Origin of the sequence: Haloplanus rubicundus (assembly GCF_003342675.1) — an archaeon.
Lineage (GTDB): Archaea > Halobacteriota > Halobacteria > Halobacteriales > Haloferacaceae > Haloplanus > Haloplanus rubicundus.
In genome coordinates this window covers 2,874,702-2,928,822 of record NZ_CP031148.1, presented here as the reverse complement: position 1 = coordinate 2,928,822, position 54,121 = coordinate 2,874,702, and the positions used below count along the sequence as shown (strand labels likewise).

Sequence of the window (54,121 nt, the reverse complement as noted above, 5' to 3'; positions counted from 1 at the left end):
GACGTGACCGAGGTGACGGCGGCACTGGAGGCGGAGTCGGCGTCGGCGACGCTCCGGGCGTTCGACCGCCTCGAAGCCGCGTGGGGTGGGGGGACTCGCATCGGCCACGCGCTGACGACGGTCCGTGACACCGCCCCGACCGCCGCCGACCGGGACACGGTCGTCCTGATCGTCAGCGACGGGCTGGAGACGGGCGACGTCTCGGAACTCGCCGACGGACTGGCGTGGCTCGACCGCCGGACGCGGCTGGTGTTCTGGCTCAACCCGCTCGCGGCGTCGACGGCGTACGAGCCGGCCTGTCGGGGGATGGTGATCGCCCGCCCCCACCTCGACGGGCTCTTCGCCTTCGCCGATCCCGCCGACCTGTTCGATATCGCACGACAACTACGACGCCGACGGCACCCCGTCGGCTACGAGTACGACTGGCGACGTGACGACCGATGCTAGCAAGACATCCCACAGCGACGACCGTACCGACCCGTCGACCGACGACCGCTCGCGGAGGGCCGCGATGATCCCCGACGAGGAGTGGAGCGCGCCCGAGGCGACGGTGATGGCGTCGATCCGTGACGCCCTCGACGCCGACGAGCCGACGGTACTGGCGACCGTCGTCGGCGTCGAGGGGAGCGCGTACCGCGGCCCGGGTGCGAAGATGCTCGTCGCCGGGGACGCCGGCGTGGGCAGCATCACCGCCGGCTGTCTGGAGGACGTGCTGATCGACCTGGCGGGCGAGGTCCGTGCGGACGGCACCCCCCGCGTCGAGCGGTTCGACCTGACGGGCGACGACGACGTGTGGGGCCTCGGCGTCGGCTGTAACGGCGTCGTCGACGTCCTGCTCGAACCCCTCGACTCGGGCTATCGCCCCGTCGTCGACGCGTACGACGGGGGCGAGGCCGCCCTCGTCTACACCGTGGTCGACGCGGACTACTCGGCGGCCCCCGTCGGCGACCGGGCGGTCGCAGTCGGCGACGATCCGATCCCGGACGAGCCACCCGCGTGGTTCGGCGACGACCTGGCCGACGCCGCCCGCGAGTTCCGCCGGCAGGGGGTGTCGGACACCGTCGAACTCCCCCGTCCAGCCGGGCGGATCGAGGTGTTCGTCGACGGCGTGACCCCACCCGCGGACCTCGTCGTCTTCGGCACCGGTCACGACATCTCCCCGGTCGTCGAACTCGCCCGCCGTGTCGATTTTCGGGTCACCGTCGCCGGGTTCCGCGGCGCCGACGCGACGAGCGAGCGGTTCCCGGCGGCCGACGAGGTTCGGTCGCTCTCCCCCGCCCGGGTCCGGGACGAACTCGACCTCGATGCCGACACCTACGCCGTGGTGATGACACACAACTTCGTCGACGACGCCATCGCGGTCGACGAACTCCTCGCGTCCGACGTCCCGTACGTGGGGTTGATGGGACCGCCCGAACGATTCGAGGAGATTGCCGACCAGTGGCACGAGGAGGGCCGCGAGGTGTCGCCGTCGGAGCTCGACCGGCTCTACACGCCCGTCGGCCTCGACCTGGGCGGCGGGACGCCGTATCAGATCGCCTACAGCATCGTCGCGGAACTGCTCGCGATCCGGTACGGGCGCGCCCCCGATCACCTCCGCGAAGCGGAGATGCTCGACCGACGCCTCCAGCCATGAGCGACGGGTCGAGCATGCGCGCCCGGGAGTGGGTGCTCGCCGCTCGGTTCCACGAGCCGGCGGACTACGGCGTCCCCGAAGCGCCCGTCTTCCCCGCCGTCGAGTGCGCGTCGGGCGCGCTCATGCTCAAAGATCCGGAGACCGATGCCGTCGCGATGGTGGCCGGCGGGCCGATGCCGGTCCGTCGGTGAGCGGCCGGTGGGGGATCACTCGTCGACGAACACCTTCACCTCGCCCTCGCGGGTCAACCCGATTTCGACCTCGGTGTCGAGGCGGTTCCGCGACGTGTGGGGTTCGAGCCGGCCGAACAGGTGGGCGTACAGCTCCGGGCGGCAGTAGTCGATCTTCACACCGTCCTCGTCGCCCCGTTCGTACACGGTGTCGATCAGGTCGTCGAAGGTGGTCCCCGCCTCGACGGTCAGGCGGACGGGGGACCTGATCGTTCGAATCAACCCCAGCGTCCGGCGGGCCTGCTCGACGTTTCGCTCCGCCGCCCGCTCGATTGCGCTCACGTTCGAACCAGTCGTCCCGAGGCGCTCGGCGACTTCCCGCTGTGTGAGCCCCCGCTCCCGGAGTTCGAGCACCTCCACCTGTCGTTCGGTCAGGGTCGTCGACTCGGCCGCAACCATACGACTAAAACGAAACCGTTTGAGATAACCTTTTGGCTCAACTGTCTGTACTCCAGGCCATGCACGAGACAGCCGGGGTCCCCCGCCGTGCGTTCCTGTCCGCTGTCGGCGCGGCCGGCGCCGCCGGGCTGGCTGGCTGTGTCGGCGGCCGAGCGGGTGCGAGGGGTGCCGACGACGACTCGGTCGCGATTCTCGCGGCCGGGAGCTTCCAGCACGCACTGGAGACGGGGTTGAAACCCGCCGTCGACGTGCCCATCCGGGTCGAAGCCCACGGATCGGCGACCGTCGCGCGCATGGTCGCCGAGGGACAGCGCGACCCCGACATCGTCACCGTCGCCGACACCGCGCTCTTCGAGGATCCCCTCTCGCCGCCGTGGTACGCGACGTTTACGAGCAACGCGGTCGTCCTCGCGTACAACCCCGAGACGGCGGGAGGGCGACGCGTCGCCGAGGCGGCGCGGTGGTACGACCCGCTGGTCGCGGGCGACGTGCGCCTCGGGCGCACCGACCCGGATCGGGACCCGCTGGGGTATCGCACCCTCTTTACCCTCGAACTCGCCGGCCGCCACTACGACGACGCGCCGGCGCTCCGCGAGGTGGTGCCCGACCGCCGACAGATCTACCCGGAGACGGCGCTGCTCGGCGAGTTCGAGACCGGATCGATCGACGCCGCCTTCGCCTACCGAAACATGGCCGTCGAGCGCGGCTACGACTACGTTTCCCTCCCCGACCGGATCGACCTCAGCGACCCGGCCCACGCCGACCGGTACGCGACCGTCTCCTATACGCTCCCGAGCGGACGGGAGATTCGGGGTAGCCTCATCGCCTACGGCTCGACGATCCGGCGACCGAGCGAGGCCGCGCGGTCGGTCTTCGCCGCGCACACGACCGGGACCTACCTCGACGAGTCCGGCTTCCTGCGCCGCGACGCGTTCCCGCGGTACGAGGGCGACGTGCCCGCCGCGGTCAGGGCGGCGACGAACGGCGACCGCCGCGAACCGACGGCTGCCGACCGAACGAGTCCCCGATGACGACGACACGCTCGATGCGTCGACGCCTGCCCCGCTCCGACTGGCTCACCGTCGCGCTCGCCCTCGGGGGACTGCTCCTCCTCTACTACCTCGCACCCCTCGTCTCGCTGTTTCTCTCGGCGCCGCCGGGTGCGGTCGCCGCCAGCCTGACCGAGGCGACGGTGGTGAACGCGGCGACGACGTCGATCGTCGCCGCGACGCTCAGCACTCTCCTCGGCACCGCCTTCGGCCTGCCGCTTGCGTACTGGCTGGCCCGCGCCGACACGCGGTGGACGGACGCCGTCCTCGCGGCCGTGGTGCTTCCACTCGTCCTCCCGCCGACGGTGGGTGGGGTCGTCCTCCTCACGGTGGTCGGTCCGAACACGCTCCTCGGCGACGTGGCCGCCGCGGCGGGCCTCCCGCTCACCCGGTCGCTCGCGGGCGTCGTCCTCGCCCAGACGTTCGTCGCGTCCCCGTTCGTCGTCGTCACGGCGAAGGCGGCCTTCGAGGGCGTCGACCGGGCGCTCGAACACGCCTCTCGCTCGCTCGGGAAGGGACGCTTGACGACCGCCCGGCGTATCACCCTGCCGCTCGCGGCGCCGGGCGTTCTCGCCGGCGTGACGCTCGCGTTCGCCCGCGCGATGGGCGAGTTCGGCGCGACCATGATGCTGGCGTACTACCCGCGGACGATGCCCGTCCAGATCTGGGTGTCCTTTGTCTCGCTCGGCCTCGACGCCGCCTATCCGGTCGCCATCGTCCTCGTCGTCGTCTCCGCGCTCGCACTGCTCGTTCTGGACACCGTCGCCTCGAACCCGTGGCGATGACTGGCGGCCTCCGCCTCGACGGGGTGACGAAGCGGTACGGACGCTTCGAACTCGGGCCGGTCGACCTCGCCGTCGACGACGAAGTGGTGACCGTCCTCGGACCGTCGGGCTGTGGCAAGACGACGCTCCTCTCGCTGATCGCGGGTACCGTCTCCGCCGACGACGGGAGCCTGACGCTCGACGGCCGATCACTGGACGGCCGGCCACCGGAGGAGCGCGGCGTCGGTCTCGTCTTTCAGGACGGCGCGCTCTTTCCCCACCTGACTGCCCGAGAGAACGTCGCGTACGCGGCGACGGCGGAGGCGCGCGTCGACGACCTGGCCGCGACTCTGGAGATTCGGGACCTCCTCGACAGGCGGCCGGCCGCCCTCTCCGGCGGCGAGGCCCAGCGGGTCGCGCTCGCTCGGACGCTCGCCGCCGACCCCGACGCCCTGTTACTCGACGAACCGCTGTCGAGCCTCGACGCGCCGATCCGTCGGCGCCTCCGCGACGAACTCCACGACCTGTTCGGCGCGCTCGACGTGCCGGTGCTGTACGTCACGCACGACCAGCGGTCGGCGACGGTGCTCGGAGATCGGATCGCGGTGCTCCGGGACGGCGCCGTCGAACAGGTCGGCACCCCGGACGCCGTCCTCGACCGCCCCGAGAGCGAGTTCGTCGCGCGCTTCACCGGCTGTGAGAACGTCTTCGAGGGGACGGTCGTCGAGGACGGCGTCCGCGTCGGCGGCGTCACCCTGCCGGTTGCGACGGATCGAGCGGTCGGCACGGCCGTCACGGCGTGTCTTCGCCCGTCCCGCGTCCGCCTCGATCCGGCGGACGACGACGCCGGCCTCGTCGGCGCGGTCCGTCGCCGTCTCAACGAGGGGGACGGCTGGCGGGTGATCGTCGACCTCGGCGGCGTGGATCTGGTCGCCACCGTGCCGCCGGCGGCCGGGCGACCGCTCGACCCCGGCGACCCCGTTCGGGCGTCGGTCGACGACGTGCACCTGTTGTGATCCCGTCGTCCCCGCCGCTCGACGCCCAAACATACAGGACCGTCGCCACGGACGTACGGGGTATGGGTGACGAGGACATCGACGACGTAGACGGAGCGATTCTGTACGCGCTACAGGAAGACGCCCGAAACACGTCGTCCGGGGATATCGCGGAGCGTACCGGCACCTCCGACAGCACCGTCCGGAAGCGAATCAGGCGCCTCGAATCCGACGGCGTGATCAAAGGGTACAGCGCCGATGTGGACTACGGTCAGTCGGGCTACCCGCTCCGCATGTTGCTCTACTGTACCGCGTCGATCCCGGAACGGGGCGACCTCGTCGCCGACATTCTGGAGATAGACGGCGTCGTTTCGGTTCAGGAACTGGTCACCGGGGAACAGAACCTCCTCGTGACGGCCGTCGGCGAGTCCGACGGCGACATCACGCCCGTCGCACAGGAACTGCTCGACATGGGTCTCACCGTCGCCGACGAAGTGCTCGTCCGGAGCCACGAGACGACGCCGTTCGGGAAGTTCGACCCCGCGCGACGCGGTGAGGACGACGAGTAGCTCCGCGTTCGCCTCCGGATCGGTCCCGCCCACTGCCACTCCCCCGTCAGTGAAACCTCTCCTCCGACGACTGTCTCTCTGAAAACCATAACGTTCTATAATATACAATATTCGAACGATCTGGTAAAATAGACAGATTTAATGCCTATTCTGTTCGTGAAAGTGATGTAGGCGACCGAAACTAGTCTCACGGGGCTGGCGACGCCCCGTCGTGGTCGGTCGTCGACGGAGCAACCGATGCACGAGGAAGAACGGACACCGACCGTGGGATCGCTGCCGACGCCGACGAGTGACGAATCACGCGTTCCGGGGGCGCTGACGCGACTCGTGTGGTTCCTCTGGGTCGCGAGCGTCGCCGTCCTCGCCCTCCGACTGCGGAGCGCCGATCCCTGGACGGTCGGCCCCCTCGCCGTCGACGGACTGACCGCCGTGATGTGGGTCACCGTCACGTTCCTCAGCGGGGTCGTCCACAGCTACTCGCGGCGCTACATGGCCGGGGACCACCACGTGGACCGGTTCTTCGGCCGCCTGTTCGCGTTCACGCTGGTCGCGACGGTACTCGTCGCGGCCGACCACGTCGCCCTGTTCTGGGCCGCGTGGCTCGCGATGGGACTCCTCATGGCCGACCTGATCGGGCACGTCGAGGGCTGGAAACAGGCGAAGGCGGCCGCCTCGCTCGCGCGCCGGTACTTCCTCGCGAGCAGCGCGTTACTCGCTGTCGGTCTCGTGACGCTGTGGTGGGCCACCGGGTCGACGACGGTCTCGGGCATCGCGTCGACCGTCGGCGCGGCGCCGACGGCGGCCGTGCTCGTCGCCGCCGGGGCGCTCCTGCTGGCGGCGATGGTGCAGTCGGCACTCCTGCCCTTCCACACCTGGCTTCTCTCGTCGATGACGGCACCCACGCCGGCCTCGGCGCTGATGCACGCCGGGTTCGTCAACGCCGGCGGGATTCTGCTGGTGCGCTTTGCCCCCGTCGTCACCGTCGACCCGGGAACGATGCTGGGCATCACGGCCGTCGGCGCGGCGAGTGCGCTGCTCGGCAAGCTCCTGAAGACCGTCCAGACGGACGTCAAGGGTCGGCTCGGCTGCTCGACCGTCGGACAGATGGGCTTCATGATCATGCAGGCCGGGCTGGGCTTTTTCGCGGCCGCGATCACCCACCTCGTCCTGCACGGGTTCTACAAGGCCTACCAGTTCCTCTCGTCGGGCGGTCGGGTTTCCCACGAGCACCCGTCGACGGGCGCGACGGGGTCGACCGGCCCCGTCGGCGCCGCCGTGATCCTCGGCACTGGCCTCGCGGGCGGCGTCCTGTTCGCCGCGCTCACGGGCAAGGGCACCGCGCTCGATAGCGGTCTCCTGCTCACGCTGCTGGTCGTCCTGACGGTCCTGCAGGCGGCCCGGACCGTCGTCACCGGCACCACAGTTCCGACGACGATTCGGTACGCCGCCGTCCCGCTGGTCGCTCTCCCGGCCCTCGCCGTCTACGCCGTCTTCTACCGCGTGATCGAGGGGCTGCTGTCCGGACTCCCCGCCGTCGGGGAGCCGATGGCGTTGACGCCGATACACGGACTCGTCGCCGTCGCGTTCGTCGGCGCGTATCTCGCCGTCGAGACCGGCGTCTACCGCCACAGCGAGCGCCTGTACGTGGCGCTGTTGAACGCGTCACAACCCGCCTCGGAGACCCTGCTGACCGCTACGGAGGATTACAATGAGTACTGACCCTGCCATCGAAGCGAGTATCGACGCGGCGGCGGACGCAGTCGGGTCGGCCTGGCCGATCCACTCGTTCGTGACCGCCAACCCGCTCTCCGGATACGAGGACCGCCCGTTCCACGAGGCCGTCGCGGACGCCGAGCGTTTGCTCGGCGGCGACGGCTACCCGAGCGCCGACACCTTCCGCCGTGCGTGGGCGGCCGGCCGGATCGACCCCGACGCCCTACGGTCGCGGCTGGACGCCCACGGCTACGACGCCGACCCCGAGGCGTCGCTCGACCGCATGGCCGCCGCCGACCCCGACGACGGGACGGCGACGCCGGAGACGGATCGGGTCGACGCCATCGTGGCGAAGTGGCTGGCGGCGTTTCTCGATCAGGGATCCGCGTCGTGGTCCATGCCGAACCGCGAGGCGGGGTTCTACGAGGCCTTCCGCACCGTCGCCCCCCACGATAGCGACGTGCCGGACGCCGTCGTCGACCTCCCCGAGGAACCGATCGACGCCATCCGGGACTGCCTCGCAGCCCACCCCGTCGGTCGGTGGCAGGACAGCTTCGAGTTCCACTTGGCCGCGCTGCCGGGTTGGACGGGCCTGCTCAAACAGCGCGCCGCTGACGGCGACGCCTGGCAGTCGACGTATCCGATCACGCTTCCGGGCTATCTGGCGGTGCGGCTGACGCTCGCCGACGCCGTCGACGCGCCCCTCGTACCTCCGGAGGACGGAACGGACGACCGCACGGACGCGGGCACCGTCCCGCTCGCCGACGTCTGGCTGTCCGCGTGGGAGGCGACCTACCGGTCGGAACTGGCCGAATCGGTCGCCGACGCGAGCGAGTCGGTCGCCGAGGACGGGGACGACGACCGCCCGGACGCCCAACTGGTCTTCTGTATCGACACCCGCTCGGAGATCATCCGTCGGCACGTCGAGGCAGCCGGGGACTACGAGACGTTCGGCTACGCCGGCTTCTTCGGGGTGCCGATGCGCTGGGACGGCTACGACGCCGACGTGACCGTCGACGCCTGTCCGCCGATCCTCGACGCGGAGCATCGCATCGCGGAGCGTCCCACGGCGGCGGCCGAGGCGGACGCGTACGACGACTGGCACGCCGCACTCGACGCCGGGAAGGCGGCGGTCAAGCGGCTCAAATCCAACGCCGCGACGGCCTTCAGCTTCGTCGAGAGCGCCGGCGCCGGCTACGGCGCCGCGCTGGCTGCCCGCACGCTCCTGCCGGGACGCGTCCGGGACCTGTTCCACGCCGCCGACCGGACCCCCGAGACCCACGAGTTCTGTGAGCCGACGGTCGACTACAACCCGGACTCGGTCCACGAGCTTCGCGAGGGACTCACGCTCGAGGAGAAGGTGACCTACGCCGAGACGGCCTTCGACCTCATGGGCTGGGCGGAGTTCGCCCGCGTCGTCGTCTTCACCGGCCACGCCAGCGAGACGGCGAACAACCCGTTCGATTCGAGCCTCGACTGTGGCGCCTGTGCCGGCAACCCCGGCGGCCCGAACGCCCGCGTCCTCGCCGCCATCTGCAACGACGACGCAGTCAAGGCGGAACTCCGCGAACGCGGGATCGACGTCCCTCACGACACGGTCTTCCTCGCCGCCGAACACAACACGACCACCGACGAGGTGCAGCTGTACGACGGCCACGTCCCCGAGACCCACGCCGAAGATATCGACCGGCTCCGTGCCGACTTGGCGACCGCACGCGCCGATGCGGCCGCCGAACGCGCCGCCGACATGGGCGGCGACGCCGACGCGGGCGTCCGCGAGACCCAGCGCCGCGCCGGCGACTGGGCGGAGACGCGCCCGGAGTGGGGGTTGGCCGGCAACGCGGGCTTCGTCGTCGGTCCCCGCGCCCTCACCGACGGCCTCGACCTGGACGGGCGGTCGTTCCTCCACTCCTACGACTGGGAGACCGACGACGGGGAGGCACTCGACGCCATCCTGACCGGCCCGATGGTCGTCACGCAGTGGATCAACGCCCAGTACTACTTCTCGACTGTCGACAACGCGGCCTACGGCAGCGGGTCGAAGGTGACGCACAACCCCGTCGGCAACGTCGGCGTCTACCAGGGCAACGGCGGCGACCTGATGACTGGGCTCCCGCTACAGTCCCTGACGAGCGCCGACGACGAGCCGTACCACCAGCCGCTCCGGCTCTCGACGGTCGTCCACGCCCCAATCGAGCGCGTCACCGGGATTCTGGCCGACCACGAGGAGCTGACTACCCTCCTCGACAACGGCTGGCTCTCGCTGACGGTCGTCGATCCGACACAGGACCACCGCGCGTTCCACTACGAGGGGGCGCTCAACTGGGAACCGATGGACGGACGCGTGGCGTCGCGTGCGCCGACCGCCGCCGCGTCGGACGACTGAGTCGGCTGGCGACGGCTCCCGTTCGGTCACGTCCGCCGCCGATTCTATATCGCAATATACGGTTTACGCCCCGGTCGTTCGTCGGCTTTCGGACAAAACCATTAGGTCACGAGGCGTTGAGGGGTGAGCATGGGCCTCCGGAAGCCACCCTTACGCGAGATGCACGCCGAGCGGGACGCCTCGTTCACCGAGTTCGGCGGGTGGGAGATGCCGGTGGAGTTCGACTCCATCCGGACAGAACACGCCGCAGTCCGCGAGTCGGCGGGCATCTTCGACGTCTCGCACATGGGCGAGATTCAGGTGGCCGGTCCCGACGCGACGGCGCTGATGGGTCGGCTGACCACCAACGACGTATCCGAACTCGAACCGGGCGACACCCAGTACGCGTGCATCACGGACGAGTCGGGGGTGATCCTCGACGACACGATGGTGTTCAGGTTGCCCGACCGGGAGGGCCAGCCCCACTATCTGTTCATCCCGAACGCGGGCCACGACGCCGAGATGTACGAGCGGTGGGTCTCCCACCGCGACGAGTGGGGCCTCGACGCGACGGTGGACGACACCACCGAGGAGTGGGCGATGCTGGCGCTCCAGGGGCCGGAAGCGCCGGATTTGGCCGCCGAGGCGAGCGACGGCCTGACCACCGACATCGACCGGTTCGAGGCCACGTTCTGCGAGGTGGCCGGCGTGCGCTCTTTCACTTCCAGAACCGGCTACACCGGCGAGGACGGCTTCGAGTTCCTCGTCCCGTGGGACGAGGCCGAGACGGTGTGGTCGGCCTTCGACTGCCAGCCCTGTGGCCTCGGCGCGCGGGACACCCTCCGCTTGGAGATGGGCTTTCTCCTCTCCGGCGAGGATTTCCACCCCGAGGACGAACCCCGCAACCCCTACGAGGCGGGCGTCGGCTGGACGGTCGACCTCGATACGGAGTTCGTGGGCCGTGACGCCCTCGAAGCCGTCGAGCGCGAGGGCGTCGACGAGCGCTTCCGGGGCGTCGTCCTCCAGCAACGCGGCGTCCCTCGCCACGGCTACGAGGTGGTCGACGCCGACGGCGACCACCTCGGTCACCTCACCAGCGGGACGATGAGCCCGACGCTCAACGAACCCATCGGCCTCGGCTACCTCTCGACCGAACAGGCACCTCCGGGCACTCGTGTCCGCGTCGTCGTCCGGGGCGAACCGAAGCAAGCAAACGTAGTGACGCCCCCGTTTATCAACAGATGAGCTTCGACGTACCCGCGGATCGACGGTATCTGGAATCGCACGAATGGACGACGACCGACGGCACCGTTCGCATCGGTATCACGGACTTCGCACAGGACGAACTCGGCGACGTGGTGTTCGTCGAACTGCCCGCGGAGGGCGACGAGGTGACCAAAGACGGCGAGTTCGGCGTCGTCGAGAGCATCAAGGCCGTCTCCGACCTCGTCTCGCCCGTCTCGGGCACCGTCGTCGGTGTCAACGAAGACCTGTTCGACGCGCCGGAACTCGTCAATCAGGACCCCTACGGCGACGGCTGGATGATCGAAGTCGAGCCGAGTTCGGAGGGGGAGTTCGACGACTTGCTCACCGCCGACGAGTACCGCGAACAGATCGAGTAGCGCCGCGGTCGTTCCTTTTTAGAAGCCGACGTGTTCGGAGCTGTCGATGCCGTCGATGCGGACGAGGCCGTAGTCGCAGTCGGTACACACCCACTTCGTCTTCTCCCCAAGGTGAAGCGTCGTGCTCGCCGTCCGCCAGAACGTGTCGTTCGAACACTCCGGACAGTCGTGTTCCATCTCCAGACTCATAGCTGTCTTTCGGTGGGCGGCTCAATTGAAGATACTGGTTGCCGAAATGCGCGATAAACCACATGTCGCGATACGAAGTTCACGGGCACGCCCCCGGGCCAAGCTACTTGCCCACCGCGTCCCAAGGCGAGGTATGTCGATCACGCTCTACGCGCTCGACGGCTGCCCGTACTGCGAGAAGGTCCACGACGCCCTGGAGGCGAACGGTATCGACTACGAGACGGTCTGGACCGAAGCGCTCCACTCGAAGCGCAACGAGGTGAAACGCGTCAGCGGCCAGCGCGCCGTGCCCGTCATCGTCGACGACGAGCGCGGCGTCACGATGGCCGAGAGCGCCAACATCCTGGAGTACGTCGAGCGGACCCTCGCATGAAGATCTACACCGGCCGGGGCGACGAGGGGATGACCGATCTCCGGGACATGTCCCGCGTCTCGAAGACCAGCCCCCGAATCGAGGCCTACGGCACCGTCGACGAGGCCAACGCGCTCGTCGGGACGATCCGGCCGACCGGGTACGACGACGTGGACGAGTATCTCGAACGGGTGCAAAATCACCTCCACATCGTACAGGCCGACTTCGCCAACCCCGATCCGGACGAGGACGCCCCCGTCGTCCGCGAGGCCCACACCGAGCAGTTGGAGGACTGGATCGACGCCGCCGACGAGGAACTCGACCCGCTGGAGTCGTTCGTCCTCCCGACGGGAAGCGAGGCCGGCGCCGCCCTCCACCACGCCCGGACGGTCGTCCGCCGGGCCGAGCGCCGGGCGGTCGACCTCGCCGGCACCGATCCCGTCAACGCCGAGGCCATCGCCTACCTGAACCGCCTCTCGGACGCCCTCTTCACCTTCGCTCGCCTCGTCAACAAGCGCGACGGCGTTCGCGAGGATCGGCCGTCCTACTGACCGTCGAAACCGACTTTCACGGCGACACCTAACGGTCGACGATGCGTCCGCTCGTCCCACTTTTCGCGTTCGCCGTCGTGGTGTCGGCGGTCGCCGCCGGAATCGGCGCCGCGGACGCTGGCGGGTCGTCCTCGACCGTCGACGCCGACCACCCCCGACGCGTCGCCATCGTCGACGTGGGCCCCGTCGACGACTCGAATCGCTCCGGCGTCCGCCCCGTCGAGGCCGGATCGACGCTTCTGGTTCGTGGCACCACCAACCGCCGCCCCGACGACAACGCCATCGACGTGTCGGTGATCGACGGTCCCGACGCCGACCGCTTCGGGTTCGACGTCGTCGAGTCCTGGGGGTACGACGGCGTCTGGATCGCCCGGCTCCCCGTTCCGGCGAACGCGACGCCGGGCACGTACCTCCTCGAAGTCCGCGTCGACGGCGACTCGGACGTACAGCCCTTCGAGGTGGTCGAGCGCCGGTCGGCGACCCTGGGGGCTGCCTCGCTGAGCGACGCCGTGCGCACCGTCGCCGTCGAGAACGTCTCCCTCCCCGACGGCGGCTACGTCGAGGTCCGTGACGGCGACGCCCTCGCCGGGCGGTCGGCTCACCTTGCCCCCGGGAGACACGCCCTCGTCGTCGTTCCCGTCGAGGGCGTCGACGCCGGGAGCGACCTCCGAGCCGTCGCCGTCCGCGGGACGGCCGAGACCGTCGGTGATACGTACCGGCGGAACGGGATGCCGGTCACCGTACCGGTACCGTTGCCGCCGGTCGGACCGACGCCGACGGCGAGTCCGACGCCGACGGCGAGTCCGACGCCGATTTCGATTACCCCGTCGTCGACCGCGACCGTGACGCCTCCCCCCACGACCGGAGCCGGCCCCGGACTCGGCGTCGTCACCGCTCTCGCCGCCGTCGGGGTCCTCGGAGCCCGCGGCGTCGGCCGATCCTGACTCCCCTCGCCACAAGAGCTATATTTGTCGTCTACGTTTGGTCATATATGAACAAGCACTTCGAGGATGCACTGTACTACATCGGGCGAGCGGGCGAGCACGCGAAGGAAGGTGTCGTGGAGGAACTCGGTCCGCTGGAGGAGCGCTTCCGCGAACTCACCGGGAAAGAAGAGGAGCCGGAGCCGTCCCGCCTGGAGAAGTTGCAGGACGAACTCAAGGAACTGGAGGCTCGCGCCGAGGGCGAGACGAAGACGGCCATCGCGGACGCTCGGGAACGAATCCGGCGCTACCGCAGCGGCGACGCGGCGGAGTAATCGACGCTGTCGACGCCGTCGATAGATTTTCGCCGGCTGTCTCGGCGACGAGCCGTGACGGCTTCCGACAGTCCCTATAAGACAACCCTTAAGTCGACATCACCAGTACTCCGTACTGGCAGGGTTGGTGGTCTAGCCCGGTTATGACGGCTCCTTCACACGGAGCAGGCCGGCGGTTCGAATCCGCCCCAACCCACTCGTTTCTTACCGCCGTCGTCCGATCATTCGAACACTTGGTCGTCCGTCGGCGTCAGCCGCCGCTTTTCGTGGAGATAGTACGTAAAGAACCCCGAGAATCCCGCCATATACGGCGTGACGATGGCGAGTTGGTCGAACGCGCCGACGGGCACGTCGAAGACGGCGCCGCCGACGCCGACGGCGAAGGTCACCACGGCGGCGAGCAGGAGCGTCGCCGCGCCGACTTCCCACAGGAGGGTCAGCCGCGGACTGTGGCCCGCGGGACGGTAGCCACAGATCGGACACCGCTTCACGCCCGTCGGGACGGGTTCCTCGCAGCAGCCACAGCGGTCGGTCCTCGTGGAGGCGTCGTCGGCCGTGGCGGCGGGAGCGCGGCCAGACACGGATTGGTCGGCGTCGGCGGTCAGGTTTCGAGCCGCGTCTTCAGGTTCTGGAGCGTCGTCCGCAGTTCGCGCTCGTTGTACTTGCGGACGAACGGCGCCGCCAGCCGGTCGAGGACGGGGATGGGGAGGTCGTACTCGGCCGCGTAGCCCACCCTGACGCCGTCGTCCTCCGGAGAGAAGGTCCACTCGATGGTACCCTCGATACCGCCGGTCATCTCGAAGACGATTCGTCGGGGCGGGTCGTAGACGGTCGCTTCCACCTCGCCGTCGAGCGGAACGCCGGCCATCCGGTAGGTGTAGGTGGCGCGCTTGCCGCCGTTCGGCAGTTCCGCGACGGTTTCGACGGCCGAGAGGCTGGGCGAGATTTCGGCTTGGTGTTCGGGCACGTCCATGTAGTCGAACGCCGTCTCCGGATCGACGGCGACGTGGATTTCGTCCTCGATGCGGACCATGGGGACGACGCTTCGGGCTCGTCGGAGAAGTTCGTTCCGGCCCGTGGAATCGAGTCATGCGCCGCGTGCCGGGCGCTCGACGGCGCGTCCGGCGTCGGTGAACGTCGCCCCGTCGTCGGCCTCGCCGGTGGCCCGGAGGGCGGTTTCCATTGGCGATTCGTGTCGGTACAGATCGGTCATGATTGTGAAACCCCCGACCGCCGAGAGACGTAGCGTTGACGGTTTCGGCGCGCCGCGGGTCGTCGCTCACCCGAACGTGTCGTCGTCGGTCGGCGTCGCCCGACGCTTTCGGTGGAGGTAGTACGCGAAAAACCCCGAGATGCCGGCGGTGTACGGGGTCACGATGGCGATGCGGGTGAGGTCGCCGACCGGCAGATCGAACGCCGAGGCGGCGACGCCGCCGACGAAGACGACCACGGAAGCGACGACGACGCCGACGAGGGCGTACTCGGCGAGGCGTGTCGCACGCCGATTCCGGGGGCCGGGACGGTAGCCACAGAGCGGGCACCGATCCACGTCGGTGGGAATCGTCTCCTCGCAGCGACCGCAGGTACCTTGTTCGTCCGACATATTCGGCGGGTAGGATTCCGGCGGCTTGAGTCCGTTCCCGCCGTCGCACTGGCGAAGTCAGGTCGCCCCCGCCCGATCCCACAGGTCGTAGCCGACGACACCGACTGCCAGCGCGACCGGGAGAGTGATCGGGAGGCCACCGACCCCGTCGAACGAGACGCCGGCACCGACGTTGGCGACGAGAACTGTAAGGGTCACGACGGGGCCGCCGGCGAGCGCCGCGCCGAGCCGTCGGCGGCCGGAGCGCAGGTGGCCGACGCCCCACGCCACGAGACCGGGGAGGGCGAGGAGAAGCCCCAGCAGCCCGAGGCCGACGCCGAGCAGGACGTTCAGGGCGACGGTCGGGTCGGCGGTCCCGCCCGGTCCCGCCGAGACGACGAGCATCGTCGCCAGCGTCCCGACGGCGACGCCGACGACGGCGACGACGGCGAACCAGCGCTGCCAGCGAGCCATCCGCTCCCGGTCGCGGCGAAACAGGGCGAGCAGCCCGACCAGTATCAGCAGCGCCGCCGCGACGGCGACGGCGGGAGCGACGGTTCGTTCGAACCATAGCGCGCCGAACCGGGGGGGATCGAAGACGTAGGAGTCCGTGGGTCGCGGCCCGAGCCAGCGTGCGGGCAGGGTGGCGACGAGGGTACAGAGACCGCCGAGGGCGGTCAGGCCCCCGAAGACGCGGTTCGACGGCGTCCACATCGTCAGGCACCTCCGACGGCGGCGACGGTACCGCGGCGGGTGACGGTGACGACGCCGTCGTCGAGGACCGCCGGCGGCACCGTCCGATCCGCGGCCGCGTAGCCCCACGTCGCCTCGCCGAAGCGTTCGGTGAACGCGACCAGTTGCGGGTCGGCGGCGCCGGACTGGAGCGCGAACGCGTGGCCGCCGGCCGCGGCCGTGACCGACCCCTCTGCGACGTACGAACACCACCGCGGCTCCGGCGACCCGTCGCCGTCGCGGTCGAAGGCGAACGTCGCGTCGGCCGCCTCGGACGGGCGTTCGACCGTGTAGACCGTCTCGGGCGTGACCACCGGCGCGGAGAAGGTCCGCCCGCCGCCGCGGTCGACCGCCCACCGCTCCCGGCCGTCGTCGAGGGCGAGCCCGACGAGTTGGCTGTACGTCCCGAGGAAGACGGTGTCGTCGGCGACGACGGGGTGGAACTCGGCGCGCGCCGACGCCGACCACTCCCGGTCGCCGGACGCGGCGTCCAGCGCCACCGTCTCCTCGCCGCCCGCGACGACGGTCCCGTCGGCCACGGCGGGCAGGGTGGCCTCGACGTCGGCGACCCAGCGTCGACTCCCGTCGCGGGCGTCGAGTTCGGCGAGGCCGTCCGTCGTCGGAGCGAGGAGTCCGTCCCCGTGGACAGCCGGCACGCCCGTCGCGGCCGCGTCCGTGGCCCGCCACGCGACGGTACCGTCGTCGGCGTGCAGGGCGACGACGCCGTCGGCCGTCGCCAGATACACCCGGCCGTCCGCGACGACGGGTGGGGCGAGTTCGTCGTCGTAGCCGACCGTCGGATCGGTCGTCGCCGGCGTCGTTTCGTGGTGCCAGCGCTCCGACCCGTCCCGGAGGGAGAGCGCGAAGGCTCCCTCCGCGGTCGTCACGTACACCCGTCCGTCGGCGACCGTCGGCGAACTCGCGGCGGCGCCGGCGCCGTCGACGGGCGGGGCGGAGAGCGTCGTTCGCCAGCGGAGGGTCGGCGAGTCGGTCGGCGGTCGGACGGGGGCGTGGCCCGTGTTACCGGCATCGAAGCGGGGTTGGGGCCACGAGCCACCGGGGAGCGTCTCGAATCCCGATCCGGCGGTCCCGTCGACGACGACCGACGGCTCCGGCGGGTCGCTGTCGGGGCACGACGACGAACACCCGGCGACGCCGGCGGCCGCGCCGACCGCGAGCGTTCGGAGGAGCGTCCTGCGAGTGATGGAGGGCATCGAGCGTCGTGTTGTGACACTACCTTGAAATGAGTCCCGGTTCCGGCCTCACGGCGCGACGAACCGCTCGCCGAAGACGGGAATCGACAGGACGAGTCCGAGGAGGAGGGCGAGGATTCCGACCCCCGCCAGCGCCCGATGCCGGCCGTAGCCGAACAGACAGAGGCCGGCGCCGAGGGCGGGGAGGCCGGTCACGACGCCGCCGACGACGCCGAAGTCGGTCCACCGGGCGGGCGGCCAGACGGCGACGACCCCGACGAGCGCCGTCGCGAGGGCCGCGCCGGCGCCGATCCGCAGGAGACGGTCGTTCCGGCGGAGCGTCGCAGCCGTCAGGAGACAACACGCGAGCAGGCCGTTGATCGTCGCGGCGAGACTCAGGTCGTGGAGGAGGGCGTCGGGGAGCATCGGCGGGCGTCTCCCGATGGCACGCCCGGGCACACGAAGGCACCGGTGACGCGGAGCCACTCGCCCCCGTCGCGACGGGCTTATGTGCCTGTATCGTGCAGTGTCAACGCATGACAGACACGCTGGTCAGCGACGCCATGACCACGCCGATGCTCACGCTCGATGCGGACACGCCGGTCGACGAGGCCGCACGGGGGATGCTGGAGGCCGGAATCAAATCCGTCGTCGTCGTCGGCGAGGCCTGTCGTCCCGAGGGCATCTTCACGTCGACGGACGCCGTCCGCGTGGCGGCGGACGCCACCCCGGCCGACGAGGCGACCGTCGGCGCGTACATGACGACCGACGTGGAGACGGTGCGACCGGACGACCCCCTCACCGTCGCCGCCCGGCAGATGGTCGACGCCGACATCAGCCACGCCCCCGTGACCGACGCCGACGGCAACGGGGTGGGCATCCTGACGACGACGGATCTGGCCGAGGCGCTGTCGGCGGCCGACGCCCCCATCCAGGGGTAGTGGCCGCTGGCAAAGACTTACCATTCGTCCCGGAAATACGTCGGTATGGCGATAGATCTAGAGCGGGTCGTAACCTACCCGACCAACTCCGACGACTGGCTCAAGACGGTCCTCATCGGCGGGGCGTTGACCCTGTTTTCGTTCCTCATCGTCCCGGCGTTTCTGGTGTACGGCTACGTCCTTCGCGTCCTGCGTGACGGGATCGAGGGGCAGGAGAATCCTCCCGTCTTCGACGACTGGGGGACGCTCCTGAAGGAGGGCGTGGTCGCGTTCGTCATCGTCTTCGTCTACCAGTTGATCCCCTTGCTCGTCTTTCTCTTGACCGTCGGCGGCTCGCTCGCGGCTATCGCGTCGGGGTCGGAGGTGGGCGCGGGCGTCGGCATCGCCGGCCTGCTCGGCGGGCTGGCGCTCTCGACGCTGCTCGCGCTGGCGTTCGGATACGTCACCCTGATCGGCCTCACCAACTACGCCCACGTCGGCACGCTCGGCGCGGCGTTCGACCTCGACGTGATCGGCTCGGTCGCGACGGACCGGACGTACGCCATCCCGTGGCTCTACGGGGTCGGGGTGTTGCTCGCCGCCGCCGTCGTCGCGAGCGTCCTCGGCATCGTCCCCTTCGTCGGCGCCATCGCCGGCGTGTTCGTCACCTTCTACGGCCAGGTCGCGGCGGCGTGGGTCTGGGGCACGGGCTTCGGCGACGCCATCGGGGGCGGCGACGACGCCGACGTCGATCCGGCGGTCGCCTGATCGCCCGCGTGCGCTCCCGTCGCCCACAACCACAACCCTGAAACGCACCGGTGCCGGCGTTGGGATATGGCCACGGTCGCGGAACGCCTCGACGTCGAACCGCTGCAGCTCTGGACCGGGTCGGTCCTCGCGCTTCTCGTCGCCCTGATCGGCGGGTCGCTCCTGTTCCCGCGTACCGTCTACGACGGGTTCGTCTGGCACTTCTTCTGGGGACCGGTGCAGGCCGACGCCAACAGCGCCTTCTGTGCGATCCGTGAGGGCGGCGCCACCCGCTATCTCTACGAGTCCGCGGCGTGTTCGGCCGCGCCGGAGCCGGTCGCCTACCCCGGCTACACGCTCGTCTCCGAGGTGGGGTACGTCGTCATCCTGCTCGTCGCCCTCTCCGGTCTCGTCTTCCTCCTCCGCGCCCTCGATCTCGGCACCGACCGCGAACTCTTCTTCTCCCTCCTGCCGTTCGTCTTCTTCGGCGGCGCGCTCCGCGTCGTCGAGGACGTGACCGACGCCGCCGCCGATCCGCTGATCGACTACCCGCTCAACACGCTGCTCATCAGCCCGGTCATCTACTTCACCGTCTTCGGCGTGACCCTCGCCGCCGTCGTCGCGAGCGTCGCACTGGCCCGCCGGAACGTCGTCGGTGACTACACCCGACCGCTCCTCGCGTCCGGCGTCGTCGTCCTCGTGGCGACCCTCCTCTTCCTGCTCTGGAGCGCCGTCGCCCCCGACGGTCCGGGCACCTTCTACCCGCAGGTGATCGTCGTCATCCTCGCGGGGTCGACGATCTCGGCCGCCGGGACGTGGTGGCTGATCGAGCGCTTCGCCCCGGCGGTCAACGCCGGCACCGGTCGCATGGGCTTCGTCGTCATCTGGGGCCACGCCGTCGACGGCGTCGCCAACATCGTCGGTCTCGACTGGATGGTCGCGCTCGGCGCCGGGCCGAACCTCGTCCCCAAACACCCCGTCAATCGGGCCATCGTCGAGATTACGGGATCGACGCTACCCGCGTCCGTCCTCGCCGTCACCGGCGACACCTGGCCGTTCCTCGTCGTGAAACTCGTCGCCGCCACCGTCGTCGTCTGGCTGTTCGACGCACAGATCTTCGACGAGAACCCGCGGTACGCCATCTTGCTCATGATCGCCATCCTCGCCGTGGGGCTGGGGCCGGGCACCCGCGACATGTTGCGGGCGACCTTCGGCGTGTAGCGGCGGGGGCTACGGATAGGGGTGGAACCCCCGGTCGAGACGGGGTTCGTAGCCCATCTCCGGGGGGACGTTCTCGGCGCGGTCGCCGAAGAAGGGATCGCCGACGAACAGCGGCTGTGCGGTCGGGGAGAGCACGCGAACCGCCTCGAACCCCAACTCGGCCACGTCCGGCGTCGTGAGGCGGGCGGCGTAGGCGTCGAGGCCGGCGTCGGTCGCCCGCGAGACGACCGCGTCGAGTTCGGCCGCGCCCGCCGGGACCGGATCGGGGCCGACGGTCGACGCCGGCACCTCGCCGTCGACGCCGAGGAACGCCTCGGCCGCGGCCGGGAGGTCGGCGTAGTGGCCGATGGCGCCTTCCTCGCCGTTCGCCTCCTCCGGCCCCATCGCCCGCAGTTCCATCCAGTTCTGGAGCGCCTCCGCGAGCGCCGACCGGGCCGCGGCCGCGGCGTCGAGGTCCGCCCCCGATCCGACGGCGAACCGGGGCCACTCCCCCTCGCGGTGGACGGCGACGGCGACGACCGGGACGTCCACGTCCGCGGTGACGAGTAGCGGCGTCACCGACAGCCGTTCGGCGCGGGCGCGGTCGACCAGCGCCGAGAACCCCTCGTCGTCCACCGCCAGCCCGAGCGGTTCGTACGTCGAGTACCAGGCGAGCATCGTCGCGTCGCGTTCGATCACCTCGTACAGGCCCGAGAGGATGGCTTCGACGCCCGAACTGCCCAGCCCCAGCCCCGTCGTGATCGGTGGCCGGTATCGCTCCGCGGGCGGCGGGTAGTGGACGAACTCCGCGGGGAGGGCCACGGCGTCGCCGGTCGCCAGATCCTCGCCGGGCACCCACGGGATCGGATCGGCTCCCGCGTCCCGGTCGTCGGGGCGGACGAACGTCGTCGGGGAGATTGCCTCCCGTCCCTCGACCGTCGTGGCCGCGGGCGGGGCGTCCGCGAACTCGGCCTCGCGGTAGACGCCGGCGCAGTAGCGTTCCAGCCCCTCGCCGAGCGCCTTCACGAACGCGCGGTCCCAGTCGTCGTCGACGCCCGCCGTGAGGGCGGCGGCCCGGGCGTCGCTGAAGACGCTCGTGTCGGACGTGGACGCCAAGTAGTACGGCGCCGGGAACGACTCGCGTTCTCCCACCTGCGTCAGGAGGCCGACCCGGTCGTCGACGGCCCGTTCGGCGCGAGCGAGGGCGTCGTCGAGGGTGGCGTCGCGGTGGGTCCGCCGGAGGCCACGGTCCCGATTTTCGGCACGTGGGACCGCGAACACCCGCCGCTCGCCGCCGGGCACCTCCACGACGGTTCCGGCGAGGTCCGCGCCGGAGAGCAGCGAGACGAGGCGGTGGCCCGCGACGGCGCCGGCGAGGCGGACGGCGCTTCGACTCCCCGTCGGGTCGCCGCTCCCCTCGACCTCCGCGGCAGCGACGCGCTCCCGGAGGTCGCGGTAGCCGACGCCGTCGGCGAAGACCGTCACCGTCGCGTCGAGGTCGGGGATGGCGACGCCGCCGAGACCGCCGATTTCGACGGCGAGCCAGCGCGTGGCGGCCGCGTCCGCCGCCTCGAAGGCCGGTGCGCCGGCCGGGGCGATCACGACGCCGAGGGAGTACGAGTCGAGTCCGTCCGGCGGCACCGCCGCCGCCGTCGCGTCCACGTCGTCGAGCGCGGCCCGGACCGACTCGGCCGCCGGTCCGCTCCCCGCGATACCGATCTGCATGGCTCGGCCGACGCTGTCCGGGGAGAAAAGTGGTCGGGAGTCGCGGTCAGGCGTGGTTGAGCGTCACCGCGGCGAGTTCGGCGGGCGTCGCCTCCTCGAATCGGTCCTCGTTGAGTTTCAGCCGCAGGCGGGGTCGACCCACGTCGATGGGAACCTTCTCCGTCCGGATGAGTCCCTCCTCCTCGAGGGTGGTCTTGGTCCGCGAGAACGTGGCCTTGCTCGCGATGCCCACGTCCTCGCCCCACTTGCTGATGTCGTACAGGAGCACGTCGTTGCGGGCGGCGACGAGGAGCGTGAGCGTCACCTCGTCGAACTCGCCGGTGGCATCGCGGGCGGACTGGAGCGCTTCGAGCGTGGCGTCGAAGTCGGCCCGGGTGTCCTGCCCGATGTCCTCGCCGAGCGTCTCGCGGACCAGCGACAGGGGTGGCGTCCGGAGGTTGAACGACTCCGCTCGCTCCCACTGGGTCTCGTAGGTGTCGCCGGCGGCGGCGACGAAGTCGTCCGCGTCGGTTCCGAGCGCGGCGACGTGGTCGTCGGCCCCGACCAGCGCCCACACAGCCTCGTCGGTGAGTACGAGCGCGTTGGCGGCGGCCGTTCCCGTTCGCACGGAGAGCGTTCCCGACTCGATGTGGTCGGCGGCGTTGCTCGCCACGACGAAGTCGTCCATCACGTCTTTCAACACCGCCGCCTCGGTCAGAATCCGGACCGACGGCGGGTTCGCCACCGTCGACGTGACCGTCGTGAGCGCCTCGACCATTCCCCCGGTCGGATCGACCAGCAACAGCGCGTCGGTCGACTCGAACACCGTCTCCAGTACCTCCTCGAAGCTCTCTCCGTGCAGGTTCACCCCGTCGACCATGGCTTCAATATCTTCGCACCTGTATTAATTTTAACGACCCCTCTATCGCGTAACAGAGTAATTTTAGAGTTGTACCAACCGTTAATTTTCTTGACGACGACCGTCCGCGCCGGCCGCCGGTTCGAGTGAGAGACAGCTTTATGCCTCGGTTGCCACGCGGGTACACATGGACTACAGTCACGTCCGAGCGACCGATCCGGCGGTCGCGGACGCGATCTCCGCCGAGACCGAGCGCCAGCGAACCACGCTATCGATGATCGCCTCGGAGAACCACGCGAGCGAGGCCGTGATCGAGGCCCAGGGAAGTAGCCTCACCAACAAGTACGCCGAGGGTTACCCCGGCGAGCGCTACTACGCCGGCTGTCGGTACGCCGACGCCGTCGAGGAGCTGGCAATCGAACGCGCCAAGGAACTCTGGGGCGCCGAGCACGTCAACGTCCAGCCCCACAGCGGCTCGCAGGCGAACATGGCGGTGTACCTCGCGACCCTCGATCCCGGCGACCGCATCCTCTCGCTCGAACTCGAACACGGCGGTCACCTGAGCCACGGCCACCCCGCCAACTTCGCCGGGCAGCTGTTCGACGTGGAACACTACCGCGTCGACCCGGAGACGGGGTATCTCGACTACGAGGCGCTGGCCGACACCGCGGACTCCTTCGACCCCGACGCTATCGTCTCCGGCTTCTCCGCCTATCCGCGGCAGGTCGACTGGGAGCGCATCGACGCCGTCGCCGACGCCGTCGACGCCATCCACGTCGCCGACATCGCCCACATCACCGGCCTCGTCGCCGCGGGCGTCCACCCCTCGCCCGTCGGTGTCGCGGACTTCGTCACCGGGAGCACGCACAAGACCATCCGCGCCGGCCGCGGCGGGATCATCATGTGCGGGGCGGAACACGCCGACGCCGTCGACAACGCCGTCTTCCCCGGGGTACAGGGCGGGCCCCTCATGCACAACGTCGCCGGCAAGGCGGTTGGATTCGGCGAGGCGCTCGACGACTCCTTCACCGCATACGCCGAGCAGGTGGTCGACAACGCCCACGCGCTGGGCGAGCGACTCGCCGACCACGGCCTCTCTCTGGTCTCCGGGGGCACCGACACTCACCTCGTCCTCGTCGACCTGCGCGAGTCGCATCCGAACCTCTCGGGCGGCGACGCGGAGGACGCCCTCGACGAGACGGGTATCGTCCTCAACGGCAACACGGTGCCGGGGGAGACGCGCTCGCCGTTCGACCCCAGCGGCATCCGCGCCGGAACGGCGGCGCTCACCACCCGCGGCTTCGAGGAGGAGGCCATCCGCGAGGTGGGCGATCTGATCGCGCGCGTCCTCGACGCGCCCGCGGACGACGCCGTCCTCGACGACGTGAGCGACCGGGTAGACGAACTGTGTGCGGCCCACCCGCTGTACGAGTAACCGGCTACCCGACGCCAACCGTGTCGGTCCCGTCCCGTCCACCTCGACCGGGAGCTATCAGCACTGAACCAAATTAACTATACCCCTCGGCCCAGTCAAGCCAACCGACGGTTATGAAACTCGCTACAATCGGTGTCGGCAACGCTGGAAGCAAGCTCGTAGACCGAATGGTCGAGTTCGAATCCGAGACCAATCGGAACCTCTGTCGACACGTCCACGCGATCAACACCGCGCGAACGGACCTCGCCAAGCCCGAGTATATCCCCGAAGAGCAGCGGGTGCTGGTCGGCGACACGAACCAGAAGTCGAAAGGGCACGGCGTCGGCGGCGACGTCGAAATCGGTGCCGAGGTCATGTCCGGCGATATCGACGAGCTCCGTCGGGCCTTCGACGACATCGAGATTCACAACGTCGACGCGATTCTCGTCGCGGCCGGCCTCGGTGGCGGTACCGGAAGCGGCGGTGGCCCCGTGGTTATCGACGCCCTCCAAGAGATGTACGACGAACCGGTGTACGCCCTCGGCGTCCTCCCCGGCGAGTACGAGGGTGGCCGCCCGGCGCTGAACGCCGCCCGGTCCCTCCAGTCGTTCGTCAACAAGACGGACAACTTCATCGGCTTCGACAACGACGCTTGGCGCGCTCGTGATCAGACGATCGAGGAAGGCTACGAGGAGATGAACCGCGAACTGGCCGCCCGGATCGTGACGCTGCTGGCGGCCGGCGAAACCGACGACTCGGAGGTCGCGGAGAACGCGATGGACTCCAGTGACATCATCCGCACGCTCAACACCGACGGGGTCTCCTCGATCGGCTACGCCGCCACCGCGGTCGACGCGGGGCCCGAGGGCCTCCTCGACCGGTGGGGCGGCAGCGGCAAGGACGAGGACCCCCTCGACGACGCCAGCCAGGCGACGAAGATCAAGGCGCTCGTCCGCCGGGCGACCAACTCCCGGCTGACGCTGCCCTGTGAGGTATCGAGCGCCGAGCGGGTGCTCGTCGTCCTCTCGGGACCGCCGGGCGAGTTCTCCCGGAAGGGCATCGAGAGTGCCCGCCAGTGGCTCGAACAGGAAGCCCAGACGGTCGAGGTGCTCGTCGGTGACGATCCGCGCGAGCGCTCGTCGCAACTCGCCGCGGCGGTGCTCCTCTCGAACGTCTCGGACGCCCCGCGGATCGATGCGATCCAGAATCAGGCCGTCGACGCCCAGGAACAGATCGCTCAGCAGCGGGCCGAGCGCGAGGACAAGATCAACGACCTGATCACGGACGAAAACGACGACCTCGACCCCGTCGTCTGAACCGTGCCCCGAACCGAACGCACTCCGGTCGGACGAGGGCGACGATGAAACTCGCGCTCGTCGGTATCGGCGGTGCCGGTAGCCGTCTCGTCGACACGATTCGCGGCGTCGAGACGGCGGGTGATCGGAAGCTCTGCTACGGGCATCTGCTGACGGTCGACATCTCCCGGACGGTCGACGACGAGTTCGATCACGTCCCGCCGGAGAAACACGTGACCATCGGCGACACGCACCGCGAGGTCGATTCGGGCGTCGACGGTGACCAGGACCTCGCCGTCGAGATCAGCCGCACCGACTTCCCCGAGATACACCGCACGCTCGATTCGATACCCATGCGCAAACTCGACGGCGTGTTGGTCGTCGCGGGGCTGGGTGGCGGCACCGGCAGCGGCGCCGGAGCCGTCCTCGTCGAACGGCTGCAGGACATGTACGACAAGCCGGTGTACGTCCTCGGCGTCCTCCCCGGCGAACACGAGGGTGGCCGCCCGGCGTTGAACGCCGCGCGGTCGCTCCGGTCGCTCGTCCCGGCGGCCGACAGCGTCCTGTTGTTCGACAACGACCGGTGGGTCAGCGGGAGCGACGCCGACACCGACGCGGACGACAACGACGGGTACGCACGGGCGAACCGCGAACTGGCGTCCCGAATCGTGACGCTGTTCGCCAGAGAGAACACCGACCCCGAATCCATCGGGGCGAACACGATGGATTCGAGCGACCTCATCCGAACGCTCTCGCCGGGCGGCGTCGCCTCCATCGGCTACGCCGAGACCGACCTCGACGACGGCGGCGGCTTCCTGTCGTGGCTCCGCTCGCTGCTCCCCGGCGGTGGCGACGACGACTCGGACGAACCGACCGACGCAGTGAAGATCCAGAGTCTGGTTCGACAGGCACTCAACTCACGGCTGACGCTGCCGTGTGAGGTGTCGAGCGCCGAGCGGGCGCTCGTCGTGCTCTCCGGGCCCCCGGAGGAACTCTCCCGACGCGGCTTCGAAAGCGCCCGCCAGTGGCTCGAAGAGGAGACGGAGACGGTCGAGGTGCTCGCCGGCGACGACCCGCGGGCGGGAGCGTCGACCGTCTCGGCGGTCGTGTTGCTCTCGAACGTCACCGAGGTTCCCCGGATCGACTCGCTGCAACGGCGGGCCGTCGAGCACGAAGGTGCAGGCGAAAACGAGGACCGAAACGGAACCGCCGATCCCGTACAGGCGACCGACGAGTCGGACTGACTCCCCTACCGCCGGTCACCGTCGGCACGCGGGCGAACCGCGTTCGCGAACGTCACGAGCAGGCCGAGCATCCAGCCGATAGGGACGGCGAGACCGGCCCACATCCCCACGAACGCGGCGCCGGATAGGTTGAACTGCTGTCGGATGACCGTGTTGAGATTCCCGACGGCGAGAACGTTGTCGAGGAGCCACGCGGCGAGTGACGTGCTCCGCGGAAGGATGACCTCGCCCAGGGTGGGCGAGAAGAGCGCGGCCGTCACCGGTGGGAGAAAAATCGCCGCGACGGCGAACGGGTACGCGGCGACGAGGGTCAGTCGCCGACCGCCGGCCCGAGTGGTGCCCCACGCGAGCGCGGTGGATATCGTCGCGACCACGCTGGCCGTGAGGACGGCGGCGAACCCCGAGGCCGGAAGCTGCCCCCAGGCGATCACCGTCAACGTGCCCCAGACGACGGCCACGACGGCGACGATGGCGACCAGCCCCAGGCCGGTGGCGATGCGGTTGAGCCGTCGGGTCACGTACCTGGCCCAGAACCCGGCGACTGCGAACGGGTAGGCGGCGGCGATCAGTACGGCCCCCAGTCCACTCCAGGCCCAGAACGCCAGGCGGTCCCGAATCGTCTCGGGCTGCCAGCGATTCCGGGCCGGATGACTGTGCGACTCCACCGAGAACAACAGCTTTCGCCACGCAGTCAGCAGCCAGATGAGATCGGCTTTGATCGCGGTGACGAGTTGGGAGTCCGTCGACATCGATCGACGGTACTCGACACGGGGCGTTAACAGTTTTCGCTTGGCTGCCGGTCGAGTTACTCGACTTCCGTCTTCACGACCGTCACCGGCTCGTCGGCCAGCCGGACCACGCGGTCCGTGACGCTCCCGAGGAGGCTCCGGTACTCCTCGGGATGGCGTCGGGTGCCGAGGACGATCAGATCGACGCCCTCCTCGTCGGCGTACTCGACGATTTCCTCGTGGGGGCGCCCGTGTCTGAGCTCTTCGAGCACCTCGACGCCCCGGTCGGCGGCGCGCTTTCGCACCGCCGCGAGCGCCTCCTCGCCGACTTCCTCCAGCCCGTGTTCCGGGCCCTCACGTTCGTCGACGTACTCGTCGCCGCTGTACGCCGAGTAGACGTCGCTGTCGACGACGAACAGGACGTGGAGCATGGCGTCGTGGAGGTCGGCCAGGCCGATGGCGTGACTCGTCGCGTTCTTCGACGCGACGCTGCCGTCCGTGGCGAGCAGGATGTTCTCGTACATGGCTGCGCGTTCGCCGCCCCAGGGGAAAAATGACGCCCCCGATTCTCGGCTGCCGGTACTGCATCGGACAGTCCGGGCGGCGCCGCGTCGTGATCGGCACCAGCCGTCACAACAATCCGTAGCAACCAGTGCGTTGAAGGCCGTCCCCCTCGCCTGTCGGGACATGACCGACATCATCGACGGCAACGCCGTCGCCGCCGAGGTACGCGACGGTCTGGGAGCGGCCATCGACACGCTCGACGACGCGGACGTCACGCCCACGCTCGCCACCGTCCTCATGAGCGACGACCCCGCGAGCCAGACGTACGTCTCGATGAAACAGCAGGACTGCGAGGAGGTCGGCATCGAGGCCCTCGACGTGGAGATCGATCCCGACGCGCCCGCCGAGGAGCTGTTCGACACCGTCGCCGACCTGAACGCCGACCCCGACGTGAACGGTATCCTCGTCCAGATGCCCGTTCCCGACCACATCGAGGACCGCGACGTGATCCGCGCCATCGACCCCGCGAAGGACGTGGACGGCTTCCACCCCGAGAACGTCGGCCGCCTCGTCGCGGGCGACCCCGTCTACAAGCCCTGCACCCCCCACGGCGTCCTCAAACTCCTCGACGCGGCCGACGTGGAGACGGAGGGCGCCGACGTGACCGTCGTCGGCCGCTCGAACATCGTCGGCAAACCCCTCGCGAACCTCCTGATCCAGAAGGCCGACTACGGCAACGCGACGGTGACGGTCTGTCACTCCCGCACCGACGACCTCGCCGAGAAGACCCGCCGGGCCGACGTGGTGATCGCCGCCGTCGGCGTCCCGGAACTCGTCGACGGCTCGATGATCGCCGACGGCACCGTCGTCATCGACGTGGGTGTCAACCGGGTCGAACGCGACGGCGAATCCACCCTCGTCGGCGACGTGGACTTCGAGAGCGCGAAGGCGAAAGCGAGCGCCATCACGCCCGTCCCCGGTGGCGTCGGCCCGATGACGCGCGCGATGCTCCTCTACAACACCGTGAAGGCAGCGAGCCGGCAGGCAGACGTGCCGGTCGATTTGGAGTAACGAAGCCGCTCCCGGGCGGACGCCCCGCCTTCGACACTGGCGTCCGCGTGACGCTCACGCCAGTCGCTCCCGGGCGGACGCCCCGCCTTCGACACTGGCGTCCGCGTGACGCTCACGCCAGTCGCTCCCGGGCGGACGCCCCGCCTTCGACACTGGCGTCCGCGTGACGCTCACGCCAGTCGCTCCCGGGCGGACGCCAGTGCCGATTCGTCCCCTCGCATCAGATATTCCCCCACCTCGCGGGCCGCCCGCACCAGCGACTCCGCCTCCGTCGGCGACACGTCGCCCTGGAGTGCCTTCACCCGCTTGACGCGTTCGTGGATCGTCCCGAGGGTCCGCCGCGCCTCGGGGTCCGGATGTTCGTCGAGCCACTCGACGACGTCCCGGCGGTAGTCGTCGACGGCGTTCGCGTACGCGAGGCCGCGGGCCTCGGTCCACGCGGGCGATACGTCCTCCGGCGGCGGTCGCTCGCCCTCGTCGGCACCGCGAAGCAGGGCGAGCAGATAGCGTTCGTCGTCGTCGGTCGGGTCCCGCGCCCGCCCGTACAGGTCTATCACCTGCAGTAGTTCGTGGGCGGCGAGGACCGCGTCGTCGAGGGGTTGGAGGGCGCCGCCGTCGACGAAGCCGCGCTTGCGGACGTACTCGCGCAGGGCGGCCTTGCAGTCGTCGACGCGGTCGGCGAGTTCGTCGTCGGCCCACGCCGCGCGGTAGGGGGACAGATCCAGCGTCGCGGGGGCGTCGGTGTGGAGGTGTCGATCGTCGACGCCGACGCTCCGGAGGCTCTCGCAGGCCGGACACGCCACGCTCCCCGTCTCGTAGTACGACCACCGGTGGCCACACGACTGACACTCCCGCTGGCCGCGAACCTTCATAGCCGCCGTTGGCCGGGCGGCGACAAAAGGCCGACGCTCCGGGGAAGCTACGGGGCCGGAGCCTCAACCCTCACGTATGCGCGACGAAGCCGAGGTTCGCGAGCAGTACGAGTTTCTTCAGGAACAGCTCGACGACGAGGAGATGCGCCACGAGGGTGTCCGAGAACTGTTCACGCACTACAAACGCGCGCTGGGGTGGGTGCTCGAGGAGGAGTATATGTAGCGGCGAGGCGGTATCTTTATGAGTAGGGATCACTCAGTATCTGGTGACGCTTCGCTTGGAGGGCCGAAGCGTCAGCGGGGACCAATTCAGGGCGGCAAGCATCCACGCGATTTTCGCGTGGCTTGCTTCCTTTTGCACCAAATTCGCCAGCGGCGACGCCGCCGGCCCGTGACACGACATCCGACAGCGACGGCTACGCGCCCGTATCGTCGCCCGTGCCGTCGGTGTCGGCGTCCAGACCGGTGTACGGCTCGCCCGTGCCGACGGTCCCGGGATCGACCGCGTACGGCTTGATCGGTTCCCCGTCCAGCAGTTCGGGGAGCACCAGCCGTGCGAAGTGGACGACCAACACGAGAAGCATCGGCGTGAGGAAGATGCCGTACCAGCCAAAGAGGAGCGGGCCGAAGGTGTAGGCGATCATCAGGCTCCCGACGTGGAGGCTGCGGCCGGAGACGTACGGCCGGAGCACCAGGTCGGGGATGGTGTCGACGATGACGAAGGAGATGGCGGCGAAGAGAACGACGAACCACAGTCCCGTCGGATCGGTGAGCGCACCCACGACGGCGAGATAGAGCGCGACCGGCACGTAGACGAGTTTCATGCCGACGATGGGGATGAGACTCGCCACCCCGGCGAGCAGGCCGACGAGGGGGGCCGCCGGAATCGCGAGTCCCGCCGGCGCGTAGACGTTCAGAATCGAGTACGCGAGGACGCCGATGCTCCCCGTCAACACCGCGTTGAGGATGTTGCCGAAGAAGATGGCCTTGAAGTCTCGGTCGACGGCGCGGCCGTAGGTCTCCAACACGCCGCGCTCGTCGCCGAACTTCCGGACGACCCACCGCGACAGTCGGTCCCCGTCGCGGAGCAGGTAGAAGGAGAGCGCGAGCATCACGAACAGGTGGACGGCGCCGATACCGACGAACGCCACCGTATCCACCGCCGATCCGAGCGAGGAGAGGAGCGACCGGACGCCCTCGGCGGTGAGATACTGCTCGAGGTCGAGTTGGAGGAGTGTGGCCGGATCGGCGATGCTGTCGAGCAACTCCTGGTCCACGAGCGGCCACCGCGTCGGGTCGAGCGCCCCGCCGTTGACGTACCGCAGGAGTTCCCCGAGCGCGATGCTCAAGGCGTAGGTGACGAGGACGAGTGCGGGGAGCGCGAGCGCGAACAGCGAGACGGCGGCGGCGAGGCTCGCCGGCCGGATCACCCGGCGCAACCGACGGTAGATCGGCCGGGTGGCGTAGTAGATGAACACCCCGAAGACGAAGGTGCCGACGAACCGGTAGACGACGTAGAGCAGCGCCGCCCCGAGCGCGATACCGAGACTCCACCAGCCGAGGCGGTACCGAGAGAGTTCGACGGCGGGCATGGTGACGACCCACGCGGGCCGGGGGAAAAAAGCTGCCGCGCCTACGTCCAGCGATCGAGGCCGGTCTGGACCAGCGACGCCTCGATGCGCTCGAAGCCGCGTTCGACCTCGTCGGTGTCGATCTCCCACGTCTCGGTCACGTACTCGCGCGCGGCGGCCACGTCGGGGTCGATGTCGGCGTCGACCGCGTAGTCGTCGGTCACCGGGGGGTTGCGAAAGAGGTCACGCACCCGGTCGGCGTTCGGCACCTGCCAGCCCTCGGCCTCGACGGCGGCCCACAGGTCGCCGTGCTCCGTGATCGCTCCGAGCGCCGTCTTCGGTCCCACGCCGTCGACGCCGGGGTTGAAGTCCGTCCCACAGAGGATGGCCACGTCGATCAGTTGTTCCAGCGTGATGTCGTGGCGCTCCAGCGTCGCGTCGAGGTCCATCAGTTCGGGCTGCCCCTTGCTCGTCAGTTGGCGGAGCGTACGCGGTGCGCCGAAGAGCAGGGTGTCGTAGTCCTCGCTGCCAGCGTAGTCGGCGTCGCCCCGGCGGGCCATGTACGCCGCCTGCGCCTCTCCTTCCGCGGGCGCGTCGACGGTCGGCACGTCCAGCAAGGCGAGGAGTTCCCGGGTCGTCTCCAGAATCGTGTCGGTCAGACGCTGGGTGCGGGCTTCGAGGCGAGCGGCCTCGATGGCGTCGCCGCGTTCCTCCGCCTCGGCAAGCCGTTCCTCGGCGCGTTCGCGCTTCTCGCGGCGTTCGGACACCTCCGCCTCCTTCAGGTCGGTGACGCCCCCGTCGAAGACGAAGACGGGCGTCAGGTCGTGGTCGAAGAACTTGGGGAGTCCCTGCACGACGCCGACGAGGTTCGCCACCTCCTCGCCCCCGCTCGTCGTGTAGGCCGCGTCGTTCGTCCACTTGACCGTCGTCGTCAGATATCTGTACAGCCAGTTGTGCGCGTCGACGGCGACGACGCTGCCCGCCACCTCGTCCCACGTCACGTCCCGGAGCGCGGCGAGTTGCCGGAGGTCTGCGTTGCCCATCGGCGTCCGGTAGGGCGCGACCGACTTTCAACCTCCGGGTTCGTCGTCGCAAGGCGGATCGACGACCGACGGCGGCCCCGCCGCCCGCTTCTCGTCGAGGCGGGCCAGCGCCTCGGCGTCGAGGTCGCGCTCCCGGTAGCGGTCGAGCCCCGACCGGTAGGCGTCGGCGTCGACGACGGCGGGCCGGACGGCCGACCGCTCGCAGACGAGTTCGGCCAGCCCCGTCTCCGTGCCCGTGAACGCGAAGCCGGCGCGGTGGGCGGCGACGTAGGCGGCGGGATTGTTGACGGCGATCCGAACCCGGTCGTAGCCCCGGTCGGCGGCGCGGGCGGCGACGAACGCCAGCAAGCGGGCGCCGAGGCCCTCGCCCCGCCGGTCGTCGCGGACGGTCACGTAGCGGACGACGAGGCGGCCGGCGTCAGTGCGGTCGGGGTCGAACGACGCGGCGGCGAGGAGATGGTCGTCGTACTCGCCCACCCCTCGCTCCCCCTCGCGCACGACCGCTTTCCCGGTCGACCCGCGGACGAACTTGCCGGCGTAGGCGAAGCGGCGGTAGTCCAGCCGGAGCGTCGGGGCGTCCGGCGGCCACCCGAGGAGGGCGAAGTCCATGGTCGGGCTACGCCGTCGACCCCAAAACCGTTGGCGCTCGGGGTTCCACTCCCGCCATGCACGGACCCGGCGACGTCGACTTCTTCGACCGCGTCGCGCGTCTCTACGACCGCCTCGCGCCGGCAACCGATCCCGAACCCCTCTGGGCGGGGCTGGCGCGGGCCGACCGGCCCGTCGAGCGGGTGCTCGACCTCGCGGGTGGGACGGGACGGGCCGCGCGGGCGATTGCGGCCCCCGTCGGAATCGCCCGTGCCCCCGAGACGGTCGTCGTCGACGCGTCGCGGGCGATGCTCGCCCGCGCCGCCGACCGGGGGACACCGGCGGTGCAGGGCGACGCCGGTCGGCTCCCGTTCCGCGACGCGAGCGCGGACGCCGTCGTCGTCCTCGACGCGCTCCACCACCTGCCCGAGCAGGGGGCGGCGCTCGCGGAGGCGGCGCGGGTCCTGCGGCCGGGTGGCGTCTTCGTGGTTCGGGAGTTCGATCCCCGGACGCTTCGGGGGCGGGCGCTCGTCGCGGCCGAAGGCGCCGTCGGCTTCGATTCGACGTTTCGCGGGCCGGACGCGTGGGCGACGGCGCTCGACGACGCCGGGTTGGTCCCCAGGGTCCTCGACCGCGGCTTCGCGTTCACGGTCGTCGGCAAAAAGCGGGAGAGCCAATAGGCCCCGGGAGCAAGCGCGGATATGGCAAACGCAGTCGCGAACTTCTTCGACCGTCGTCTCGACGGCCGAGCGGCGCCACTGGCGATCGGTGATCTGTTCGTCGTCGCCCTGCTGTTCAGTTGGGGGACGATCCACCACAACGGCCTCGCGTTCGTCGCGTCGAACCCCGGCTACCTCGCGGGCACCATCGCCCCGTTCGTGATCGGGTGGGTGATCGCAGCCCCGTTGCTCGGCGCCTACTCTCCCGGCGCTGCGGAGTCGGCGAAGGCGGCCGTCCCGCTCGCGCTCCGGTCGTGGCTCCTCGCCGACGCCATCGCGCTGGGACTCCGGGCGACTCCGTTCGTTCGCGGCGGCGTCCAGCTGTCGTTCGTCCTCATCTCGCTCGGCGTCGGATTCGTGGGCCTCGCGCTCTGGCGGACGCTCTTTTTCAAGCTCCGGTAGCGCTCCGTCGTTCCCGGCGGATCAACAGGAGCGCGAACGCCGACGCGACCAGCGCGATGCCCGCGAGCGTCGCGAAGAGGGCGCCCGCGTCGCCGTAGGTGAGGATGGCGCCCGCGAGGCCGCCGCCGAGCGCCCCGACGCCGAAACCGCCGAGGTAGGTGTAGCCGTAGGAGAGCCCGCGCGTCCCGGCGGGCGTGTGGTCGGCGACGGCCGCCTGGTAGAGCGGCTGGGCGGTAAACAGCGTCACGCCGAACAGCGCGCCGAAGACGAGTAGGGGGGCGATGCCGAGCGCGGCGACGGGGAGGAAGGCGAGCGCGAGGACGGCGAGGACGCCGAAGACGGCGGCGATGCCGTACTCCGGCGGCAGGCGGTCGGTGAGTTTCCCGCCGACGTACTGGCCGGCGACGCCGACGAGGAGGAGGCCGGCGTAGAAGTAGCGCTCGGGATTGATCGTCCGGCCGCCGCCGTCGAGGCCGGGGGCGACGGCCGAGAGCGCGATGGGTTCGAAGCCGGGGAGGCCCTCCAGCAGGTCCGGGAGGAAGGTCAACACCCCGCGGTAGAAGAGACCGTTGGCGATGACGACGACGAAGACGATGGCGAAGGCGCCGACGAAGAGCTGCCGGGACGCCGTGAGGAACTCGCCGAACGAGTCGACGCCGGTTCCCGCACGGGAGTCGCCGCCGTCGGTGGCGACGTCATCGGTTCCGGCCGTCTCGTCGAACTCGGCGCGGAGGGCGTACAGCCCGGCGACGGCGGCGGGCACCGCGAGTACCAGCGCCACCGTCGTCCAGTCCATGACGAGGAGGAGGGTCGCGGTGACCAGCGGGCCGAGACCGATGCCGAGATTGCCGGCGATGCCGTGGTACGCGAAGCCGGTGCCCCGCTCCGTGACGCCCTTGCTGATGAGCGTCAGCCCGGCGGGGTGGTAGACGCTGGCCGCCGCGCCCCACGCGAGGAGCGCGAGCGTCACCACGAGGAGGTTCGGAGCCGCACCGAGCAGGAGGAAGGACCCGGCCATCCCGAACAGACAGGCGGCGATGAGCCGACGCGAGCCGATCCGGTCGACGACGATGCCGCCGGGGAGTGCGCCGAGGCCGAACAGCGCGTAGCCCGCGGTGACGACGACCCCGAGCGTCGCCTGCGTGACGCCGATCTCCAGCCCCGCGAGCTGCAGGGAGTCGAACTCGGCCAGCCAGATGGACACGAAAATCGGGATAGACAGCTCGTAGGTGTGGACCATCCCGTGGGCGAGCATGACGAGTCCGGTGATCGACCGATCGTTACCGTTCATGTCTAATCCCACGACGCGAGTAAATTTAATTCCTTTTACTACGAACTTGAAATATAATTATCTTACGTGGCGGACTGGCCCACGGCCGGCGATACAAAACTTATAAGATGGTTTTTGGGATGCATTGAAAGACGTTTGTCGTGCCTACGGGAAAGAATTATATGGCCTCCGAAAAAATTATCGTGCGAGTGGTACGCATGCCAGACTACTACGACTACGTCCTCGCGTTCGTCCCCGTCGCTCTCGTCGGCATCACGACCGTTCTGGGCGCGGCCGGCGTCGACCTCCTCGTCGCCATCCCCGTCGGTGCGGCCGCCGCGAGCCTCGCCGTCGGTCACGCCCTCTTCGTCAACGGACCGGTCACCGGTCCGACCGACGAGACGCCGGTTCGGTCGTCCACCCCGTCGACCGACCATCAGCCGATCAACGCAGACTGATCCGGTTTCTTGTACGTCAGTACCGGTCGTTCGCCAGAACGGTCGGCGAACCGCCGGTAGACAGGTACAATGATCCGTATGCGTGCCGATTTCGCGATGACGCTTCCGAAAGAAACGTCTGACAAAGGTATAATATCCTTCAGGCAGTCGTCATAGGGCATGGTGAAGAGCACCGTTCGGTTTCCCGAGTCCGTCGTCGGCGAAATCGAAGCGCTGGTCGAGGACGGACGCTTCGAGAGCAAGTCCGAGTTCTACCGGTTCTCCACGGACTACGTCCTGAATCAGGTGCTCGACGACTACGAACCGGAGACCATCGACTACCGCGAGATCAAAGCCGAGGTGATGCCGGAGCGCGAGCGAACGCTGGGCACCGAGGAACGGGAGGACGGTCCCCCGTTTCTGGAGTCGGTGTCGTTCGTCCGGAAACTCGCGCTCCGTGGCAAGTTCAACGACGCCGAGGACTTCATCGACCACCAGTACGCCGCCGGCGACCGACACGCCATCCTCCTCGAGGAGATTCTGCGCCTCTATCGCTCCGACCGGCGACGCCGGGCCGCCCCCCTCGAGCGCGACTCCCAGCGACCGGAGTTCGACGACCGGCCCTGACCGACCCGCGAGGCGGGCCACACTATAACTATCCGCCGCTCACAGTGAGCGTATGACCGACACCCTGTTCCTTTCGAGCGACGACGTCGCCGGCCTCGCGACGCCCGCGGAGTACGTCGACGCCGTGCGCGAGGGCTACCGACAGCGCGGCGAGGGCGCGCCCGCCGAACCCCGGACCGCCCTCTACAACGACGCCCCGCCGGGCCTCTTTACCTCCTACGCCGCCGTCCTCCCCGACACCGGGGTCATGGGCGGGTACATGTACTCGGCGGGCTTCGGCGCGGGCGACGCGTGGTTCGTCACGCCGCTGTTCGACGCTGACTCCGGAGAACCCCTCGCGCTCGTCGACGGTGCGAGCATGAACCCCTTCAAGACGGGCGCCGCGGGCGCCGTCGGCGTCGACGCCCTCGCCCGCCCCGACGCCTCGGCCGTCGCCGTCTTCGGGTCGGGCGCGCAGGCCCGCGGCCAGCTTCGCGCCGTCGACGCCGTCCGCGACGTGGAGACGGTGTGGGTCTACTCGCCCACCAAATCGAGCCGCGAGTCGTTCGCGGGGGAGATGGACCGCGTCCTCGACGCGAGCGTCGCCGCCGTCTCCTCCAGCGCCGCGGCCGTCGAGGGCGCCGACGTGGTGATCACCGCCACGAACTCCCCGGAACCGGTCTTCGACGGCGACCTGCTCGAACCCGGCGCGCACGTCACCGCGATGGGGCAGTACCACCCCGAGAAACGCGAACTCGACGACACCACGGTCGCGCGGTCGACGTACGTGGTCGACCTGCGTGGCCGACTGGAGCAAGACGCCGGCGCCTACATGCACGCCGTCGAGTCCGACGCCATCGAGGCCGATCACTGCCACGCCGAACTCGGCGAGGTGGTCGCCGGCGACGCCGACGGCCGCACGGACCCCGACGAGATAACCGTCTTCGACAGCGGCGGGACGGGCATCGAGACGACGGCGGGCGCCGCCCTGGTCTACGAGAAGGCGCGCGAGGCGGGACTGGGCCAGTCCATCGACTTCGCCCCCGCGAGCGACGCGCTGACCGGGCGGGAGTAGTCGCCTACTCCCCAGACCGCGAGAGGACGCCGCCGCCGACCAGACAGCACAGCGCCGCGCCCACGTACGGCACCGACTCGGCGAGAGAGATGAACCCGCCCACCATCCCGGCCGCGCTCCCCAGAAAGAGCAGACAGGCGAGCGCGAGAAAGGCCTGACCGACGAGTCGCGTGCGGCGCATCATTCGAGCCGGTAGCGCAGCAGCGCCGCGATGCCACCCAGATTCTTCAGGCGCTGCCCCGGTTCGAACTCGCCGGAGAACACCACCACGTCGCCGCCCTGTCGCTCGACGGACGTGATGACCTCGTCGGCGTCGACGTCCCACTCGCCACGTCCCTGTCGCTCCTCTCGGAGTCGGTCGTCGAGGACGAGCAGGGTTTCGACCGCGCCGAACTCGGCCGCCTCGGCCACCGCCTCGGGGCCGTACGTCGCCTTCGCGCCCGTCGCCATCTCCTCGGTCAACTCGTCGATGAGTTCCGCCTCGCGGGCGATGCGTGTCTCCGTCTGTACGTCTTCGAGGGCGCCCCGCTTCAGCACCTCGTGGACTCCCCGGTCGCCGACGCCCGAGGTGTCCACCGTGGTCGTCTTCGCCGCGACGTCGGGGAAGTTCTCCTGCAGATGGTCCAGCGCGTCCTGTTTCGTAAAGCCCGGCCCCGCGAGGATCACCGCGTCCGCGTCGAGGTGGGACAGTGCCTCGCCGAGTTCGGCGAACAGTTCCGAACGCGGGCGGGCGTACTCACCCTTCCCCGTCGGGCGGGTGAGGGAGGCGTACTCCTCGGTGCCGTACTGGGCGACGGTGTGGACGTGGGCCTCGCCTTCCTCCACCGTCGCGATGGCCACCTCCGGATTCTCGGCCGCGGCCTCGGCCTCCTCGATGCGCTCCATCTGGTCCGGTTTGAAGTGTTTTGCTATCGTCAGCTCGTCGTGTTCCTCGACGTTCAGCGTGTGGTGGTGGCCCAACTGGTCCTCGCGGGAACAGCCGACGATGACGCCGCTCACGCGGAGGCGGTTGGCGAAGCGGGCGAACTCCACGTCCTCCACCTCCAGCGTGACGTGGATGTGTTCGCGCTCGCCGCCGGTGTCGCGCATCTGGTCGTCGTCGCGCTGGATGCGGCGACTCGTATCCCCCTCCACGTCGTCACCGGGTTCGAGGACGTAGGACAGGTGCCAGAGGTCGTCGACGTTCTCGGGGACGACCGTCAGCCGGGTGCGTCCCTCCTCGCCGCGACCACGGCTCTGAATTCGCATATCGGAGGGTCGCGGTCCGGGGACTCATGCCTTGTCATTCGACCCGCGAAAAAATCCGATCGGCCCGTCGGGACTTAGACCGCCGGCCGCTCCGCACCCATCTCGCCCTCGCCGTCGTGGAGTTCGAGGCCGCGGCAGTCGCCCCACGCGTGGCCCACGACGTAGTACGCCGCGGTGATGGCGTAGAAGCTCACGAACGCGCCGACGACCGTCCCGAGGAGAGGGACGACGTTGAGGACGGCGGCCACGAGACCCGCGCCGAGGATGATCGCGAAGCCGGTCACCCACGCCGTCGCGTACGTCCCCGAGGTGAGGACGGGACGGAGGTCATCGACGGCGAAGCCCGACCGGATCGACCCCTGTTCGGCGTAGTTGGCGACGGCCGCCGGGATGATGTACGCCGCCAGCAGGCCGAGTGCGAGCGCGAGGAGGCCGCCGACGAGGCTCACCGCGCCGACGACGAGTCCGGACCGGGGCCCGGGACCCGCGACGGCGGCCGCGAGACCGGCCGTCACGGCGACCAGAACGGCGGGCACCAGCCCGTACACGAGGGCGATGGCGAACGCTCGAAGGCCGTCGCCCGCCAGGTTCCCCCAGTCGTCGAACTGCGGCGCCGTCTCGTCGCCGTGCATCGTTCCGCGCAGTACGCGGACCAGATAGCCCGCGACGAGTACCGTCGGCACCACGAGGAAGCCGAGAAGCGTCAACAGTCCGCCGACTACGACCGTCTTGACCCACCCGTCGCTCTCGCGAAGGTAGGTGAGGGATTCGGTGATCATGGTAGTTCGAGCCCAACGGGCCGATCCAGTTTGCTCGGTACTACGACGTCGGCTCGGCTATTAAAGATACGTAGGCTGACATTCTCTCGCCTACTCGTCCACGATGTCGCTCCCACCCGGTGGCAGGAACTCCTGAATCCGGTCCGGGCTGGCGATCTTCCGGACGAACGACTCGTCGGTGAAGCGCTCCTTGAACCGGCGATAACACAGCTTCGCCGCGTCGTTCTGGGCGTACTTGCCGGGTTCGAGGCGGAGCGTCGTCGCCGCCTGCGGTTCGACCGCCGACGGCGGCCCACCGATCACCCGCGTCTCGGGTTCACACTGGATGCCGACGGCGACGCTCGCGGACACGTCGCGGAAGTAGGTGCGGTCTCCGCGGATGACGAACCCGCCTTTCTCGATGTACTCGCCGCTCTCGGGCGTCTTCGACACCTGGTCCGGGTCGACCATGTACGCGTCGCCCGCGAACCGGCCGTCCTTCCAGACCGAGGAGTACGAGACGGCAAACTGCGCCGCTTCGTCGAGCGACGACTGGGGGAAGTCCACGTCCCTCGCCTTCTCGCTCGGCCCCGTCGCCTTCAGAATCGTCACCGGGCCGCCGTGGGCCTGTGCGTGGAAGAAGCGGTCGTTGCCCTCCATGTACTTCTTGACCAGCGCCTCGTTCTCGTCGGCGTTCCGACCGCCGACGACGAGGAAGCCGTCGCTCGTGTGGAACCACCGGAACTCCTCGTACCAGTGTTCCGGCTGCTTGATCGGCACCGACGCCATCGAGAGCCAGTCCCGGTCCCGTGGCTCCTCGTCTACGTCCTCCTCGTCGTCCCCGTCGTCGGCCTCCCACTCCTCGCGGCGGCGCTTGACGGCTTCGAGTTCGTCGCGGGTGTTCTCGATGGCCGCCAGCGCCCCTTCCTTCTTCCCCTCGACGCGTTTCGCCTCCTGGTAACGCTGGTCGGCGTTCTTCTCGACGCCCATCGAGGGGTCGACGGGAACGCGTGTCCCGTCGAGGTCGACCGTCACCGTCCCTTCCTTCGGGTTCACGTCGACCACCGCTTCCGCGGCCGGGATACCGCGTTCGGCGCCCTCGGCGAGGGTCGCCTCGATGTCGTCCCAGCCGTGCCCCTCCTCGCGGGCCGAACGCACCGTCGAGATGATTTCGTCGACGAGGTCGTAGTCGGCGTAGAGCGCCTCGGCGCGTTCGCGCTCCGCCTCGGCCTCCTCCTCGAACCCCTCGATGGCACCCTCCTGCTGTTCGATGATGCGCTCCTGTTTCGCGATTTCGGCCTCGAAATCCGGCCGTTCCCGTCCGGTCGACGTCTCCTCCTCGGGTTCGCGTTCGAGGCGGTGGAAGTAGTCGTCGACGGCGGCGTTGAAGGAGTCGTAAACCTCCGCGTCGAGTCCCTCGCGTTCCTCCAGCGGGAAGGGGGTCACGTCGACGACGCGGTCGTCGTCGAGGTAGATGCGGGGGTCGACGTCGCCCTCGCGGAGCCGCTCGGCCAGACGGTCGATGGCGTCGTAGAGGGCGTGGTAGACGTCGTCGTCCGCGTCGGCGATGTCGAGGGTCTTCTCGACGCCCGCCCGCGAACAGAGTTCCTCGCCGTAGAGGCCGCCGAAGTTGAGTTGGGTCGCGAGCGTCCGAACCACGTCCGTATCCGACTCCTCCATCCGCCGGACGAAGGCGTCGTACCCCATCTTCAGTGGGTGGATGCGCGACTCGGGGAAGCCGTACTGCGACCCTGGCGCGACCGTCCGCGATTTCAACCGTACGGTCTCCAGACTCCGGACCACGTCCCCACTTTCGTCCAACACCGCGACGTTTCCCGGGCCGAACAGTTCGGCGACGATGCGGGTGTCCGCGTCGTCGCGTTCGAACTCGAAGACGAGGATGCGGTCGAACTCGTACTGCTCGACGCCGGCGAAGTCGGCGCCGCTCAGGCGGTTCCGGAGCATCATCGCGAAGTTCGGCGGGCGCCCCGGCGCGTCCGCGACGTGGTCCGGGTCGGCGACGTGAGCGCGTTTCACGTCGCCCACCTCGATCATGAGTTCGACGCGGCCGCGGTCGAAGTCCCGCATCCGAAACCGGAGGAGGTCGTCGTCGTAGAGGTAGGCCTTGTCGACTTTCGCGCCCTCGTACCGGTTGAGTTCGGTGACGAGAGCGGCGAGGTCGACGCTCGTCAGTTCCCGCTTCGCGTCCATGTGTGGCTGTTGCGCGTGCGGCTGAAAAGGCGTGTCGTTGTCGGGACGCCCACTCGGTCGGTCGGCCGTACCGTACGGCGGCGGCGAGGCGAGCGCTCACCTGCTCCGGGCCCGGTGCGTGGGAGAACCGATTTACAACTGTTTTGCAAAATGTGCTCTAAGATCCACACTTAACAGCTTCTAACCGCATATACGAGTCATGTGGATGCAGATTCGTACGACTACCGTACACTCATCGTAATCCACTGCCCGGCTCACGACGGAAGCCACCGATCAGTCCGGACACACTATGACGAAACGCCACGTCGACATCCCACCGGAGGCACAGGCGACGATCGATGAAACCATCGAGCATATCCATACGCGGCTCACGGAGGAGCCCCTCGCTCCCACCGTCGCGGAGTTACTCGCCGACCTGTTCGGCGACTGGGACGCGTACCAACGGTATCGAAACGGGGAGTCGCTCCCACCGATAACCGGCGCTCGAGTTCGAAGCTACGACCCACGGAACGCACTCGTCGAAACCGAACACTGGGCGGAACAGAAGCTCTCGGCGCTGCAGGAGGCGAAGTGCCTCCGGTATCTCTGGCAGGGGTTCGATCTGTCGCCCCTGTCGAACAACCTCGCGTTCGCGATTCCCTTTCGACAGACCCTCGCGAACCACCTGTTCGCCGAAGCCGGCGACGGACTTCGCCTGTTCGGCGGAATCAAGATCCAGTGCGGTCACAATATCGTCATGGGCGACAACGTCGTCGTCCACAACGACGTCCTCCTCGACGACCGTGGACGGCTCTCGGTCGGTGATCGGGTCTCCATCGCGGACCGAAGCCACGTCCACACCCACGACCACGACACCGTCGATCAGACGGACGTAACGACCTACGAGACGATCCTCGAGGACGACGTTCGACTCGGGTACGGCTCGATGATCAGCGCCGGCTGTCGGATCGGACGGAACGCGATGGTCGGAGCGGGGGCGACGACGCTGGGTGATGCGCCGGCCCACCACATCGTCGCCGGGTCGCCGGCAAAGAGCGTCAAAGTCAAACCGGGGTGGGAGCCGGTCGCCAACGACCTGGGACCGCTTCCGGACAACCGCGAGCGCCGACGGCTCCCGACGGAGTTCCCCGAGTCGTTCGACGAGTTCGACGAGTTCGGGCGGGATTTATCCCCTCCGGAAGACGTCTCGGGATAGCCCGTCGGACCGCGCGCCGCACGGCTACCGTCGGCGCCCGAACGGGCCGACGGCGCTCGACGCACGTTCGACTTCGGCCCGCCCGATGACCGACCGTCCGGCGCCACCTCGGAGGCAACCACTATACGCCCCGCCCGACTGCCTCCGGTATGCGACTGGAGGATTACTGGGGCGTGGGGCCGAAGACGAGCGAGCGCCTCCGAGAGGCGCTGGGCGAGGAGGCTGCCGTCGAGGCCATCGAATCCGCGGACGTGCGCGCACTGACCGATGCGGGGATCACGCGGGGGCGGGCGACGCGTATCCTCCGCCGCGCCAACGACGAGGCGGGGATGGACGCGCTGGCCACCCGCGACACCCGCGAGGTGTACGACGACCTGCTGGCGCTGGCGAGCGAGTACGCGCTCACTCGCCACGCCGCCGACCGGATTCGCGTCCTGACGCCGCTCTCGAATCCCGACGCCGTGGTCGACCGACTGGACGCCGTCGACGCCGCGCGCGAGGCGTGGACCGGTCTCGACGACGCAGGTCGGGCGGCGGTCGTGGACGCCTTCGACGCCTACGACTCGGCGGCCGGCACCGAACGCGCCGCCGTCGACGCCGTCCTCGCGCTCCGGGACGCCGGACTCGACGGGGCGACGTTCGACGCCCTCGGCGACATCGACCCCGACGCGGTCCGGGAGGCGGCCGACGCCCTGCAGTACGTCACCGCCGACGGCGTGGCCGCGGGCGCGGACGACCGCCTCGACGACCTGCGCGGCCGCCTCGACGACGCGCGCGACCTGGAGAACTCCGCGTTCGACGTGCTAGAGCGGATCCGGGAGACGGGCGTCCGTGATCTGGAAGATTTCCGCCGGGCCTTCGCCGACTACGTGGACCGCGAGACGCGGCTCTCGCGTTCGGCAATCGAGGAGGTGGCGCCCGACGAGGCCCACGACGCCGCCGACTTCGTGAGCACGGCGCTCCGGGCGCTGGTCGACGACCTGGAACGCCGGGTCGCGGACCGGGAGCGCGAGGTCGAGGACGGCCTCCGCGCGTCCATCGCCGACGCTCGCGAGGACGTGGACCGGGCGGTCGCCGCCGTCGACGACGTGGCCCTCGATCTGTCGCTCGCGCGGTTCGCGGCGGCCCACGACCTCACGCGGCCGGCGCTGGGGGGCGACGGCCTCGCCGTCGAGGGCGCGCGAAACCTCTTTCTCGACGATCCGGACCCCGTGGACTACGCGGTCGGCGACCACGACCTGTCGCCGCCGACGGGCGACCGCGTGGCCGTGTTGACGGGGGCGAACAGCGGCGGGAAGACGACCCTGCTGGAGACGTGCTGTTCGGTCGCGCTGCTGGCGGCGATGGGGCTGCCCGTCCCCGCCGACCGCGCCGCCGTGGGGGCGTTCGACGCCATCGTCTTCCACCGCCGGCACGCGAGCTTCAATGCGGGGGTGCTGGAGTCGACGCTGAAGTCAATCGTCCCGCCCCTGACCGACGACGGCCGGACGCTGATGCTGGTCGACGAGTTCGAGGCGATCACCGAACCCGGCCGCGCCGCGGACCTGTTGAACGGCTTGGTGGATCTGACCGTCGACCGCGGCGCCCTCGGGGTGTACGTCACCCACCTCGCGGACGATCTGAGCCCGCTGCCTCCGGCCGCACGGATCGACGGCATCTTCGCCGAGGGGCTGACGCCGGAGTTGGCGCTCCGGGTGGACTACCAGCCCCGCTTCGGCACCGTCGGCAAGTCGACGCCGGAGTTCATCGTCTCCCGCCTCGTCGCCAACGCGGGCGACCGACGGGTGCGACAGGGGTTCGAACACCTCGCCGCCGCGGTGGGCGAGGAGGCGGTCCAGCGCACCCTCTCGGACGCGTACGAGGACTGAGACGGCTCGCCCGGGAGGGCCCGCCGCCCCGGCGAGGAGCGTGCGACTCTTAACTCCGCATCGTCTGGGGTGAGTATGTTCGAGGACCGCTCGGGACACCTCGCCGACAACCCCCCGTTTCGAGGGTACGGCGCGGCCGTCACGACCGGTCCCGACGGGCCACGGGTGTTCGTCGCGGGCTTCGGCAACGCCAACCGCGTCCTCGGCTGGGCGGACGGGTCGGTCGCCGACGTGGCCTGTGGCGTCCTCGCGGACGAGGCGCGCCACGCCATCGGCGTCGCCGCCGCCGACCTCGACGCCGACGGTCGCGAGGAGGTGTACGTCCACAACGTCGCCGCCTTCGGCGGCACCTCCGCGGAGGCGGACCTCCTCCTCGATCCGACCGGCGAGGGGACGTGGCGCGACCTCTTCGCCGATCCGGTGAATCGCGGGCGCGAGAACTACCACGTCGGCCGCTCGGTCGCCGCCATCGACCGCCTCGGAACCGGTCGGTACGGGATGTTCGTCACCGGCTACGGCGCCCCCGCCCGCTTCTACGAGGTGGGCGACGACGGCGGCATCACCGACCTCGCGGACGCGGTGGGCCTCGACGTGGTGACCGGCGGGCGGTCGATTGCCGCCGGTCCCATCCTCTCGGAGCGGACGGACGTGTTCGTCGGCGCCGAACGGGGGCCGAACCTCCTGCTCCGGAACGTCGGCGGCACGTTCGTCGACGTGGCCCGGGAGTGCGGCGTCGCCGACGCCGAGGAGAACGCCCGCGGGGCGGCGCTCGTCGCCCCCGACGGCGCGGCGACCCCCGACATCGTCTGTGGCAACTGGAACGGCGAGAATCGACTCTTCGCTCACGACGGCGACGGATTCGTGGACACCGCCCCGCCCGCCCTCGCCCGCCCGGCGCGCGTCCGCACCGTCGTCGCCGCCGACTTCGACAACGACGGCCGGCAGGAACTGTTCGTCAACTGTCTCGGCGCCCCCAACCGCCTGCTCGAATACGACGGCGAGTGGGTCCAGACGGGCGTCGGCGACGCCCTCGAACCCGAGGGCATGGGCACCGGCGCCGCCGTCGCCGACCTCGACGGCGACGGGACGCTCGAACTCCTCGTCGTCCACGGCGAGGCCGAGGCGCAACCGCTCTCCCTGTTTACCGCCCCCAACGACGGCGACTGGCTCCGAGTCCGCCCGCTCACCCCCGACGGGGCGCCCGCCCGCGGTGCCCGGGTCGACCTGACGACCGGCGACGGGCGACAGAGCCGCCTCGTCGACCCCGGGAGCGGCTACCTCTGTCAGATGGAGCCCGTCGCCCACTTCGGTCTCGGGACGGCGACGCCCCACGAGGTCACGGTCCGCTGGCCCGACGGCCGCGAGCGGACGATCACCGACCCCGGCAGCCGGACGACGCTGCGCTGCCCCCATCCCGGCGGGTGACTCCCGTGCCGGCCGAGTTAGCGGGATTTAAGATGGGCTCCCCGTTACTGACTGGAAAGATGATCGACCCCACATCCGATATTGGGGAGGACGTCGACGAGAGCACCGCACCGACGTGTCATACGTGTGGGAAGAAGATCATGCAGGAACCGAACCATCGGGTCGTCTCGTGGGTCGACGAGGGGGCCGTCGAGCATCTTCACTTCTGTGACGGCGAGTGTCGCGAGGACTGGAGCGGGCGGCGGCCCCGATAACTATCCGCCGAACCGCTCCAGCCCCAGCGACAGCATATCCGGGCTGACGGGCTGGAACTCCTCGCGCTCCCACTCGGGGAAATACTCCCGCACGCCGTTCCACCGGTCGCGAGCGTAGCGGGTGTCGACGAACACGCGGACCCCGCGCTCGTCGGGCCCGCGGATCACCCGCCCGACCGCCTGCCGGGCCTTCCTGACCGCCGGCACCGTCAGCGCGGTCTCGAACCCGCTTCGGCCGCCGCGCCCGTCGCTCCCGAACGCGCGGTCGTACGCCGTCACGACCGCCCGCGTTCGCGGCAGCGTCGTATCGACGAGGGGGACCCCACAGACCACCGCCGCGTGCAGGCGGTCACCCCGGTAGTCGACGCCCTCCGTGAGCGTCCCCCGGAGGCTGGTGACGAGCGTCTTCGACCCGCCGGCGAAGAAGTCCGACTTCAACGCCTCCGTCGCCCCGTCGTCGCTCGACTCGTCGAGCAGCACTGGCGTGTCGAGACGGGCCTCCAACTCGCCGGCCATCCACTCCGCCTCGGCGTAGTTCGGCATCCCGACCAGGACGTTCCCCTCCCGACTCGCCACCTCGGCGACGGCGTCGACGTACATCCGCCTGGTGTCGCTCTCCGACCCCGGCGACCCGCGGTTCTCGTGGGTGAAGGCCGGCGCGTCGACGGCGAAACTCGCGCGGTTCTCGGCGGGGAAGGAGAGACCGTACGTCCGCTCGACGACCGGTCGGCCGTCGGCCTCCAGGTCGTCCAGTCCCGTGACGGTCCGGAACACCGACAGCGGTTCGAGCGTCGCCGACATCAACACGCCGCCGCCGAAGTCGCCCAGGCGGTCCGCGATGGCGTCGCCGGGGACGCAGTTGTGTAGCGACAGCCGCGCGTTGTAGGCGCGGCGCCACGAATCGGGGGGTTCGGCCTCGTTCCACGTCCGCGAGAGATCGATCGACCGGAAGTACCGACCGTGGTCCGCGCGGTACCACGCGCCCAGCACCCGGCCTGCGGTGGGGGCGGCACGCTCGCGGTCCTCCTCCTCCAGTTCGTTCAACGCCCGCGCGACGACGGCGCCGACCGTCTCGGCGCGCACCCACACGTCGTCGCCGTACGCGCCCTCGGCCCACTCCGTTAGCCGGTCGGGTTCCGGCGTCTCCGGGTCGCGGAGGGGGATTTCGTCGTCCGGCAGGTCGTCCATCGCCGTCCGCCACGCCGGATGCTCCCGGTCGAGGTGGGCGCGCACCCGGCGGTCGAGTTCTTCGCGCAAGTCGCGGACGAACGCCCGCGTCTCTTTCAGTTCCGCGAGACTCACGTCCGTCTCCTCCAGTTCGCCGCGAACGAGGGCGGCGTCCTGCGAGTCCGTTCCGGTGGAACGCCGCTCCGCGTCGTCGCCGGTTTCGCCGGCTGCCCGAGGGATCTTCGATCCCTCGCTGTCGCCGGTTTCGCCGGCTGCCCGAGGCGTCTCCGACGCCTCGCTGTCGAACTCGACCGGCTGGATCACCCGAGTCAGTTCCGACTCGGCGTCCCGCAGGGTGGCGTCGGCCACCCCGTCGCTCACCAGGTCGCGCACCCGCGGTTCGAGCATGTGCGCCTCGTCACAGACCACGAAGGTCGAATCGTCGAGGAGGGCGCCGGTGAAGGAGTCGACCGTCCGCGGGTCGAACGCGTGGTAGTAGTTGCCGATCACGACTTCGACGTGGGGGAGCAACGCCCCGAGCATCGAGTGCGGGCAGGTGCCGTGGCCCGCCGCGAGGCCGACGAGGTCCTCGGTGTCGAGGAGGCCGGCGTCCGCGAAGTCGAAGGGGACGGCCTCGACGGGGTCGCCGTCCTCGGGCAAATCGTCGAGATACTGCGCGTAGAAGGGGCAGTATTCGGTGTCGCCGTACTCGGCAGTGTCGGGAAGGTAGGGCGTCGGTTCGCCCGCAGTTTCGAGGTAGTCCGGCGTCGCCGACGCGGTGCCGTCCGAGTCGAGGAGGCCGGTCTGAGCCTGTCGGGCCTCCGACGCCAGCGTCGCCGCCGTCGTCGGTCCTTCGCTCCCGGTCAGGTTGCGCGTCCGCTCGCGGAGCCCCTCACAGCGGTCGTAGACGGTCGACTCGTCGATCCGTCCCACTCGCTCCCGGCTGTACGGACACACGTCGGCCTTGCCGACGAGCGTCAGCGCCGAGACGGGCCGCCAGTCGTCGGGAAGGTTCTCGTTGATCGTGCGCACGTCCGCCTCGAACTGTCGGAGTTGCTGTTTGACGCTCGTGAGCACGACCACCCGCTCGAAGTCGGAGTCGGGGTCGCGCACGCGGTCGATGCCCGCGGTCAGCGCGAGCATCGTCTTGCCGGTGCCGCAGGCGCCTTCGATCACCGCGAACCCGCCCCGGTCGGCCGTCTCGATGGCCGTCTCGATGCCGTCGGCCTGTTCGGGGTACGGCTCGTCGTGGCCGAACACCGCCCGCCACGTCTCGCCCATTATCCCCACGCTGGCGGCGTCCCCGGATAAAAAGCTCGGCTCGTACGGAGTAGTGTAACTGGTTACCGGTTGTAATGACTCACACTACACCGTATCACAGCAGGCTGCCGCCGAGGACGATCACGCTGAGGTTGTTGGCGAAGACGCCGAGCCCGACGGCGACGAGGACGCCCAGCCACGCCTCGATGGCGAGCGCGAAATACTGGTTCGCGGGCGACGGCGTCCGCCGCAGACGCTCGACGAGCAGGCGGAAACAGCCGGTGACGAGCACCACGACGGCGAGGTGGGCGCCGATCACGACGAGGACGCTCCGCCCGAGCAGCCACCGCATCAGCGGGTTGCTCTCGGCGCCGGTCCCGACGAGGCGCGCGGCCGCGAGCGTCGTCAGCAGGTCGACCGCGAGGAGGAGAAAGAGTGCAACGGCGATCCAGTCCCAGTACTCCTCGATCCGCGACTCCGCGATTCGCGTCGTCACGGGTTACCGCGCCCCGTCCCGCCGGTCGGACGTGTCGTCGCGTCGCTCCCCGTCGGTCGACTCCGTTCCGCGGTCCCGTCCGTCACGTTCCGTGTTTCGGTCCGCACCCGCATCGCCGTTTCGCTCGTCGGCCCCGTTCTCCCGGGCGTCGTCGCGCGCGGTACCGTCGCGACCCTCGTCGGTCCGGCGCTCCTCGTCGGCCCGCTCTCCGTCGCCAGCCGGTCGGGTGACGTTGCGTGCGGCGCGGTCGACCGAGTCCGCCCCCGTCGCGTCCGTCGTCGCGTCGGTCACCCGCCGCTCGTCGTCCTCGGGGCCGGTGGACACGTCGACCAGCGTCGCCGTCCCGTCGGTCGAGATGGTGGGGCCAGCCGAGCCCCCGTCGGACGCGTCGGAGACGGCCGCCGGCCCTGCACCCGCCGCCGTCGCAGCCTCGACGGCGGCCAGCGCGTCGACCGTCTCGCCCTCGCCCGCGGCGGTGCGTTCGAGGATGGACTCGACGCGGGCGGGCGAGGGGTCGCCGCCGGCGGCCGTCACCAGCGCCGCGGTGCCGGCGACGTACGGGGCGGCGGCGGACGTGCCGGTGAGGTCGGGGTCGGCGCGCGTGCGGGCGTCGGCGGGCGCGGTCAGATCCACCGCCCCCGTCGCCGAGAGCGAACTGTAGTCGAGGCGCTCGCCGTCCGCCGCGGCGCCGACGGCGACCACGCGGTCGCTCGTCGCGGGGGCGAGCATGCTCCCCCGGGCGGTCGTGTGTTCGAGTTCGTGCCGGGCGGCGAACACCTGTACGCGGTCGGGGTCGGTGACGCCGTCGTCGGCGTAGACGGCAACGTAGTACCGGCCCGCGGGCACCGCCACGTCGATACCCTCGATGGAGGGCCCCGGACTGGCCTCGTCGGCGACGGACTTCGCGACGACCGGGTCGTCGCCGTTCGGCAGGCGGCGGTAGAGATACAGGTCGTAGTCGGCGGCGGAGCGCCAGCGCAGGCGGACGGTCACCCGTCCCCGAAGCCGCTGGCCGTCGGCGAGGGCGTTCGCCGCGTCGCCGTCGTCGAAGGCGACCCAGCCCTCGGCGGTGCCCGGCCCGGCCCAGTGGCGGTTCGCGTAGTTGCCGGCGGAGGTGACGAAGACGACGCCCCGGTCGCTCGCCCGTTCGGCGGCGGCGGTGATCCGTCGCTCGTCGGCCGCGACGCTCGGGAAGTAGCTCCCGGAGTCGACGATGATGTCGACGCCGCGGGCGGTCAGCCACTCGACGGCGGCGGCGTACTCCGCGGGCGTGGGCGTCCGGCCGACGCCCGCGAGATACAGGTTCGCGTCCGGCGCCGTCTCGGACACCACTTCGGCGACGGCGGTGTCGTGGGCGGTCGAGCGCGGGCCGTCACCGACCTGTCGCCAGCCGGCGGTGTGGGGTTCGAGCGCGTCCTCCGTCTCGAACCCTTGCCCGATGACGCCGACCGAGACGCCCGTGCCCGTGTGGCCGCGTTCGTGGACGGTGTCGGCCCGAACCGACCGGAGCGCGTCGGCGGTGGCGCCGGCCCCGGACGGGTGGCGTTCTATCGCGGCGCCGACGGTCGGCCCCACGTCGCCGACGCTCCGGGACCCGTCGGTCGGCGCCGTCCCCGCCAGCGTCGGCTGGACGGCTGCGAGGACGACGACGACGGTGAGGAGTGCGACGCGGGAGCGGGGAGGCATAGGCGTGTTTCAGTCGGTGTATCGGTTCCAGGCCGCGAGGAGGGCGACGACGAGGAGGCCGCCGGCGAGGAAGGCGACGCCGGGGGGGACGAGACCGAGGAGGGGGCCGGTCGCGCTCCCGACGCCGTCGCCGACGCGGGGCGCCGTTCCCGGGCCGCCGAGGTCGACGACGCCGCTGCCGAACGCCCGCTGGACGGCGAACGCGCCGACCGCGAGGACGGCGAGGACGCCGACCAGTCGATCCAGCGAGTCCAGAAATCGTTCCTTGTCCGCCTCCGACCCGACGACGACCAGCGAGTCCTGACTCGGCGCGTACACCTTCATCTCGCGACCCTTCACGGAGTAGCGCGTGCCGGCGACTTCGACGAGGCCCGCCTCCTGTAAGTTGCCGAGGTGGTGGCGCACGTTCTGGAGGGAGGTCGACACCGAGTCGGCGAGTTCCGACGCGGTCGCGGGGCGCTCTTCCAGCGCGGTCAGGATGGACCGGGCCGTCTCGGAGGAGACCGACCCGATCAGGCGTTCCGCATCGTCGTCCGTCAGGGACAGGACGCGGAGCTCGCCGTCCCCCTCGGGCGTCACGTCCCGCTCTAGATGGGAGGGTAAGAGCCCTGACATCGGGTCGTGGGTTACGAATCCAGATTAAAAATCCTTCGCCACAATTTCGTTCGGTAAGCGAGGTGATACGTTCACGCGGCGTCGGTCGTCGGGAAGCCGCCGATCAGATACAGGCCGGCGAGGAGGGTCACGAGCGCGAGCAGTCCCGCGGCGAACCCCTGAAAGACGGCGTCGAACGCGAACCGTTCGCCGAGGACGCCGACGGCGCCGCTCCCGGTGGCCTGGACGAGGAGCGCGAGGCCGCCGTACACCGCGTACGCGCTCCCGCGGTTGTCGGGTATCGCGCCGAGGACGTACGCGTCGAGCGCGGGAAAGAGGCTGTGGGCCGCGAGGCCGAGCGCGACGCTCACGGCCACGAGCGCGGGCAGCGACTGCGCGACGGTCAGCGCCGCGACGCCGGCGGCGACGCCCGCACCGAGGCCGAGGATGTACGGGACGTGTGGGAGGCGGTCGGCGAGGCGGCCGCCCACCCAGAAGGCGGGCAGGCCGGCGGCGAAGGCGACGGTCAGGAGCGTGCCCGCCCGCTCCGCCGCCAGCCCCTTGCTCGCCACGAGGTAGGTGACGTAGAAGTTGAACACGCCCTGCCAGACGAAGCCGGCGCCACCGATCATCACGACGGCAGCGAGGATGACCCGCCAGTGGCCGAGCGCCGCCCGGAAGTCGCGGTCCGCGCCGCGGGGGACGCCGCCCGCCCGTCGCCGGGCGACGCCGACGAGCGCGAGCGTCAGGAGCGCGCCCAGCCCCGCGAGCAGCCAGAAGACGGCGCGCCACGACGCGGTGGCGACGAGGGCGACGGTCAGCGCCGGCGCGACGACGGCCGCCGCTTGCGCCGCCGTGCCGTGGACCCCGACCGCCCGCCCCACCGCGTCGGGGTAGAGGTCGCCGATGAGCGGGACGGCGGCGGCGTAGTACGCGCCCGAGGCGACGCCGAGGGCGAAGGCGCCCACCTGTAGAAGCGGGAGTGACGTGGCGACGGCGGTCAGCGCCGCGCCCGCGGTCAGCAACGCCCCGGCGCCCATCACGATCCGACCCCGCGGGACGCGCGTGACGAGATAGCCCACGGGGATGCGGGGGACGGCCGTCCCGACCCAGACGAGCGTCGTCACCAGTCCCAGCCCGGCCGTCCCCACTTCGAAGGAGGTGCGGAAGGTTTCCAGCAGGGGCGCGAAGGCCACGCGGCCGAAGTTGGCACAGAAGACGAGGCCACAGAGGGAGGTGAAGAGCCGGCGGGTCACGTGACCGGGTTTCGACGGCCGGTGAAACAAGGGTTGCGTTCGCGCCGTGGCGAATAGTATAACGGCCGTCGGGGCAACGTTCGGGTATGATCACAGCCGAACGCATGGCCGCGGTCGACGAGAACGCGGCCGCCCTCGGCGTCCCGCGCAAGCAGTTGATGGAGTCGAGCGGCAACGCCGTCGCCGCCGCGGTCCGACGGGTCGCGGACCCCGACGACTCGGTCGCGCTGGTCTGTGGCCGCGGCAACAACGGCGGCGACGCCTTCGTCGCCGCGCGCTTCCTCGACGACTACGACGCCACGGTCCATCTGCTGGGTCGCCCCGAGACCATCTCGACGGACATCGCCCGCGAGAACTGGACCGCCCTGGAGCGAGCCGAGTACGACTCCCGCGTCGTCCGCGACTCCCGGGACCTCGACCTCGGCGCCCCCGACGTGGTCGTCGACGCGATGCTCGGGACGGGTGTGGCGGGCGCGCTCCGCGAACCCGAGCGATCGGCCGCGGCGGCGATCAACGAGTCGGGGGCGACCGTACTCGCCGTCGACGTGCCCTCCGGCGTCGACGCCGACACGGGCGAGGCGGCTGGCGTCGCCGTCGACGCCGACCACGTCGTCACGTTCCACGACGCCAAACCCGGTCTCGACGACTGGGACGTGACCGTCGCCGACATCGGCATCCCCGAGACGGCGGAACTGTTCGCGGGGCCGGGCGACCGGCGCGTCCTCACCCGCCCCGGCGACGCCCACAAGGGCGACTTCGGCGAGGTACTGGTCGTCGGCGGCGGGCCGTACACGGGCGCGCCCGCCCTGGCCGCACAGGCGGCGATGCGAGCCGGCGCCGACCTGGTGCGCGTGGCCTGTCCCCGCGCCGTCGCCCGCGAGGTCCAGGGGTTCGAGGCGGGGCTGATCCTCCGCCCGTTCGACGGCGACCGACTCACGGCCGAGGGCCTCGACCACGTCCGGACGCTCGCGGCCGACCACGACGCCGTCGTCTTCGGCCCGGGACTCGGCGACCACGAGGCGACCCTCGCCGCCGTCGGCGACTTCCTCGCCGACTACGACGGGCGGGCGGTGATCGACGCCGACGCCCTGCAGGTGGTGCCGGAAGTGGAGACAGAGGCCACCCTGCTGTGTACGCCCCATCAGGGCGAACTCCGGGGGATGGGCGGCCCGAGCGCCGACGACTGGCGGGCGCGACTCGACGCCGTGGCGGACTTCGCGGCCGATATCGGGCAC

Annotated in this window: 60 protein-coding genes and 1 tRNA gene (2 of these 61 only partly in view); 34 read left to right on the top strand and 27 right to left on the bottom strand. The window is 70.1% G+C overall.

The window, feature by feature from the left end; genetic code table 11:
- The 3 genes in view from DU484_RS16130 to DU484_RS16120 are tightly spaced (each overlapping or abutting the next) and all read left to right on the top strand, a layout consistent with a single transcriptional unit that may run on beyond the window.
- A protein-coding gene (locus DU484_RS16130) for a VWA domain-containing protein (protein ID WP_114606440.1) crosses the window boundary here: on the top strand, window positions 1–447 show its 3' portion. It extends 852 nt beyond the left edge of the window; only the last 447 of its 1,299 coding nucleotides appear in the window; its start codon lies off the left edge, out of view; its stop codon occupies window positions 445–447.
- Window positions 431–1,636, top strand: coding sequence for an XdhC family protein (locus DU484_RS16125; protein ID WP_222844863.1), 1,206 nt, complete (start codon window positions 431–433; stop codon window positions 1,634–1,636). Before DU484_RS16130 ends, DU484_RS16125 begins: the two co-directional genes overlap by 17 nt.
- Entirely contained in the window at window positions 1,633–1,827 is a 195-nt protein-coding gene (locus DU484_RS16120; protein WP_114606439.1) for a hypothetical protein, read from the top strand. The genes DU484_RS16125 and DU484_RS16120 overlap by 4 nt, the downstream gene beginning before the upstream one ends.
- A gap of 15 nt (window positions 1,828–1,842) precedes the next feature.
- On the opposite strand, the gene DU484_RS16115 is transcribed toward DU484_RS16120, so the two are convergent.
- Window positions 1,843–2,265, bottom strand: a complete 423-nt coding sequence (locus tag DU484_RS16115) for a Tfx family DNA-binding protein (protein ID WP_114606438.1) — start codon at window positions 2,263–2,265, stop codon at window positions 1,843–1,845.
- A 59-nt stretch (window positions 2,266–2,324) separates the two neighbouring features.
- On the opposite strand from DU484_RS16115, the gene DU484_RS16110 reads away from it, so the two are divergent.
- From DU484_RS16110 to gcvH, 8 genes are all read left to right on the top strand, one after another.
- Window positions 2,325–3,296: an extracellular solute-binding protein gene (locus DU484_RS16110; RefSeq protein WP_114606437.1), complete on the top strand. Its 972-nt coding sequence runs from the start codon at window positions 2,325–2,327 to the stop codon at window positions 3,294–3,296.
- Window positions 3,293–4,099: a molybdate ABC transporter permease subunit gene (locus DU484_RS16105; RefSeq protein WP_114586962.1), complete on the top strand. Its 807-nt coding sequence runs from the start codon at window positions 3,293–3,295 to the stop codon at window positions 4,097–4,099. The genes DU484_RS16110 and DU484_RS16105 overlap by 4 nt, the downstream gene beginning before the upstream one ends.
- Window positions 4,096–5,094, top strand: a complete 999-nt coding sequence (locus DU484_RS16100) for an ABC transporter ATP-binding protein (RefSeq protein ID WP_114606436.1) — start codon at window positions 4,096–4,098, stop codon at window positions 5,092–5,094. Before DU484_RS16105 ends, DU484_RS16100 begins: the two co-directional genes overlap by 4 nt.
- 62 nt (window positions 5,095–5,156) lie before the next feature.
- Window positions 5,157–5,642, top strand: coding sequence for an Lrp/AsnC family transcriptional regulator (locus DU484_RS16095; RefSeq protein ID WP_114586960.1), 486 nt, complete (start codon window positions 5,157–5,159; stop codon window positions 5,640–5,642).
- 237 nt (window positions 5,643–5,879) lie between these two features.
- The gene (locus DU484_RS16090) at window positions 5,880–7,361 is read left to right on the top strand and encodes a proton-conducting transporter transmembrane domain-containing protein (protein WP_114606435.1); all 1,482 of its coding nucleotides are present in this window, start codon (window positions 5,880–5,882) and stop codon (window positions 7,359–7,361) included.
- Complete coding sequence (locus tag DU484_RS16085) at window positions 7,351–9,741, top strand: DUF2309 domain-containing protein (protein WP_114606434.1); 2,391 nt, start codon at window positions 7,351–7,353, stop codon at window positions 9,739–9,741. Before DU484_RS16090 ends, DU484_RS16085 begins: the two co-directional genes overlap by 11 nt.
- 129 nt (window positions 9,742–9,870) lie before the next feature.
- The gene (gene gcvT / locus DU484_RS16080; protein ID WP_114586957.1) at window positions 9,871–10,965 is read left to right on the top strand and encodes a glycine cleavage system aminomethyltransferase GcvT; all 1,095 of its coding nucleotides are present in this window, start codon (window positions 9,871–9,873) and stop codon (window positions 10,963–10,965) included.
- Window positions 10,962–11,342: a glycine cleavage system protein GcvH gene (gene gcvH, locus DU484_RS16075; protein ID WP_114606433.1), complete on the top strand. Its 381-nt coding sequence runs from the start codon at window positions 10,962–10,964 to the stop codon at window positions 11,340–11,342. Before gcvT ends, gcvH begins: the two co-directional genes overlap by 4 nt.
- 18 nt (window positions 11,343–11,360) lie before the next feature.
- Here gcvH and DU484_RS20075 read toward each other — a convergent pair whose 3' ends face one another.
- Window positions 11,361–11,531, bottom strand: a complete 171-nt coding sequence (locus tag DU484_RS20075; protein ID WP_181861690.1) for a DUF7838 family putative zinc beta-ribbon protein — start codon at window positions 11,529–11,531, stop codon at window positions 11,361–11,363.
- Window positions 11,532–11,664: 133 nt separating this feature from the next.
- Between DU484_RS20075 and DU484_RS16070 the strand changes: the two genes are divergently transcribed.
- From DU484_RS16070 to DU484_RS16050, 5 genes are all read left to right on the top strand, one after another.
- Window positions 11,665–11,904 (top strand): glutaredoxin family protein, encoded by a 240-nt coding sequence (locus DU484_RS16070; RefSeq protein ID WP_114586955.1) that lies wholly within the window; start codon window positions 11,665–11,667, stop codon window positions 11,902–11,904.
- Entirely contained in the window at window positions 11,901–12,434 is a 534-nt protein-coding gene (locus DU484_RS16065) for a cob(I)yrinic acid a,c-diamide adenosyltransferase (RefSeq protein ID WP_114586954.1), read from the top strand. Before DU484_RS16070 ends, DU484_RS16065 begins: the two co-directional genes overlap by 4 nt.
- A 41-nt stretch (window positions 12,435–12,475) precedes the next feature.
- Complete coding sequence (locus DU484_RS16060; protein ID WP_114606432.1) at window positions 12,476–13,378, top strand: DUF7282 domain-containing protein; 903 nt, start codon at window positions 12,476–12,478, stop codon at window positions 13,376–13,378.
- 47 nt (window positions 13,379–13,425) lie between these two features.
- Complete coding sequence (locus tag DU484_RS16055) at window positions 13,426–13,692, top strand: DUF7553 family protein (RefSeq protein WP_114586952.1); 267 nt, start codon at window positions 13,426–13,428, stop codon at window positions 13,690–13,692.
- 121 nt (window positions 13,693–13,813) lie between these two features.
- Window positions 13,814–13,888, top strand: a tRNA-Val gene (locus DU484_RS16050).
- Window positions 13,889–13,913: 25 nt separating this feature from the next.
- Here the strand turns inward: DU484_RS16050 and DU484_RS16045 are convergent.
- From DU484_RS16045 to DU484_RS16020, 7 genes are all read right to left on the bottom strand, one after another.
- Window positions 13,914–14,273 carry a hypothetical protein gene (locus DU484_RS16045; RefSeq protein ID WP_114586943.1) on the bottom strand — a complete coding sequence of 120 codons (360 nt, stop codon included), beginning with the start codon at window positions 14,271–14,273 and terminating at the stop codon, window positions 13,914–13,916.
- Between the two features lie 20 nt (window positions 14,274–14,293).
- Entirely contained in the window at window positions 14,294–14,725 is a 432-nt protein-coding gene (locus DU484_RS16040) for an SRPBCC family protein (RefSeq protein ID WP_114586942.1), read from the bottom strand.
- A gap of 54 nt (window positions 14,726–14,779) precedes the next feature.
- Window positions 14,780–14,905 carry a hypothetical protein gene (locus tag DU484_RS20515; RefSeq protein WP_262342804.1) on the bottom strand — a complete coding sequence of 42 codons (126 nt, stop codon included), beginning with the start codon at window positions 14,903–14,905 and terminating at the stop codon, window positions 14,780–14,782.
- A 66-nt stretch (window positions 14,906–14,971) separates the two neighbouring features.
- The gene (locus DU484_RS16035; protein ID WP_114606431.1) at window positions 14,972–15,295 is read right to left on the bottom strand and encodes a zinc ribbon domain-containing protein; all 324 of its coding nucleotides are present in this window, start codon (window positions 15,293–15,295) and stop codon (window positions 14,972–14,974) included.
- Window positions 15,296–15,352: 57 nt separating this feature from the next.
- Window positions 15,353–15,988 (bottom strand): hypothetical protein, encoded by a 636-nt coding sequence (locus tag DU484_RS16030; protein ID WP_114586940.1) that lies wholly within the window; start codon window positions 15,986–15,988, stop codon window positions 15,353–15,355.
- Between the two features lie 2 nt (window positions 15,989–15,990).
- The gene (locus tag DU484_RS16025) at window positions 15,991–17,220 is read right to left on the bottom strand and encodes an outer membrane protein assembly factor BamB family protein (protein WP_114606430.1); all 1,230 of its coding nucleotides are present in this window, start codon (window positions 17,218–17,220) and stop codon (window positions 15,991–15,993) included.
- 48 nt (window positions 17,221–17,268) lie between these two features.
- The gene (locus DU484_RS16020; RefSeq protein ID WP_114606429.1) at window positions 17,269–17,625 is read right to left on the bottom strand and encodes a hypothetical protein; all 357 of its coding nucleotides are present in this window, start codon (window positions 17,623–17,625) and stop codon (window positions 17,269–17,271) included.
- A gap of 110 nt (window positions 17,626–17,735) precedes the next feature.
- On the opposite strand from DU484_RS16020, the gene DU484_RS16015 reads away from it, so the two are divergent.
- The 3 genes from DU484_RS16015 (at window position 17,736) to DU484_RS16005 (ending at window position 20,087) form a co-directional block, all read left to right on the top strand.
- Complete coding sequence (locus DU484_RS16015) at window positions 17,736–18,140, top strand: CBS domain-containing protein (protein WP_114606428.1); 405 nt, start codon at window positions 17,736–17,738, stop codon at window positions 18,138–18,140.
- A 45-nt stretch (window positions 18,141–18,185) separates the two neighbouring features.
- Complete coding sequence (locus DU484_RS16010) at window positions 18,186–18,887, top strand: DUF4013 domain-containing protein (RefSeq protein WP_114606427.1); 702 nt, start codon at window positions 18,186–18,188, stop codon at window positions 18,885–18,887.
- Between the two features lie 66 nt (window positions 18,888–18,953).
- Window positions 18,954–20,087 carry a DUF63 family protein gene (locus DU484_RS16005; RefSeq protein ID WP_114606426.1) on the top strand — a complete coding sequence of 378 codons (1,134 nt, stop codon included), beginning with the start codon at window positions 18,954–18,956 and terminating at the stop codon, window positions 20,085–20,087.
- A 9-nt stretch (window positions 20,088–20,096) separates the two neighbouring features.
- Here the strand turns inward: DU484_RS16005 and DU484_RS16000 are convergent, their stop codons facing one another.
- Entirely contained in the window at window positions 20,097–21,791 is a 1,695-nt protein-coding gene (locus tag DU484_RS16000; RefSeq protein WP_114606425.1) for a YcaO-like family protein, read from the bottom strand.
- 46 nt (window positions 21,792–21,837) lie between these two features.
- Entirely contained in the window at window positions 21,838–22,650 is an 813-nt protein-coding gene (tbsP, locus tag DU484_RS15995; RefSeq protein ID WP_114606424.1) for a transcriptional regulator TbsP, read from the bottom strand.
- Between the two features lie 166 nt (window positions 22,651–22,816).
- Between tbsP and DU484_RS15990 the strand changes: the two genes are divergently transcribed.
- From DU484_RS15990 to DU484_RS15980, 3 genes are all read left to right on the top strand, one after another.
- Window positions 22,817–24,064, top strand: coding sequence for a serine hydroxymethyltransferase (locus DU484_RS15990; RefSeq protein ID WP_114606423.1), 1,248 nt, complete (start codon window positions 22,817–22,819; stop codon window positions 24,062–24,064).
- A 113-nt stretch (window positions 24,065–24,177) separates the two neighbouring features.
- The gene (locus tag DU484_RS15985) at window positions 24,178–25,359 is read left to right on the top strand and encodes a tubulin/FtsZ family protein (RefSeq protein WP_114586931.1); all 1,182 of its coding nucleotides are present in this window, start codon (window positions 24,178–24,180) and stop codon (window positions 25,357–25,359) included.
- 44 nt (window positions 25,360–25,403) lie between these two features.
- Window positions 25,404–26,582 (top strand): tubulin/FtsZ family protein, encoded by a 1,179-nt coding sequence (locus DU484_RS15980; RefSeq protein ID WP_114606422.1) that lies wholly within the window; start codon window positions 25,404–25,406, stop codon window positions 26,580–26,582.
- A 5-nt stretch (window positions 26,583–26,587) separates the two neighbouring features.
- On the opposite strand, the gene DU484_RS15975 is transcribed toward DU484_RS15980, so the two are convergent.
- A complete protein-coding gene (locus tag DU484_RS15975; RefSeq protein ID WP_222844862.1) occupies window positions 26,588–27,331 on the bottom strand; it encodes a hypothetical protein in 744 nt (247 codons plus the stop codon).
- A 56-nt stretch (window positions 27,332–27,387) separates the two neighbouring features.
- Window positions 27,388–27,834, bottom strand: a complete 447-nt coding sequence (locus DU484_RS15970; protein WP_114606421.1) for a universal stress protein — start codon at window positions 27,832–27,834, stop codon at window positions 27,388–27,390.
- Between the two features lie 163 nt (window positions 27,835–27,997).
- Between DU484_RS15970 and DU484_RS15965 the strand changes: the two genes are divergently transcribed.
- The gene (locus tag DU484_RS15965; RefSeq protein ID WP_114606420.1) at window positions 27,998–28,885 is read left to right on the top strand and encodes a tetrahydrofolate dehydrogenase/cyclohydrolase catalytic domain-containing protein; all 888 of its coding nucleotides are present in this window, start codon (window positions 27,998–28,000) and stop codon (window positions 28,883–28,885) included.
- Window positions 28,886–29,055: 170 nt separating this feature from the next.
- Here the strand turns inward: DU484_RS15965 and DU484_RS15960 are convergent, their stop codons facing one another.
- A complete protein-coding gene (locus tag DU484_RS15960; RefSeq protein ID WP_114586926.1) occupies window positions 29,056–29,757 on the bottom strand; it encodes a DUF7117 family protein in 702 nt (233 codons plus the stop codon).
- 76 nt (window positions 29,758–29,833) lie between these two features.
- On the opposite strand from DU484_RS15960, the gene DU484_RS20070 reads away from it, so the two are divergent.
- Window positions 29,834–29,980: a hypothetical protein gene (locus tag DU484_RS20070; protein WP_187347717.1), complete on the top strand. Its 147-nt coding sequence runs from the start codon at window positions 29,834–29,836 to the stop codon at window positions 29,978–29,980.
- A gap of 193 nt (window positions 29,981–30,173) precedes the next feature.
- Here the strand turns inward: DU484_RS20070 and DU484_RS15955 are convergent, their stop codons facing one another.
- The 3 genes from DU484_RS15955 to DU484_RS15945 are packed head-to-tail and all read right to left on the bottom strand — an operon-like array spanning window position 30,174 to window position 32,980.
- Window positions 30,174–31,349: an AI-2E family transporter gene (locus tag DU484_RS15955; protein ID WP_114606419.1), complete on the bottom strand. Its 1,176-nt coding sequence runs from the start codon at window positions 31,347–31,349 to the stop codon at window positions 30,174–30,176.
- A gap of 41 nt (window positions 31,350–31,390) precedes the next feature.
- Window positions 31,391–32,371 carry a flap endonuclease-1 gene (gene fen, locus DU484_RS15950; protein WP_114606418.1) on the bottom strand — a complete coding sequence of 327 codons (981 nt, stop codon included), beginning with the start codon at window positions 32,369–32,371 and terminating at the stop codon, window positions 31,391–31,393.
- A 27-nt stretch (window positions 32,372–32,398) separates the two neighbouring features.
- A complete protein-coding gene (locus tag DU484_RS15945; RefSeq protein WP_114606417.1) occupies window positions 32,399–32,980 on the bottom strand; it encodes a GNAT family N-acetyltransferase in 582 nt (193 codons plus the stop codon).
- A gap of 56 nt (window positions 32,981–33,036) precedes the next feature.
- On the opposite strand from DU484_RS15945, the gene DU484_RS15940 reads away from it, so the two are divergent.
- Together DU484_RS15940 and DU484_RS15935 are read left to right on the top strand one after the other, a co-directional pair.
- Complete coding sequence (locus tag DU484_RS15940; RefSeq protein ID WP_114606416.1) at window positions 33,037–33,639, top strand: class I SAM-dependent methyltransferase; 603 nt, start codon at window positions 33,037–33,039, stop codon at window positions 33,637–33,639.
- Between the two features lie 21 nt (window positions 33,640–33,660).
- Window positions 33,661–34,080 (top strand): DUF3054 domain-containing protein, encoded by a 420-nt coding sequence (locus tag DU484_RS15935; protein WP_114586921.1) that lies wholly within the window; start codon window positions 33,661–33,663, stop codon window positions 34,078–34,080.
- Here the strand turns inward: DU484_RS15935 and DU484_RS15930 are convergent.
- A complete protein-coding gene (locus DU484_RS15930; protein WP_114586920.1) occupies window positions 34,067–35,371 on the bottom strand; it encodes an MFS transporter in 1,305 nt (434 codons plus the stop codon). The two genes, DU484_RS15935 and DU484_RS15930, sit on opposite strands and share 14 nt — an antisense overlap.
- A gap of 197 nt (window positions 35,372–35,568) precedes the next feature.
- On the opposite strand from DU484_RS15930, the gene DU484_RS15925 reads away from it, so the two are divergent.
- The 3 genes from DU484_RS15925 (at window position 35,569) to DU484_RS15915 (ending at window position 37,468) form a co-directional block, all read left to right on the top strand.
- A complete protein-coding gene (locus DU484_RS15925; protein ID WP_114586919.1) occupies window positions 35,569–35,808 on the top strand; it encodes a hypothetical protein in 240 nt (79 codons plus the stop codon).
- A gap of 159 nt (window positions 35,809–35,967) precedes the next feature.
- The gene (locus DU484_RS15920) at window positions 35,968–36,414 is read left to right on the top strand and encodes a hypothetical protein (RefSeq protein WP_114586918.1); all 447 of its coding nucleotides are present in this window, start codon (window positions 35,968–35,970) and stop codon (window positions 36,412–36,414) included.
- Between the two features lie 52 nt (window positions 36,415–36,466).
- Window positions 36,467–37,468, top strand: a complete 1,002-nt coding sequence (locus tag DU484_RS15915; RefSeq protein WP_114586917.1) for an ornithine cyclodeaminase family protein — start codon at window positions 36,467–36,469, stop codon at window positions 37,466–37,468.
- A gap of 4 nt (window positions 37,469–37,472) precedes the next feature.
- Here DU484_RS15915 and DU484_RS19635 read toward each other — a convergent pair whose 3' ends face one another.
- From DU484_RS19635 to rqcH, 4 genes are all read right to left on the bottom strand, one after another.
- On the bottom strand, window positions 37,473–37,649 hold the full coding sequence (locus DU484_RS19635; RefSeq protein WP_157969380.1) for a hypothetical protein: 177 nt from the start codon (window positions 37,647–37,649) through the stop codon (window positions 37,473–37,475).
- A complete protein-coding gene (locus tag DU484_RS15910; protein ID WP_114606415.1) occupies window positions 37,649–38,716 on the bottom strand; it encodes an mRNA surveillance protein pelota in 1,068 nt (355 codons plus the stop codon). Before DU484_RS15910 ends, DU484_RS19635 begins: the two co-directional genes overlap by 1 nt.
- Window positions 38,717–38,790: 74 nt before the next feature.
- Window positions 38,791–39,495 (bottom strand): DUF4013 domain-containing protein, encoded by a 705-nt coding sequence (locus DU484_RS15905; protein ID WP_114606414.1) that lies wholly within the window; start codon window positions 39,493–39,495, stop codon window positions 38,791–38,793.
- 90 nt (window positions 39,496–39,585) lie between these two features.
- The gene (gene rqcH / locus DU484_RS15900) at window positions 39,586–41,685 is read right to left on the bottom strand and encodes a ribosome rescue protein RqcH (protein WP_114586913.1); all 2,100 of its coding nucleotides are present in this window, start codon (window positions 41,683–41,685) and stop codon (window positions 39,586–39,588) included.
- Window positions 41,686–41,974: 289 nt separating this feature from the next.
- Between rqcH and DU484_RS15895 the strand changes: the two genes are divergently transcribed.
- The 4 genes from DU484_RS15895 (at window position 41,975) to DU484_RS15880 (ending at window position 46,427) form a co-directional block, all read left to right on the top strand.
- Window positions 41,975–42,880 (top strand): acyltransferase, encoded by a 906-nt coding sequence (locus tag DU484_RS15895; RefSeq protein WP_114586912.1) that lies wholly within the window; start codon window positions 41,975–41,977, stop codon window positions 42,878–42,880.
- 149 nt (window positions 42,881–43,029) lie between these two features.
- Window positions 43,030–44,748 carry a helix-hairpin-helix domain-containing protein gene (locus DU484_RS15890; protein ID WP_114606413.1) on the top strand — a complete coding sequence of 573 codons (1,719 nt, stop codon included), beginning with the start codon at window positions 43,030–43,032 and terminating at the stop codon, window positions 44,746–44,748.
- Window positions 44,749–44,823: 75 nt separating this feature from the next.
- On the top strand, window positions 44,824–46,173 hold the full coding sequence (locus DU484_RS15885) for a CRTAC1 family protein (RefSeq protein ID WP_114586910.1): 1,350 nt from the start codon (window positions 44,824–44,826) through the stop codon (window positions 46,171–46,173).
- A gap of 59 nt (window positions 46,174–46,232) precedes the next feature.
- A complete protein-coding gene (locus tag DU484_RS15880) occupies window positions 46,233–46,427 on the top strand; it encodes a DUF7576 family protein (RefSeq protein ID WP_114586909.1) in 195 nt (64 codons plus the stop codon).
- On the opposite strand, the gene DU484_RS15875 is transcribed toward DU484_RS15880, so the two are convergent.
- The 5 genes from DU484_RS15875 to DU484_RS15855 all read right to left on the bottom strand — a co-directional run bounded on the left by DU484_RS15875 (window position 46,428) and on the right by DU484_RS15855 (window position 52,886).
- Entirely contained in the window at window positions 46,428–48,875 is a 2,448-nt protein-coding gene (locus tag DU484_RS15875; RefSeq protein WP_114606412.1) for an ATP-dependent DNA helicase, read from the bottom strand.
- A gap of 94 nt (window positions 48,876–48,969) precedes the next feature.
- Window positions 48,970–49,350 (bottom strand): DUF5658 family protein, encoded by a 381-nt coding sequence (locus DU484_RS15870; protein WP_114586907.1) that lies wholly within the window; start codon window positions 49,348–49,350, stop codon window positions 48,970–48,972.
- Between the two features lie 3 nt (window positions 49,351–49,353).
- Complete coding sequence (locus tag DU484_RS15865; protein ID WP_114606411.1) at window positions 49,354–51,036, bottom strand: S8 family serine peptidase; 1,683 nt, start codon at window positions 51,034–51,036, stop codon at window positions 49,354–49,356.
- Between the two features lie 9 nt (window positions 51,037–51,045).
- Window positions 51,046–51,651, bottom strand: coding sequence for an ArsR/SmtB family transcription factor (locus DU484_RS15860; protein ID WP_114586905.1), 606 nt, complete (start codon window positions 51,649–51,651; stop codon window positions 51,046–51,048).
- 71 nt (window positions 51,652–51,722) lie between these two features.
- Window positions 51,723–52,886, bottom strand: a complete 1,164-nt coding sequence (locus tag DU484_RS15855) for an MFS transporter (RefSeq protein WP_114606410.1) — start codon at window positions 52,884–52,886, stop codon at window positions 51,723–51,725.
- A gap of 86 nt (window positions 52,887–52,972) precedes the next feature.
- Here DU484_RS15855 and DU484_RS15850 point away from each other — a divergent pair, with 86 nt between their 5' ends.
- Window positions 52,973–54,121: the 5' portion of an NAD(P)H-hydrate dehydratase gene (locus DU484_RS15850; protein ID WP_114606409.1), read on the top strand. The gene runs 285 nt beyond the window's last position; only the first 1,149 of its 1,434 coding nucleotides appear in the window; it begins with the start codon at window positions 52,973–52,975; the stop codon falls past the right edge of the window.

Excerpts from the sequence above, each read along its gene's own strand:
- DU484_RS16120 (WP_114606439.1), top strand. The coding sequence starts at position 1,633 with ATGAGCGACGGGTCGAGCATGCGCGCCCGGGAGTGGGTGCTCGCCGCT.
- DU484_RS16115 (WP_114606438.1), bottom strand. The coding sequence starts at position 2,265 with ATGGTTGCGGCCGAGTCGACGACCCTGACCGAACGACAGGTGGAGGTG.
- DU484_RS16110 (WP_114606437.1), top strand. The coding sequence starts at position 2,325 with ATGCACGAGACAGCCGGGGTCCCCCGCCGTGCGTTCCTGTCCGCTGTC.
- DU484_RS16105 (WP_114586962.1), top strand. The coding sequence starts at position 3,293 with ATGACGACGACACGCTCGATGCGTCGACGCCTGCCCCGCTCCGACTGG.
- DU484_RS16100 (WP_114606436.1), top strand. The coding sequence starts at position 4,096 with ATGACTGGCGGCCTCCGCCTCGACGGGGTGACGAAGCGGTACGGACGC.
- DU484_RS16095 (WP_114586960.1), top strand. The coding sequence starts at position 5,157 with ATGGGTGACGAGGACATCGACGACGTAGACGGAGCGATTCTGTACGCG.
- DU484_RS16090 (WP_114606435.1), top strand. The coding sequence starts at position 5,880 with ATGCACGAGGAAGAACGGACACCGACCGTGGGATCGCTGCCGACGCCG.
- DU484_RS16085 (WP_114606434.1), top strand. The coding sequence starts at position 7,351 with ATGAGTACTGACCCTGCCATCGAAGCGAGTATCGACGCGGCGGCGGAC.
- gcvT (WP_114586957.1), top strand. The coding sequence starts at position 9,871 with ATGGGCCTCCGGAAGCCACCCTTACGCGAGATGCACGCCGAGCGGGAC.
- gcvH (WP_114606433.1), top strand. The coding sequence starts at position 10,962 with ATGAGCTTCGACGTACCCGCGGATCGACGGTATCTGGAATCGCACGAA.
- DU484_RS20075 (WP_181861690.1), bottom strand. The coding sequence starts at position 11,531 with ATGAGTCTGGAGATGGAACACGACTGTCCGGAGTGTTCGAACGACACG.
- DU484_RS16070 (WP_114586955.1), top strand. The coding sequence starts at position 11,665 with ATGTCGATCACGCTCTACGCGCTCGACGGCTGCCCGTACTGCGAGAAG.
- DU484_RS16065 (WP_114586954.1), top strand. The coding sequence starts at position 11,901 with ATGAAGATCTACACCGGCCGGGGCGACGAGGGGATGACCGATCTCCGG.
- DU484_RS16060 (WP_114606432.1), top strand. The coding sequence starts at position 12,476 with ATGCGTCCGCTCGTCCCACTTTTCGCGTTCGCCGTCGTGGTGTCGGCG.
- DU484_RS16055 (WP_114586952.1), top strand. The coding sequence starts at position 13,426 with ATGAACAAGCACTTCGAGGATGCACTGTACTACATCGGGCGAGCGGGC.
- DU484_RS16040 (WP_114586942.1), bottom strand. The coding sequence starts at position 14,725 with ATGGTCCGCATCGAGGACGAAATCCACGTCGCCGTCGATCCGGAGACG.
- DU484_RS20515 (WP_262342804.1), bottom strand. The coding sequence starts at position 14,905 with ATGACCGATCTGTACCGACACGAATCGCCAATGGAAACCGCCCTCCGG.
- DU484_RS16035 (WP_114606431.1), bottom strand. The coding sequence starts at position 15,295 with ATGTCGGACGAACAAGGTACCTGCGGTCGCTGCGAGGAGACGATTCCC.
- DU484_RS16030 (WP_114586940.1), bottom strand. The coding sequence starts at position 15,988 with ATGTGGACGCCGTCGAACCGCGTCTTCGGGGGCCTGACCGCCCTCGGC.
- DU484_RS16025 (WP_114606430.1), bottom strand. The coding sequence starts at position 17,220 with ATGCCCTCCATCACTCGCAGGACGCTCCTCCGAACGCTCGCGGTCGGC.
- DU484_RS16020 (WP_114606429.1), bottom strand. The coding sequence starts at position 17,625 with ATGCTCCCCGACGCCCTCCTCCACGACCTGAGTCTCGCCGCGACGATC.
- DU484_RS16015 (WP_114606428.1), top strand. The coding sequence starts at position 17,736 with ATGACAGACACGCTGGTCAGCGACGCCATGACCACGCCGATGCTCACG.
- DU484_RS16010 (WP_114606427.1), top strand. The coding sequence starts at position 18,186 with ATGGCGATAGATCTAGAGCGGGTCGTAACCTACCCGACCAACTCCGAC.
- DU484_RS16005 (WP_114606426.1), top strand. The coding sequence starts at position 18,954 with ATGGCCACGGTCGCGGAACGCCTCGACGTCGAACCGCTGCAGCTCTGG.
- DU484_RS16000 (WP_114606425.1), bottom strand. The coding sequence starts at position 21,791 with ATGCAGATCGGTATCGCGGGGAGCGGACCGGCGGCCGAGTCGGTCCGG.
- tbsP (WP_114606424.1), bottom strand. The coding sequence starts at position 22,650 with ATGGTCGACGGGGTGAACCTGCACGGAGAGAGCTTCGAGGAGGTACTG.
- DU484_RS15990 (WP_114606423.1), top strand. The coding sequence starts at position 22,817 with ATGGACTACAGTCACGTCCGAGCGACCGATCCGGCGGTCGCGGACGCG.
- DU484_RS15985 (WP_114586931.1), top strand. The coding sequence starts at position 24,178 with ATGAAACTCGCTACAATCGGTGTCGGCAACGCTGGAAGCAAGCTCGTA.
- DU484_RS15980 (WP_114606422.1), top strand. The coding sequence starts at position 25,404 with ATGAAACTCGCGCTCGTCGGTATCGGCGGTGCCGGTAGCCGTCTCGTC.
- DU484_RS15975 (WP_222844862.1), bottom strand. The coding sequence starts at position 27,331 with ATGTCGACGGACTCCCAACTCGTCACCGCGATCAAAGCCGATCTCATC.
- DU484_RS15970 (WP_114606421.1), bottom strand. The coding sequence starts at position 27,834 with ATGTACGAGAACATCCTGCTCGCCACGGACGGCAGCGTCGCGTCGAAG.
- DU484_RS15965 (WP_114606420.1), top strand. The coding sequence starts at position 27,998 with ATGACCGACATCATCGACGGCAACGCCGTCGCCGCCGAGGTACGCGAC.
- DU484_RS15960 (WP_114586926.1), bottom strand. The coding sequence starts at position 29,757 with ATGAAGGTTCGCGGCCAGCGGGAGTGTCAGTCGTGTGGCCACCGGTGG.
- DU484_RS20070 (WP_187347717.1), top strand. The coding sequence starts at position 29,834 with ATGCGCGACGAAGCCGAGGTTCGCGAGCAGTACGAGTTTCTTCAGGAA.
- DU484_RS15955 (WP_114606419.1), bottom strand. The coding sequence starts at position 31,349 with ATGCCCGCCGTCGAACTCTCTCGGTACCGCCTCGGCTGGTGGAGTCTC.
- fen (WP_114606418.1), bottom strand. The coding sequence starts at position 32,371 with ATGGGCAACGCAGACCTCCGGCAACTCGCCGCGCTCCGGGACGTGACG.
- DU484_RS15945 (WP_114606417.1), bottom strand. The coding sequence starts at position 32,980 with ATGGACTTCGCCCTCCTCGGGTGGCCGCCGGACGCCCCGACGCTCCGG.
- DU484_RS15940 (WP_114606416.1), top strand. The coding sequence starts at position 33,037 with ATGCACGGACCCGGCGACGTCGACTTCTTCGACCGCGTCGCGCGTCTC.
- DU484_RS15935 (WP_114586921.1), top strand. The coding sequence starts at position 33,661 with ATGGCAAACGCAGTCGCGAACTTCTTCGACCGTCGTCTCGACGGCCGA.
- DU484_RS15930 (WP_114586920.1), bottom strand. The coding sequence starts at position 35,371 with ATGAACGGTAACGATCGGTCGATCACCGGACTCGTCATGCTCGCCCAC.
- DU484_RS15925 (WP_114586919.1), top strand. The coding sequence starts at position 35,569 with ATGCCAGACTACTACGACTACGTCCTCGCGTTCGTCCCCGTCGCTCTC.
- DU484_RS15920 (WP_114586918.1), top strand. The coding sequence starts at position 35,968 with ATGGTGAAGAGCACCGTTCGGTTTCCCGAGTCCGTCGTCGGCGAAATC.
- DU484_RS15915 (WP_114586917.1), top strand. The coding sequence starts at position 36,467 with ATGACCGACACCCTGTTCCTTTCGAGCGACGACGTCGCCGGCCTCGCG.
- DU484_RS19635 (WP_157969380.1), bottom strand. The coding sequence starts at position 37,649 with ATGCGCCGCACGCGACTCGTCGGTCAGGCCTTTCTCGCGCTCGCCTGT.
- DU484_RS15910 (WP_114606415.1), bottom strand. The coding sequence starts at position 38,716 with ATGCGAATTCAGAGCCGTGGTCGCGGCGAGGAGGGACGCACCCGGCTG.
- DU484_RS15905 (WP_114606414.1), bottom strand. The coding sequence starts at position 39,495 with ATGATCACCGAATCCCTCACCTACCTTCGCGAGAGCGACGGGTGGGTC.
- rqcH (WP_114586913.1), bottom strand. The coding sequence starts at position 41,685 with ATGGACGCGAAGCGGGAACTGACGAGCGTCGACCTCGCCGCTCTCGTC.
- DU484_RS15895 (WP_114586912.1), top strand. The coding sequence starts at position 41,975 with ATGACGAAACGCCACGTCGACATCCCACCGGAGGCACAGGCGACGATC.
- DU484_RS15890 (WP_114606413.1), top strand. The coding sequence starts at position 43,030 with ATGCGACTGGAGGATTACTGGGGCGTGGGGCCGAAGACGAGCGAGCGC.
- DU484_RS15885 (WP_114586910.1), top strand. The coding sequence starts at position 44,824 with ATGTTCGAGGACCGCTCGGGACACCTCGCCGACAACCCCCCGTTTCGA.
- DU484_RS15880 (WP_114586909.1), top strand. The coding sequence starts at position 46,233 with ATGATCGACCCCACATCCGATATTGGGGAGGACGTCGACGAGAGCACC.
- DU484_RS15875 (WP_114606412.1), bottom strand. The coding sequence starts at position 48,875 with ATGGGCGAGACGTGGCGGGCGGTGTTCGGCCACGACGAGCCGTACCCC.
- DU484_RS15865 (WP_114606411.1), bottom strand. The coding sequence starts at position 51,036 with ATGCCTCCCCGCTCCCGCGTCGCACTCCTCACCGTCGTCGTCGTCCTC.
- DU484_RS15860 (WP_114586905.1), bottom strand. The coding sequence starts at position 51,651 with ATGTCAGGGCTCTTACCCTCCCATCTAGAGCGGGACGTGACGCCCGAG.